Below are 57,671 nucleotides of genomic sequence, written 5' to 3' on the forward strand. Positions count from 1 at the left end.
GGCCGGGGCACCTCCTCGGCGCTCGAACCCACCGTCTTCCACAGAGGAACCGTCCACCGGTTCTCGTCGCCTGCGGGGGCACCCCGGCCCGCCCCCTCCCACGTCGGAGCGCGACTGCGGGCCGCACGGCTAATCCCGCGGGCGGCCCGACGCCACCGCGTAGAAGGCGACAGCCGCCGCCGCTCCGACGTTGAGGGAGTCGACGCCGTGGGCCATCGGGATGCGGACCCATTCGTCGGCCGCCACCAGGGCCTGGGTGGAGAGGCCGTCGCCTTCGGCGCCGAGGAGCAGGGCGACGCGCTCGAGGCGGTGCGGGGCGGCCTCGTCGATGTCGGTGGCCTTGTCGGCAGGGGTGAGGGCGAGGAGCTTGTAGCCGGCCGCCCGGACGGTCTCCAGGTCCCGGGGCCAGCTGTCGAGCCGGGCGTAGGGCACGGAGAATACGGCGCCCATCGAGACCTTGACGGAGCGTCGGTAGAGCGGGTCGGCACAGTCCGGCGAGAGGAGCACGGCGTCCATGCCCAGAGCCGCGGCGCTGCGGAAGATGGCACCGATGTTGGTGTGGTCGTTCACGGATTCCATGACGACGATGCGGCGCGCGGTCCCCAGCAGCTCATCGGCGGCCAGCAGCGGCTTGCGCCCCATGGAGGCTAGGGCGCCGCGGTGCACGTGGTATCCGGTGACCTGCTCGGCGAGTTCCGGGCTGACGGCGTAGACCGGCGCCGGGACCTCGTCGATGACATCGCGCATGACATCGACCCACTTGGCCGACAGAAGCATGGACCGCATGCGGTACCCGGCGTGCCGGGCACGCCGGATCACCTTCTCGCCCTCCGCGATGAACAGCCCTTCGGCGGGCTCGCGGCGGCGCCGCAGCTCGACGTCGGTCAGTGCCACGTAGTCGTGAAGGCGCGGGTCGTCCGGGTCGTCGATCGTGATGAGCTCAGCCACAGGCTGATACTGCCCTGTCCCGTGGCCCCTGCCAACGCCGGGGTCGTTACGTGGCCGGTACCGGTTACCGCCGGAGTGCGCGGCCGACGGTGACGACGTCGCCGATGACGATGACGGCCGGCGGCCGGATGCCCTCGTCGGTGACGACCTGGCCGACGGTCGCCAGGGTGCCGTCCACGCGGCGCTGCGCCGCCGTGGTGCCCTCCTGGATGACGGCGACCGGGGTGTCCGCGGCGCGGCCGTGCTCGATGAGCGCGGCGGCGATGGCGCCGATCCGCTCGACGGCCATGAGCAGCACGAGGGTGCCGCGCAGCTGTGCCAGGGCGTGCCAGTCGACGAGCGAGCGCGGGTCCCCGGGGGCGACATGGCCGCTGACGACCGTGAACTCATGCGCGACGCCCCGGTGGGTCACCGGGATTCCGGCGGCGGCGGGAACGCTGATGGAGCTGGAGATGCCGGGCACGACGGTGCAGGCGATGCCCGCCTCGGCGAGCGCCTCGGCTTCCTCCATGCCGCGGCCGAAGACGAACGGGTCGCCGCCCTTGAGCCGGACCACGGCCTTGCCGGCCTTGGCGTGCTCGATGAGCGCGTTGTTGATCGCCTCCTGGGCCATGAAACGGCCGTAGGGGATCTTCGCCGCGTCGATCACCTCGACGTGGGGCGGGAGTTCGTCCAGCAGGTCGCGCGGGCCGAGCCGGTCGGCGATCACGACGTCGGCCTCGGCGAGGAGCCGCCGCCCGCGCACCGTGATCAGGTCCGGGTCGCCGGGACCACCGCCGACGAGTGCCACGCCGGGGGTCCGCTCGCGGTGCCGGGGGGCGACCAGGGTGCCGTCGCGCAGGCCCTCGACGACGGCGTCGCGCACGGCCGCGGAGCGGCGCGGGTCGTGTCCGGTGAGTACGGCCACGGTTACGCCCTCGCTGCGCCCGGTGGCCGGGGTCCACGCGGTGGCGGCCTCGGCGTCGTCGCTGCGGACACACCAGACGCGGCGGGCCTCGGCCTCCGCCGACGCGGCGGCGTTGGCCCGCGCGTCGGTGGTGGCGATCAGCACGTACCAGGCCTCCGCGAGGTCGCCGTCCTGGTACGGACGGCGCTCCCAGCGCAGTTCGCCCGCGTCGGCCATCGCCTCGACGGAGGGTGTCGCCGACGGCGAGAACAGCACGATGTCGGCGCCCGCCGACACCAGCGCCGGGAGCCTGCGCTGCGCGACGGTACCGCCGCCGAGGACGACCACGCGCCGTCCGGACAGCCGCAGTCCGACGGGGTAGGCGGGCGCGTCGATACGGTCGTCGGCCATGGCTGTACGGCTCCTTGTGGCGGAAGTGGTGCCGCTGCTCCCTCGGAGCGGCTGTGGTGCGGGGCCCGGCCCCTGCGGGCAACCCTACGGTCCGGGTGCCCGGGCCGCAGCACCCGAGATCACACCTGCGGTCACTGGCCGGACAGGCCCTAGAGGGCACGCGGGGGCGTCAGCCCTTCTCGGTGACTCCCGCGGAGTCGAACGTCGCGACCTCGTGCATGACGCGTGCGGCGCTCTGCACCAGCGGCAGCGCCAGCAGCGCGCCGGTGCCTTCGCCGAGCCGCAGATCGAGATCGATCAGCGGCCGCAGGCCCAGCTTGGTGAGGGCGGCCGCATGGCCCGGCTCGGCGCTGCGGTGGCCGGCGATGCAGGCGGCCAGCACCTCGGGGGCGATGGCACGGGCGACCAGCGCGGCGGCGCCCGCGCTGACGCCGTCGAGGATCACCGGCGTGCGGAGCGCCGCGGCGCCGAGCAGCAGGCCGACTATGGCCGCGTGCTCCAGCCCGCCGATCGCCTCCAGTACGCCGATCGGGTCGGCCGGGTCCGGGCGGTGCAGATCCAGCGCGCGGCGTACGACGTCGATCTTGCGGGCGTGCATCTCGTCATTGATGCCGGTGCCGCGGCCGGTGACCTCGGCCGGGTCCTGGCCGGTGTACACGGAGATGAGTGCGGCGGAGGTGGTGGTGTTGGCGATGCCCATCTCGCCGGTGAGCAGCGCCTTGTTACCGGCTGACACCAGGTCGCGGGCGGTCTCGATGCCGACCTCGATGGCGCGCAGCACCTCGTCGCGGGTCATGGCGGGCCCGGCGGTGAAGTCCGCGGTGCCGTACCGGACCTTGCGGGGCAGCAGCCCCGGAGTACTGGGCAGGTCGGACGCGACGCCGACGTCGATGACGCAGACCTCGGCGCCGACCTGGTTGGCGAACGCGTTGCACACCGCGCCGCCGCCGAGGAAGTTGGCGACCATCTGGGCGGTGACTTCCTGCGGCCAGGAGGTGACGCCCTGGGCGTGCACCCCGTGGTCACCGGCGAAGATCGCTACGGCCGCGGGCTCCGGGATCGGCGGCGGGCACTGCCGTGATAGGCCGCTGAGCTGCGCGGAGATGATCTCCAGCATGCCGAGTGCGCCGGCCGGCTTGGTCATCCGCTTCTGCCGCTCCCACGCCTCGCCGAGCGCCTTGGCGTCCAGCGGGCGGATGCCGCGCAGGGTCTCCTCGAGCAGGTCGTGCGGCTCCTCGCCGGGCAGGGCGCGGTTGCCGTACTCCTCCTCGTGGACCACCCAGGACAGCGGGCGGCGCTGGGACCAGCCGGCCTGCATCAGCTCGGGCTCTTCGGGGAACTCGTCGACGTAGCCGACACACAGATAGGCGACGATTTCGAGGTGATCGGGAAGGCCCAGCTCGCGGACCATCTGGCGCTCGTCGAAGAAGCTGACCCAGCCGACGCCGAGTCCTTCGGCTCGGGCGGCGAGCCACAGGTTCTCGACCGCGAGGGCGGAGGAGTACGGGGCCATCTGCGGCTGGGTGTGCCGGCCGAGGGTGTGGCGGCCGCCACGGGTCGGGTCGGCGGTCACGACGATGTTGACCGGGGTGTCGAGGATCGCCTCGATCTTCAGCTCGCGGAACTGCTTGGCGCGGGCCTTCGGCAGCGACTTCGCGTAGGCGTCGCGCTGCTCCATGGCCAGTTCGTGCATGCGCTGGCGGGTCTTGGCGGAGCGGATGACGACGAAGTCCCAGGGTTGGGAGTGGCCGACGCTGGGGGCGGTGTGGGCCGCTTCCAGAACGCGGAGCAGCACCTCGTGCGGGATGGGGTCGTCACGGAAGCCGTTGCGGATGTCGCGGCGCTCGCGGATCACCCGGTGGACCGCGTCGCGGACGGCAGGTTCGTAACCGTCGGCGGCGGGCTGCCGCACGGCGGCCCCGGCGAGCGGGCCGGCGGACTCGTCCGGCGTGCCGGGGAGTTCGGCCGCCGCAGGGGCGCCGGGCGCGACGGCGTCGCCGGCCGGCTCTTCGCGGATGGGCAGCTCCGGGCCGGCGGCCTCAGGCGCGGATACGTCCTCCTGCGCGACCGGGGCCGGGGTTTCAGCGACCGGGGCTACGGCGATCGGGACGGCGACGGGTTCGGGCAGCGCGTCCGGGACGGCGTCGGGGACGACCGGCTCGGGCAGCGGTGCGTCCGCAGGGGCCTGGGCGGGAGATGCCACAGGAGTGATCGTTTCGGCAGGGACCGCGGGAGTTTCCTGCGGCTCCCCGGTCGCGGTCACGACCGGCTGAACGTGCTCGGGCAGCTGCGCGAGTTCGGGCCCGGGAGCCGGCTCGGGCAGGGACGCCACGGCGGGCACGGGCTCCGCTGCGACCACGACGACCGGTGCGACGGGAGCGGCCGGTGCGAACACGGCCGGACCGTCGTTCTGGTGCGGGACGGGAGTGCCCGCGTGCTGTGTCCGGGACTCCTCGGAAACCGAAGCGGAATCCGGAGCGGGAGCCGGCACCGGAACCTGAATCAGATTCTGGACCTGGACCGGGGTTTGCGGCTGCACCGGGACATGGGAGTGGACCGGCTCGGGATCGGGTACCGACTCCGCGATGACGGGCGGGACCGGAAGATCCTGCGACTGCGACTGCGCCTGCGCCTGTACCTGCGCCACCGGAGCGGCGGGTGCCGCCGCCGGCCACGCGCTGCCCTGGACCGGGGTGCCCGGCGGCGCGGCGGCGGCCGGTTCAGGTGCCACGCCGTTCTGCTGCGCGGGGATGGAAGCGGAGTCGCTGTGCGGTACGTCGAGGTACTCGGGTCCCGCGGTGGGCGGGCCGGGCGCCCGCGCCGGAGCGGGCACCGGAGCCGGCGTCGGGCCCTGGGCCTGCGCGGGTCCGCGGTCGGCCAGCGAGCGGACGGAGACCCCGCTGGAGGCCGGGTCCGGCATCGGCGGGCCCATGTGCAACGGCCGCCGGGGCGGCGCGGGCTGGGCCGCAGCCTGGTCGGCGGCGAAGGACTCCGCGACCGGTACCGGTACCGGTACCGGTACCGGCTCCACGATCTGCTCCGCTTCTTCCTGCACGAGAACGGGAGCAGGGGCCGGAGTGAGGTCCGGAGCGGGGGTCGCGGCCTCGGGCAGCGGCTGCGCGGGCTGCGGAAGCCGGACCGTCCCGTACTCGATGGATCCGGAGTCCCGTCCTCCGGACTCGTGCCCCACCCCGGTCGCGGGAGCGACGACGACCGCGGGCTGCGGCGGCACGGGCTGCGGGTCGCTCCAAGAGCCCTGCAGACCGGGCATCAGAAGCAGGTCCTCGTCATCGTCGACAGCCGAGCCGGGAGGCGCCGGCTGGTCGAGGAAGGTGTACGGAGGAGCGCCTTCGCCGCTCAGCGCGTCCGATCCCCAGCTGGGAGCGGTCGGTTGGTGGGCGGCGCTGCCGGGCAGATCGGCGGGCGGCTGCGGAACCGCTTCCCCGACTGCGTTCTCCGGCAGTCCCTCGCCCGGGACCCGGCCGGTGTCAGTCATGCGTGCCCCTCGCCCATCGTTTTCGCTCCTTCCAACGCCGCGCCGCGCACACTGCCCCCCACCACTCAACAACACCGAGCATGCGGGGGAAGCGGCACGTCGGCACCGCGTGTGCTGCCCGGCGGCGACGGATGAAACAGATCGACAACGTGTCAATCCGTCAACGCACGACGACGGCACAACGATCCGCCAGCCTACCGCGCGTGTGCCGGAGGACCGTCCAAGGGTCCACAGTGCGGGCGGCAGCGGCACCGCCCGGCGACCTGTCCTGTGATAGGGAGGCAGGTCGTCACCTGCGGTGGCCGCAGAGGGCGAAGGTGACCAGACGTTCGCGTTCCGCCCAGCCGGAATCCAGTTCGACGGTCTGGAGCAGCGCGCGTTCGACGTCGTAGCCGCCTTCCTCGAGGGCCCGGCTGACCGCCTCCGCCTCGTCCCGGTTCCCGGCGCTCGCCACGATGCGCTCCGGGCGCCGGGCGGCGCACGCCGTCACGACCTCAGCGTCTCCCGCGCCGATCCGGATCACATCCGGCTCGGGCAGGTCCTCCAGCACTTGCGGCGCGCTGCCGTGGACGACCTGGAGTTGGACGCCGTAGCGCCGGCCGGTGACCGTGATCCAGTCGCACGCGTCGGCGTCCTGGTCCACCGCGATCACGGCCGCGCCGAACCGGGCGGCCTCCACCGCGAAGGCGCCGTCGGCGGAGCCGATGTCCCAGACCAGGTCGCCGGTGCGCGGGCCCAGCCGGGCGAGTTGGAGCGCCCGCAGCTGGGGCGAACCCTTGCCGCCGTACTCCGAGGAGGGCAGTGCCCAGCCGCGCACCGCGCCGGGGAACGCGGGGTCGCGGCCGGCGATCCAGCCGCCCCGGCCGGCGACCGCCGGGTCGGCGGAGGTGATCCCGCCGACGACCAGCACCACGTTGGGATCGCGCCAGATGTGGTCGGCGACCTTGTCCGAGGTGAGGACGCTGACCTGCTCCTGATCCGTGCCGAGTGCCTCGCAGATGACGAAGGTGCGGTGCACACCGCCGAGCAGCAGGGCGAGTTCGGCGGGGCCGGCGCCGGGCGCGGTGAGCACCGCGACCTTCGGATAGGCGCGGCACACATTGACCGCGCGGCGCAGGGAACGGCTGTGCGCGACCACGACGCGCGCGTCCTCCCACGGCATGCCCGCGCGCGCGAAGGCGCGAGCGACGGACGAGACGCCGGGTACGACCTCGATCTCCAGACCGTGTTCAGGATCACGCAGGGCGCGCACGACGCCGAAGAAGCCCGGGTCCCCGTCGGCGAGTACCACCGCGGTGCCCCGGTGCTTGGCGATGCGGCGGGCGGCCAGGTCGATGCTGCCGAGCACGATGCGCTCGGCAGCCGCCGGGACGTACGGCAGGTCCAGATGGCGCCGGGTGCCGGCCACCAGGGTGGCCGCGGCCAGCGCGGCCAGCGCGGTGTCGCTCGGCGGCGAGCCGTCCCACCCGATCACGGTGACCCGGTCGGCCATGGTCGTCAGTCTCCTGGGCGTGTCGCGGTCGGTGTCCGGGCGTGGCACGGTCCCCGGGAAAGCACAGTACCCCGGGGGTCGATCTTGGCCGGGCGACGCCGCCCAGGTCGTTACTCCCAGTCGGCGAAGGCCGTGTATCCCTGGCCCTCGGCGGCGCGGCCGGGCAGTACGTCGAGGTCTTCGGGGAGCAGGCTCCACACGATCAGATCGGTACGGATCTCGGCCCAGCGGCCGCCCGGATCGTCCTCCGGCCGGCTGCGCACTATGCCGGCGTTGCGCAGCACGCCCTCGCTGATGCAGCCGATCTTCTGGGCGACCTGCTGCGAGGCGGTGTTGTCGGCGGCGGTGCGCAGTTCGAGGCGCTCGAACTTCTGGTCGTCGAAGAGCCACTGCGTGACGGCGAGCACCGACTCGGAGGCGTATCCCTCACCGCGTGCCCAGGGGGCGGTCATGTATCCGATCTCACTGCTGCGGATCCGCCAGTCCGTGTTCTGCAGATGGACGGTGCCGACGAGCCGCTGGGTGAGGAACTCGGTGACGGCGAAGACGATGCCGCGGCCCTCGGTGCGCTCCGCGGGGGCGATGCGGGTGGCGAAGGAGCGGGCGTCGTCCTCGGTGTACGGCTGAGGTACGGACGTCCAGGCGGTGACCAGCTCGTCGTTCATCATTTCCGCGAGCGCGGGGATGTCGGCCTCCTCGTAGGGGCGCAGCACCAGCCGCTCCGTACTGATGGAGATGTCCGGAAAGGTGGAGGTCATTCGCTGCTCCGTAACCAGGGCATGTGTGGAGAGCACAGCATGCAGCATCGGCCGCGACATTCGCAGAGCGGGCTCGCAGAACAGTTCGCGGCGGGGCAGTTCGCGAACGCCCTTCCCGGGTAGGCCGTATGACGGCCCGGGCGGGTATCCGCTGCCGTCATCCGATCCTGCTAGCGTCTGGCCGCGTGACGGTGCACCACGCAGCAGGAGTCGGATCCCAGCGGGCCGCGGGCTTGTACGAGCGCTCCCGCCCCTCGTACCCCATGGCGGCGCTCGCCGCGCTGGCGGACGCCCTGCCGCTGCAGGAGGGGCGGACGGCGGTCGATCTCGGCGCGGGCACGGGCAAGTTCACCCGGCTGCTGGCGCTGACCGGGGCCGAAGTGCTGGCCGTGGAGCCGGTGCCGGAGATGCGCGAGCGGCTGGCCGGGCTGCTGCCGGGTGTGGTGGTGACGGCGGGTACGGCGGAGGCGACCGGGCTGCCGGACGGCTGTGCGGACGCGGTCGTGGCGGCGCAGTCCTGGCACTGGTTCCAGGAGACGGCCGCGCTCGACGAGGTGGAACGGCTGCTGCGGCAGGGCGGCGCGCTGGCCCTCGTGTGGAACACGTACGACACTTCGGTGCCTTGGGTGCGCGACTTCCAGGACATCTACTTCCGGCTGGCGCCCCGCGATCTGCCGAGTCCGCCGCTGGCCTCGGGCATCGGGGACCCCGACAACCGGTGGCGCAAGACCCTCGAGACGCGGCCGGGCTGGGGCCGGGTGCACGAGCGGCACTGGCCCAACCCGCATTCGACGACCGTCGAGGACGTCGTCGAGCGGATGATGTCGTCCAGCCATATCGCGGTGCTGGGCGCGGCCGAGCAGGAGCGGGTGCGGGCCGACCTGGAAGCACTGCTCGGGGCGCATGAGCCGACCCGGCGCGGGGGCGATATCGAGATGCCCTATATGACGGACGTCTACTGGGTGCGGCGCCGCTAGCGTCCGGCGCCGGCGGCTTACGGATCCGGCGGTGTACGGGTCCGGTGTCGTAAGGATCCCGCGACGCACCACGCCCCGGCCGCCGGGGTTCGGCGACCGGGGCGGGCGGCCGGACGTCAGGCGCTGGGCTTGCCGAACGCCGGGACGACCGAGCCGTGGTACTTGGACTCGATGAACTTCTTGACCTCGTCGGAGTTGAGGAGCTTGGCGAGCTTCACGACGCGCGGGTCGTTCTGCTTGCCGTCCTTGACCGCGAGGAAGTTGGCGTAGGGGTTGCCCTCCGCCTTCTCCAGGGCGAGCGTGCCCTTGGCCGGGTCGAGCTTGGCGCCGAGCGCCACATTGCCGTTGATGACGGCGGCGGCCACGTCGGGCAGCTGGCTGGGCAGCAGCTCCGCCTTCGCGTCCTTGAGCTTCAGGCCCTTGCTGTCGGCGATGTCCTGGAGGCTGGCGCCGGCGCCGACCCCGGGCTTCAGCGTGATCAGGCCCTTGGAGGCGAGCAGCTGGAGCGCGCGGCCCTGGTTGGTCGTGTCGCTGGGCACGGCGATGGTGTCGCCGGACTTGATCTCGGCGAGCGTCTTGGCCTTGCCCGGGTAGAGGCCGAGCGGCTCGAGCTCGACGTTCACCACCGGCACGATGTGCGTCTTGTTCTTGGCGTTGAAGTCGTCGAGGTACGGCTTGTGCTGGAAGAAGTTGGCGCCGACCTCGCCGTTCTCGGTGGCGGTGTTCGGTATGACGTAGTCGTCGAACTCCTTCACCTCCAGCTTCAGTCCGGCCTTCTCCGCCAGGTTGTCCTTGACGAACTTCAGGATGTCGGCGTGCGGCACGGGGCTCGCGGCGACGACCAGCGCGTCGTTCGCGCCGTCCTTCTGGGTCGGATTGGAGGCGCACGCGCTCAGGCCCAGGGCGAGTGCTCCGGCGGCCAGCACGGCAGTGGTGATCTTGGTGGTGTTACGCACGAAAAGTGCCTCTTTCTTGGGGGATGGTACGCGCCGGAGGGAAGCCCGGCGGGGTCAGGAAGCCTCGGTGGTCGCTGGGGTGCGGGCGGCACGCAGCAGGCGGAGCCTGGGGGCGCCGGCCGACTGGGCGCCGCGGCGGGACAGGCCACGGGCGGTCAGATCGCCGATCAGCTGGACGGCGGTGACCAGCGCGATCAGCAGGACGATCGTCGCGATCATGACCTTGTTCTCGAACCGCTGGTAGCCGTAGGTCCAGGCGAGGTTGCCCAGGCCGCCCGCGGAGATCGTGCCGGCCATCGCCGAGTAGCCGACGAGAGCGATCACCGTGGTGGTGAGGCCGGAGACGAGCGACGGCAGCGACTCGGGCAGCAGCGCCTTGACGACCACCGTGCGGGTGTTGCCGCCCATCGCGTGGACCGCCTCGACGAGCCCCGGGTCGACCTCGCGGATCGAGGTCTCCACCAGCCGCGCGAAGAACGGGATCGCGCCGACGGACAGCATGACGACGGCGGCGTTGAGGCCGAACGCCGCACCGACCAGCCAGCGGGTGACGGGGATCAGCGCGACCATCAGGATGATGAACGGCAGCGAGCGCGTGATGTTCACGATCACGCCGATGACCTTGTTCACCACGATGTTCCGCAGCAGGCCGCCGCGGCCGGTCAGCACCAGGAGCACGCCCAGCGGCAGCCCGACGGCGGCCGTGATCACGGTGGACCAGCCCACCATGTAGAGCGTTTCCCAACAGGCCTTCGTCAGCAGCGGCTGTATCTCGTCCCAGGTCATTTGATGCTCTCCTTCACACGCTCGGCGGCGCCGTCCACCGGTGCCACCTCGACCTGGATTCCCTGCTCGCGCAGGAATCCGATCGGGACGACGTTGTCCTCGAAGGGGCCGGGCAGTTCGATCCGCATCCGGCCGATCTGCCGGCCGGCGACGGTCTCCATGGCCGCGCCCAGGATCGACACGTCCACGTTGTAGGTACGCGCCAGCTGGGAGACGACCGGCTCGGTCGCGCTCTCGCCGTGGAAGGTGAGGTCGACGACGGTACGGCCGGGCCCCGACGCATCGCCGCCGACCGGGAACAGCTCGTGCGCGAGCTCAGAGCCCGGGGTGGCGAGCAGTTCGGCGACGGTGCCGGACTCCACGACCCTGCCGTTCTTCATCAGCGCGGCCGAGTCGCAGATCGCCTTGACGACCTCCATCTCGTGGGTGATGAGCAGCACGGTCAGGCCCAGCTGCTGGTTGAGATCGCGCAGCAGTTGGAGGATGGAGCGGGTGGTCTCCGGGTCGAGCGCCGAGGTGGCCTCGTCGGAGAGCAGCACCTTGGGGTCGCCGGCCAGCGCGCGGGCGATGCCGACGCGCTGCTTCTGGCCGCCGGAGAGCTGCGCCGGGTAGGCGCGGGCCTTGTCGGCGAGGCCGACCAGGTCCAGGAGTTCGAGGGCCTTGCGGGAGCGCTCCTTGCCGGAGACGCCGAGGATCTCCAGCGGCAGCTCGACGTTGCCCTGCACGGTGCGCGAGGCCAGCAGGTTGAAGTGCTGGAAGACCATGCCGATTCCGCTGCGGGCGGCGCGCAGCGCGGATCCCGCCCGGTCGGTACGGCCGGCGAGCGCGGTGAGGTCCCGTCCGGCGACCTCGACGGTGCCGGAGGTGGGGCGCTCAAGGAGGTTGACGCAGCGGATGAGCGTGGACTTGCCGGCGCCGCTCTGTCCGACGACGCCGTAGACCTCGCCCTCGCGGACATGCAGATCGACGCCGTCCAGGGCGGTGATCTCGCGGTCACGCGAGTGGTAGACCTTCCTCAGGTCCGTGGTGGTGATCACTGGGGTATCCGTCACTGTCGAGTGCGCGGCGGAACATAACGCCGCACAGGGGGCATTCTTCTCGGATTGCGGCACGGATCGGCCCGTCACGGGCCAAGCGGAGATCAGCGGCAGGAGGAAGCCGCTGGAAATCGTGACGCGGGGCTGAGCCCTCGGCTAGTCACACATTCGTCGACACATACAACGAACACCGGGCGTGGTCGCCTCGGTCGCGCGGCAGCGGCTGTTCGTCGTGGTCATGAGATCCAGTAAAGCAGAACCCTCCACCGCGTCCCGCATTCCGGGCGGACTGTTCACTATGCGGACATGGTCACTCCGCGGTGGTGATTTCCACGCCTTCCGGCGTGACCTGCGCGGATACGGCGGACGGGTCGGCGACGACCACATCCGCGGACAGCTCCGAGGCGCCATGGGTTGTGGCCAACGCCACGGTCCGCATCCCCGCGGCGCGGGCCGCGGTGAGTCCGGCGGGGGCGTCCTCGTCGTTGTCGAACAGCAGCGCCTGCGAGGTGATCTTCATGTTCCGTCACCCTACGCGGGGCACGGGGGGCCGCGTCCGAGCCCATTTGGCCCGTAATAGAGTCGCGGCATGCTCGACGCAGTCACCATCACGGTCTCGGTCGCAGCGCTGCTGCTCGCGGCGTGGTGCGGTTTCGCGGCCTTCCGCGACCAGCCCACCAAGGACTGGCATTTCATCGGCATGGCCGTGGTCACGGTGCTCGCCCTGGTCCAGCTGGTGATCGCGGTGGTCAAGCTCTCCGGCGGCGAACGGCCCGGCCAGGGCACGGCCGTCTTCGTCGCGTACGTGGTCGGCGCCGCCTGCACGATCCCGGCCGCGGGGTTCATGTCGCTGACCGAACGCACCCGCTGGGGCTCGGCGATCGTCGCCGCGGGCGGAGTGATCCTGGCCGTGCTCGAAGTACGGCTTTTCGACATCTGGGGAGGCGGCAGTGTCTGAGCCCGCACAGGAAACGCCGGCCGGGCGACAGGAGCAGTCCGGCCGGATCGGCCGGGGGCCGGGCCGGCTGCTGCTGTCCCTGTACGGCGTGTTCACCGTCGCGGCGGTCTCGCGCTCGCTCGTCCAGATGATCACGAAGTTCCACGACGCGCCGCTGGCGTACGTGCTGTCCGCGGCGGCCGGGCTCGTCTACGCGGTGATCACCGTCGCGCTGTGGCGCGGCGGCGAGGCGGCCCGCAAGGTGGCGCTGGTCTGCTGCTCGGCCGAACTGGCCGGCGTGATCGCGGTGGGCGCCTTCACCCTCATCGACCCGTCCGCGTTCCCCGACGCGACCGTGTGGTCGGACTTCGGGATCGGCTATCTCTTCCTGCCCCTGCTGCTGCCCGTCGCCGGGCTGCTGTGGCTGCGCAGGTCGGCACAGCCACAGCAGCCGTAGCTTCCGCGCGAGCGGGTTCCAGCCGAGGTGGTTCCACCCAAGGGGTCTCCACCCGTGGGAGGAGAAGGCTCAGGCGCTGGCGGCGAACGCCGTCGTCGGGGCGTCCTTCTCCATCGTGACCATGCTCAGCCGCCGCGTGACCGGCTCGGCGTCGCCCACCTGCTCGTAACCGAGCTTGCGGTACAGCCGCAGATTCAGTTCGCTGCGGTGGCCGGTGAACAGCCGGTACCGCTTGGCCTCGCTCTCCGCGGCCAGCCGCTCCTCGACGGCCCGCAGCAGCCGGCCGCCCAGGCCGTGCCGCTGCATCCGGGGGTGGACGATCAGCTTGGCTATCCGCGCGGTGCCGTCGATGTCGACGACTCCGCGGACGGAGCCGACGACCTCGTCGCCGAGCCGAGCGACCAGGACGCACCCCTGGGCCAGCTCGGCGCGCAACGCCTCGTAGGTCTGGGTGAGCGGCTCGATGCTGTAGTCGCCGTAGAGCTCCGCTTCGCTCTGATAACAGAGGTACTGGAGTTTGAGGATCTTCTCGGCGTCGTCTGGATCCGCCGTAGAGATGGTCACGCTCATGCCCATGTGCGCAGGCCTCCCCTTCGAGTCCGCCCGGGCAGATGAGGGTGGAATGCGCGCCCGGGACGTATGCCTGACCGGAGTTGGTACGGGTGTGCGCCGCCTCCGTGGCGCCGATGATCGCACAAACGCCCCGGCGCGGTAGATGCCTCGCAATACCCGCATCCGGCCGCGCTCGAACGCGCCTGGAACGCCTTGTCGCCGACTGTTTACCGTGGCTTACCCCGTCTTACCGGGGATGCAACCCCAGATTTCAGGATCGAGCGCAGGCAGCCGAGACAGCGGGAGCGCAGTGGCCCGATACTGCCCTGTGAGATTCCCAACTCCTGGGAGATTTCCCGGTATGTGGGGTCGGAACGGGACATCAGGGCCGTAACGACCTGCGGGCAGCGTCCCGGGAGGCGCTGCACGGCGGCGCGCATGGCCGCGCTCTGCTCGGCGGCGAGCACCTGCTCCTCGACGGACGGCCCGCGGTCGGCCACCGGATCGCGGCCCGGGGTGTACCGCAGCTCACGGCGGACCCGGCGGGCGGCGTCGCGTACCTCCGCCCGCACCGCCGCCCGGAGCCAGCGGGCGGGATCGTCCGGGGCGAAGGCGAGTTCCAGCATCCTCAGCCAGACCGCCTGTTCGAGGTCGGCGGCCTCGATGCCGCCCGTCACGGCTTCCGCCGCCGCCTCGGCGGCCAGCAGGGGACGCAGGCTGGTGAGTTCGTCTTCCCGCAGTGTCGCTGTCATGACAGCCGGGACGACAGGGCCGCGCCCGGCGGTTTCCGGGCGCGGCCCTGTTCACTCATCAGAGTGGATCATCGCTTCAGGACGTTAGGGCCTCAGAAAGTCCTGGCGGGCGAGGACCGCGGTGTCGGCGTTGTCGGAGAAGATGCCGTCGATGCCCTGCTCGAAGTAGATCTTGAACGCCCCGAAGGCGTCGCCGTAGGCGTTCGGGTCGGTGCCCTTGCGGAAGTCGGCGGGCAGGAAGCTGTTCTCGTTGCGCATCGTGTACGGGTGGAGGATCAGCCCGGCGGCGTGCGCGTCGCGCACCAGCGTGGTGGGGGTGCCGAGCTTCCCGGCCGCGTCGAGGGGAATGATCAGCGTCAGGGTCGGGCCGATGCCCTGGGCGAAGCCCGCGGTCCACTTCAGGCCCGCCGGGGTGATCAGGTCGGCGACGGTGCGCGGGTCGCCCGCCTCGGTGAAGTCCCACGGCCGGCTGGTGGGTCCTGACAGCAGGAAGATCTTGGGAGCGGCGATGCCGAGTGCGCCGAGCCGCTGCAGGCTGCCGGCTTCGAAGGACTCCAGGAACTGCGGGGAGTTCTTCTTGTGCCGGCCGTAGCGGCGCAGCTGCTTCGCCAGCCGCTCCTCCAGGCCGAGCCCGAGCTTGCGGAAGTAGGTGGGGTGCTTGGTCTCGGAGTGCAGCCACACCGGACGGCCCCGCTTGCGGCCCTGCTCGTCGGCCCACTGGAGCACCTCTTCGAAGGTGGGGATCTCCCAGCGGCCGTCATAGAGGGTGTTGCGCTGCCGGTTGGCCGGAAGGCGTTCCACGGCGCGCAGGGTCTTCAGCTCGGCGAGGGTGAAGTCCTCGGTGAACCAGCCGGTGGTGGCGACGCCGTCGATGGTCTTGGTGGTCTTCCGGCCGGCGAACTCCGGGTGGGAACCGACGTTCGTGGTGCCGCCGATCTCGGGCTCGTGCCGGCAGACCAGATGGCCGTCCTTGGTGGGGACGAGATCCTGCTCGATGACGTCGGCGCCGATGTCCAGCGCGTACTGGTACGAGCCGAAGGTGTGCTCGGGCCGGTAGCCGCTGGACCCGCGGTGCCCGATGACGGTCGGCACCGGCAGCTTGTACGAGCCGTGCCCGCCCCGGTACCCGGCATCCTGCGTACCCGGCGCGGTCGACGCGTCCGCCGTACCCGGCAGGCCGAACACCGCGCCGCCCGCGCCGAGAGCCGCCGCCGCGCCGAGGACGGCCCGGCGGGCCGGTCCTGATCCGTGCTGGTCCTGCGTCATGAGCGCTCCCCTGATTCCGGTGTCCACTGTCTCCGGTGTCCACGGCCGAACGTCTGTCCGGCACCTGCCGGCGACCCGCGCAGCGTAGGCGTCTACACCTTTCGTACGAGGGACAACGGGCGGAACAGGCGCGAAACGTACGTCAACACTGCGTAGCGATCATGTGAACCCGGCGTGCGCCGACCCCGCGGACGGAAGTATCGTCCTCACACATGGGGGTGTGCGCCGGCGAGCGCGCGCCCCTGGTCTGCGATTCCACCGACCCCCGCCCGGAGGGCCCGTTGTTCCGTTTCCTGATCAATACGCTGCTCGTACCGCTCCTCCGCGTGCTGTACCGCCCGCGTGTCGAGGGAATTGAGAACATCCCCGCCGCCGGACCCGTGATCCTGGCGGGCAACCACCTCGCCTTCTCGGACTCGCCGTTCATGACCCTCGTGGCGCCGCGCCCGGTCTTCTTCCTCGGCAAGGACGAGTACGTGACGGGCAGCGGCCTCAAGGGCCGCGCGAAGGCCGCGTTCTTCACCACCGTCGGCATGATCCCGGTGGACCGGGACGGTGCCCGCGGCGGCGCGGCTGCGCTGATGACCGGCCGCCGGGTGCTGGAGGAGGGCCAGATCTTCGGTATCCACCCGGAGGGCACCCGCTCCCCCGACGGCCGCCTCTACCGGGGCCGTACGGGTGTCGCCCGACTCGCACTCATGACGGGTGCGGTGGTCGTCCCCTGCGCGCTGATCGGCACCGAGCGCGTACAGCCGGCCGGGAAGAAGCTGCCGCGCATCCACCGGGTGACCATCCGCTTCGGAGCGCCGCTCGACTTCACCCGTTACGAGGGCATGGACCGCGACCGGTATGTGCTGCGGGCCATCACCGACGAGGTGATGAGCGACGTCATGCGGCTGTCCGGCCAGGAGTACGTCGACATGTACGCGACCAAGGCCAAGGCCGCCTGAGACGGCATCACATCCGGGGCCGGGAAGGACCGCGCCCTCAGTGGGCGGTGCGGGCCCCGTCCAGCTTGGTGCCGTGCAGCATCCGCCAGGACCACACCGCGGCCGCGAGCAGCACCACCGCTCCGACCGTCGCCGCGAGGCGCAGACCGTCGGTGAACGAGGCCTGCGCCGCCACGAGCAGCGCGTCGGCGTTCGGGGCCGGCAGCTTGCCCGCCACCTCGACCGCGCCCGCCAGTGAGTCCTGGGCATGCGAGACGGCGTCCGGTGGCAGCCCGGCGGGCAGCGTCAGACCGGAGTAGACACCGGTGACGATGGAGCCGAGCAGCGCGATGCCGAGAGCCGCGCCGAGTTCGTAGGCCGTCTCGGAGACCGCGGCCGCGGCGCCGGCCTCCTCCCCGGGAACGCTGGAGAGGATCACGTCGGCGGTGACGGTGAACGAGAAGCCCGCGCCCACACCGACGATCAGGAGCACCGCGCCGATCAGCGGGTAGCCCGTGCCCGGGGTGAGACCGGACATCGCGGCCAGCGCGAGTCCGCCCGCGGCGAGTCCGCCGGCGACGACCAGCCGGACCGAGAAGCGGCGGGCGGCCATACCCGCGCACAGCCCGGCCGCCACGGCGCCGACCATGGCCGGGAGTTCGGACAGACCCGACTGCAGCGGCGAGCGCCCCTGCACCATCTGCAGGAACTGCGACAGGAAGAAGATCAGTCCGGACAGGCCCAGCACGGTGAGCAGATCGGCCAGCACCGCGGCGGAGAAGCCCCGGTTGTGGAACAGCCGCATGTCCAGCAGCGGCGCGGGCAGCCTGTGCTGACGTCGCACGAAAGCGTAGAGGCAGGCCAGACCCAGCGCGCCCGCGGCGAAGGCGGCAGGCCTCGCCCCGTGCGCCGCCAGCTCCTTGATCGCGTATACGACGCCGATCATGCCGACGAGCGAGAACATGACGCTGGTCAGGTCCCACGGGCCCGGGTCGGGGTTACGGGACTCGGGCAGCAGCTTGAAGCCGACGATCAGCAGCACCGCCATGACCGGCAGGTTGATCAGGAAGACCGAGCCCCACCAGAAGTGCTCCAGCAGGATGCCGCCGACGACCGGCCCCACGGCGGCGCCGGCCGTGGAGGCCGCGCCCCACACGCCGATCGCGAAGCTGCGCTCGCGCGGGTCGGTGAAGAGGTTGCGGATCAGCGCGAGAGTCGAGGGCATGAGAGTGGCTCCGGCCACGCCCATCAGGGCGCGGGCGGTGATGAGCATGCTGGGCGTGCTCGCGTACGCGGCCAACACCGACAGCCCGCCGAAGGCGGCCGCGCCGATGAGCAGCAGCTTCTTGCGGCCTACGCGGTCGCCGAAACTGCCCATCGAGACCAGCAGCCCGGCGATGACGAAGGAGTAGACGTCACCGATCCACAGCAGCTGGGTCGCGGACGGCTGCAGATCGTCGGTCAGAAACGGCATGGCCAGCCCGAGCACCGTGGCGTCGACCGCGACCAGCAGCAACGCCAGCGTCAGAATGCCGAGCGCCAGCCAGCGGGAGGGGTGCGGGGGCTCCGGAGGCGCGGTGGCGGCGGGCTTGCGCAGGTCGTCGCGGCTCATGAGGCGCTCCGCAGCATTCCGCCGAGCATGAGCTCCGAGACCATGCGGGCCGCATCGTTCCGTGCCATACGACCATCCTGGACGCACCAGCCCGAGGCCGCGATCAGGGCGTACAGCGCCTCGCCCAGCCAGGTCGGCGTGAGGTCGTACCGGAACAGCCCCTGCTCCTGGCCGCGCCGGAACAGCGCGCTGACCCGTTCGTCCACCCGCGCCCAGCCCTCGTTGACCTCCGGCAGGTCGTAGAGCTGGTTCTCCCCGTAGAGGAACGCCAGGAAGCCGGAGACGGGCATGGCCTCGTCGATCAGGCGGCGCACCGCCTCGACCGGGTCGCCCTCCTCTATGCGGGCGGCGTCCAGCCTCTCGTCCATCTGCGCGATCCCGAGCAGGCCGAGGGCCCGGACGAGGGCATCCCGGCCGGGGAAGTGCCGGTGGAGCGTGGCGCGGCTGATGCCGGCCGCCTTGGCGATGTCGTCCATGGAGGCGGTGGCCCGGCGGGTCAGCAGGTCCGCGGCGTCGCGCAGCACCTGTTCACGATCGAAACTCATGAGACAAATATAGTGCACATGCGACACCGTTGTCTCATGTGAAAGCAGTGCGTCGTGAGCTGATCAGCTCATCGGCCAGGCCACCGGACCGCCGGGCGGCTCAGCGTTCGGCCAGCGCCCAGGCCAGCTGTACGGCCAGGTCCTGCTTGACCTCGGCCAGCTGCTCCGCCACCCGGACCGGCGCCGTGCCGCCGCGACCGTCGCGGGAGGCGAGCGCGCCGCGGACGTTGAGGACCGTGCGGACCTCCGGCGTCAGATGGGGCGAGATCTTGGCGAACTGCCCGTCCGTCAGCTGGTCAAGCTCGATGCCCTCGGTCTCGCAGACCTTGACGCACTCCCCCGCGACCTCGTGCGCGACACGGAACGGGACGCCCTGCTTGACCAGCCACTCGGCGATGTCGGTGGCGAGGGAGAAGCCGGCCGGGGCCAGTTCCTCCATCCGCGCGCCGTTGACGGTGAGAGTGGCCATCATCCCGGTGAAGGCCGGGAGCAGGACTTCGAGGGTGTCGCAGGAGTCGAAGACCGGCTCCTTGTCCTCCTGCAGATCGCGGTTGTACGCGAGCGGGAGGGCCTTCAACGTCGCCATCAGGCCGGTCAGATTGCCGATGAGCCGGCCGGACTTGCCGCGCGCCAGCTCCGCGATGTCCGGGTTCTTCTTCTGCGGCATGATCGACGAGCCGGTGGAGAAGGCATCGTGGAGGGTGACGAAGGAGAACTCCTTCGTGTTCCAGATAATGATCTCCTCGGCGATGCGCGACAGATCGATCCCGATCATCGCGGTGATGAACGCGAACTCCGCGACGAAGTCGCGTGAGGCCGTACCGTCGATGGAGTTGGCGACCGAGCCGCGCTCGAAGCCGAGTTCGGCGGCGACCGCCACCGGGTCCAGGCCGAGCGACGAGCCGGCGAGCGCGCCGGAGCCGTACGGGGAGACGGCCGTCCGCTCGTCCCACTGCCGCAGCCGCTCGGCGTCCCGGCTGAGGGCCTGGACATGGGCCAGGATGTGATGGGCGAACAGCACCGGCTGGGCGTGCTGCAGATGCGTACGTCCCGGCATGGCGACGTCCGCGTGGGTCTCGGCGAGCCCGACCAGCGCCTCCTGGAGCTCGGCGATCAGACCGCCGATGACCCGCGCGTGGTCGCGCAGGTACATCCGGAAGAGCGTGGCGATCTGGTCGTTGCGGGACCGGCCGGCCCGCAGCTTGCCGCCCAGGTCCGCGCCGATCCGCTCCAGCAGGCCGCGCTCCAGCGCGGTGTGCACGTCCTCGTCGGCGATGGTGCCGGTGATGGTGCCCGCCTCGACGTCCGCCGCCAGCAGATCGAGCCCCTCCAGCATCCGCTGGAGCTCGTCGTCGGTGAGCAGCCCGGCCTTGTGCAGCGCCCGCGCGTGGGCGCGGGATCCGGCGATGTCGTACGGCGCGAGGCGCCAGTCGAAGTGCACGGAGGCGCTGAGCTTGGCGAGGGCCTCCGAGGGGCCGTCCGCGAAGCGGCCGCCCCAGAGGCGGACGTCGCCGGAGGGGGTCTGCGGGGCATTGCTGGTCACCGGTTCGGCTCCTTGCGTACGTACGTGAGTGGGGCCCCTCGGGCGTCGCCTCAAACGCCGGACAGGCTGATTCAGCCGGTCCGGCGTTTGAGGACCGGGTCCGGGCGGAGCCCGGTTTCGGGAAGGAGGGGGTCCCCCCGGCCGAAGGTTGGGGGAGGGTCAGGGGAGGAACCCCGCCGCAGGCGCGGCGTCAGCCCTGCTGGAGGTCGCGCTTGGCGGCGATCTTGCTGGACATGCCGAAGATCTCGATGAAGCCCTTGGACAGCGACTGGTCGAACGTGTCACCCGTGTCGTACGTCGCGAGGTTGAAGTCGTACAGCGACTCCTCGGACCGCCGGCCCGTGACGACGGCCCGGCCGCCGTGCAGGGTCATCCGGATGTCGCCGGAGACGTGCTCGTTGGCCTCGGCGATGAAGCCGTCCAGAGCCCGCTTGAGCGGGGAGAACCACATGCCGTCGTAGACCAGCTCGGCCCACCGCTGCTCGACCTGCCGCTTGTACCGGGCGAGTTCACGCTCGACGGTGACGGCTTCGAGCTCCTGGTGCGCGGTGATCAGGGCGATGGCGCCGGGCGCCTCGTAGATCTCCCGGGACTTGATGCCGACGAGCCGGTCCTCGACCATGTCGAGCCGGCCGATGCCCTGGGCGCCGGCCCGGACGTTCAGCTGCTGGATGGCCTCCAGGACGGAGACGGGCTTGCCGTCGAGGGCGACCGGGACACCCTGCTGGAAGGTGATGATGACCTCGTCGGCTTCCCGGGGGATCGCCGGGTCCTGGGTGTACTCGTACACGTCCTCGATCGGAGCGTTCCAGATGTCCTCCAGGAAGCCGGTCTCGACGGCGCGGCCGAAGACGTTGGCGTCGATGGAGTACGGCGACTTCTTGGTGGTCGCGATCGGGAGGTTCTTCGACTCGCAGAACGCGATCGCCTTGTCCCGGGTCATCGCGTAGTCGCGGACCGGCGCGATGCAGGTGAGGTCGGGGGCGAGGGAGGAGATGCCCGCCTCGAAGCGGACCTGGTCGTTGCCCTTGCCGGTGCAGCCGTGGGCGACGACGCTGGCGCCGTGCTTCCTGGCGGCGGCGACCAGGTGCTTGACGATGGTCGGCCGGGAGAGGGCGGAGACCAGCGGGTACCGGTCCATGTACAGGGCGTTGGCCTTGATCGCCGGGAGGCAGTACTCGTCGGCGAACTCGTCCTTCGCGTCCGCGACCTCGGCCTCGACCGCACCGCAGGCGATCGCCCGCTTGCGGATGACGTCCAGGTCCTCGCCGCCCTGGCCGACGTCGACCGCGACGGCGATGACCTCGGCGCCGGTCTCCTCGGCGATCCAGCCGATGGCGACAGAGGTGTCCAGGCCACCGGAGTAGGCGAGTACGACGCGCTCAGTCACGGGGTTCTCCTTACAGTGCAAACGCTGACAGGTATAAGTATGCACTGCACCGCATGTTTCGTCAAAGGGGAAGTCCGACGGGTTTCGGCACCCCCCGGAAACGACGCCAGGGGCCCCCACGGATGGGGGCCCCTGGCGGGGTGGTGCGGACGGTCGGGTGTCGCGGGCGCTGCGTACGTCGCGGGCGCTGCGCACGTCGGGAGCGCTCAGCTCTGGCGGGGCGGGTGGTCGCCCGCCGCGAGGCGGAGCAGGTGGTCGGCCAGGGCCTGGCCGCCGACGGGATCACGGCTGATGAGCATGAGGGTGTCGTCGCCCGCGATGGTGCCGAGGATGTCGTGCACCTCGGCCTGGTCGATCGCTGAGGCCAGGAACTGGGCGGCCCCCGGCGGGGTGCGCAGAACGACCAGATTGGCGGAGGCCTCGGCCGAGATGAGCAGCTCGCCGGCCAGCCGGGCCATCCGCTCCTCCTTGACCGACTCCCCCAGCGGGGCCTGCGGGGTGCGGAAGCCGCCCTCGGACGGTACGGCGTAGATCAGCTCGCCGCCGGCATTGCGGATCTTGACCGCGCCCAGCTCGTCCAGGTCGCGCGAGAGCGTCGCCTGCGTGACGCTCAGCCCGTCGTCGGAGAGCATCTTCGCGAGCTGGCTCTGCGACCGCACCGGCTGCCGGTTGAGGATGTCCACGATCCGGCGGTGGCGTGCGGTGCGGGTCTGCGGTACGGCCTGGCCGACGTGCTGCGCCTCGGTCATCGTCGCATTTCTCCGGATCATTGGTCCCCGTGTACCGCGTCGAGGACGGCGGGGAGAGCCTGGAGGAACGCCTCCACCTCGTCGTCACCGACGATCAGCGGAGGAGCGAGCCGCACCGTGTCGGGCACGGCCGCGTTCACCAGGAGTCCGGCGTCCTGAGCCGCTTGTTGCACCTGCGGTGCGAGCGGCTCCGTAAGAACGATACCCAGCAGGAGCCCCGCACCGCGCACATGATCGACCAACGGGTGCCCGAGCGCCTCGATCCCGTGGCGCAGCCTGTCGCCCTGCCGCTTGACGTTGTCGAGAATCCCGTCGGCCGCGATGGTGTCGAGTACGGCGAGCGCGGCGGCGCAGGCGACCGGGTTTCCGCCGAAGGTGGTGCCGTGCTGCCCCGGGGTGAGCAGGTCGGCCGCCGGGCCGAAGGCGATGGTCGCGCCGATGGGCAGACCGCCGCCGAGGCCCTTGGCCAGGGTGACGACATCGGGCTCGACGCCCTGCGCCTGGTGCTCGAACCAGTGGCCGGTCCTGCCGATGCCGGTCTGCACCTCGTCCAGGACGAGGAGGGTGCCAGTGGCGCTGGTGATCTCCCGGGCCGCCCGGAGGTAGCCGGCGGGCGGCACGATGACGCCGTTCTCGCCCTGGATGGGCTCGATGATGACGAGCGCGGTGTCGGTGGTGACGGCGGCGCGCAAGGCGGCCGCGTCGCCGAACGGCACATGGGTGACGTCACCGGGCAGCGGGTGGAACGCCTCGCGCTTCTTCGGCTGGCCGGTGAGCGCGAGGGAGCCGATGGTGCGGCCGTGGAAGGCGCCCGAGGTGGCGACCATGTGCGTGCGGCCGGTCAGCCGGCCGATCTTGAAGGCGGCCTCCACCGCCTCCGCGCCGGAGTTGGAGAAGAACACCCGGCCGGTGCGGCCGAAGAGCTGGAGCAGCCGCTCCGCGACGGCCACCGGGGGTTCGGCGATGAAGAGGTTCGAGACGTGGCCGAGCGTGCCGATCTGCTCGGAGACCGCCCTGACCACGGCTGGGTGGCCGGTGCCGAGACTGTTGACCGCGATGCCGCCGATGAAGTCGAGATAGACCTTCCCGTCGGCGTCCCAGAACTTCATGCCCTCGCCGCGGACCAGCGGGACACGCGGGGTGCCGTAGTTGTCCATCAGCGAGCCCTGCCACCGCCGCGTCAGTTCCTGGTTGCCGGTGGGCTGATTGCCGGTGGCCTGGTTGCCGGCGTTCTGATTGCTCATGACCCATCCCCCTGCGCGTCCGGCACGATCATCGTGCCGATGCCGTCGTCCGTGAACACTTCGAGGAGCATCGAGTGCGGCACCCGGCCGTCGATGATCCGTGCGCTGCCGACGCCGTTCCGCACCGCGTGCAGGCAGCCCTCCATCTTGGGCACCATGCCGCTGGCGAGCCCGGGCAACAGCTTCTCCAGTTCGCCCGCGGTGAGCTGACTGATCACGTCCTCGCTGGACGGCCAGTCGGCGTACAACCCCTCGACGTCGGTGAGGACCACCAGGACCTCGGCGCCCAGCGCCGAGGCGAGCGCGGCGGCGGCGGTGTCGGCGTTGATGTTGTAGACATGCCCGTCCTCGCCACGGGCGATGGACGAGACGACCGGGATCCGGCCGTCGTCCAGCAGCGCCTGGATGGCGCCGGGGTCCACATGGGTGATCTCGCCGACGAGGCCGATGTCCACCGGCTCGCCGTCGACGATCGCGTGCCGCTTGACCGCCGTCATGGTGTGGGCGTCCTCGCCGGTCATTCCGACCGCGAACGGGCCGTGCTCGTTGAGCAGCCCGACCAGCTGCCGCTGGACCTGGCCGGCGAGCACCATCCGGACGACATCCATCGTCTCGGGAGTGGTCACCCGCAGGCCCGCGGTGAAGGACGACGCGATGCCGAGCCGGTCGAGCTGTGCGCTGATCTGGGGTCCGCCGCCGTGCACCACGACGGGCTTGAGGCCTGCGTGCCGCAGGAAGACGACGTCCTGGGCGAAGGCCGCCTTCAGCTCCTCGTCGACCATGGCGTTGCCGCCGAACTTGATGACGACGGTCTTGCCGTTGAACCGGGTGAGCCACGGCAGCGCCTCGATGAGGATGCGGGCCTTGGGAAGCGCGGTGTGATTGCGCGCGGTGGGGTTGGTCATGAGCTGTAGGCGCTGTTCTCGTGGACGTAGTCGGCCGTCAGGTCGTTGGTCCAGATGGTGGCGGCGGCGGCGCCCGCGTTGAGGTCCGCGGTGATGGCGACCTCACGGAAGCGCATGTCTACCCGGTCGCGGTCCTCGCCGACCGAGCCGTCCTTGCAGACCCAGACGCCGTTGATGGCCACGTTCAGCCGGTCCGGCTCGAAGGCGGCGGCGGTGGTGCCGATCGCGGACAGCACCCGGCCCCAGTTGGGGTCCTCGCCGTGGATCGCGCACTTGAGGAGGTTGTTACGGGCGATCGAGCGGCCGACCTCGACCGCGTCGTCCTCGCTCGCGGCGTTGATCACCTCGACCTTGATGTCCTTGGACGCGCCCTCGGCGTCACCGATCAGCTGACGGGCGAGGTCGGCGCACACCTGCTCGACGGCGGCGGCGAAGTCGTCGTAGCCAGGGGTCACTTCGGACGCGCCGGAGGCCAGCAGCAGCACGGTGTCGTTGGTGGACATGCAGCCGTCGGAGTCGGCACGGTCGAAGGTGGTGCGGGTGGCGGCGCGCAGCGCCGTGTCGAGCGTGGCGGCGTCCAGGTCGGCGTCGGTGGTGAGGACGACGAGCATGGTGGCCAGGCCCGGCGCGAGCATGCCCGCGCCCTTGGCCATCCCGCCGACGGTCCAGCCGTCCCGCTCGACGACGGCCGTCTTGTGCACCGAGTCGGTGGTCTTGATCGCGATGGCGGCCTTCTCGCCGCCGTGCGCGGAGAGTGCAGCGGCGGCCTTCTCGATGCCGGGCAGCAGCTTGTCCATCGGGAGGCGCAGGCCGATCAGACCGGTGGAGGCGACCGCGACCTCGCCCGCGTTCTGGCCGAGGACCTCCGCGGCCTTCTCGGCGGTCGCGTGGGTGTCCTGGAAGCCGAGCGGTCCTGTACAGGCGTTCGCGCCACCGGAGTTGAGGACGACGGCGGACACCAGCCCGCCCTTGACGACCTGCTCGGACCACACGACGGGCGCGGCCTTCACGCGGTTGGAGGTGAAGACGCCCGCGGCGGCCAGGCGCGGCCCGTTGTTGACCACGAGGGCCAGGTCGGGGTTACCGCTGTCCTTGATCCCGGCGGCGATGCCCGCGGCCGTGAATCCCTGTGCTGCCGTGACGCTCACGGTGCCACTCCTGTCGTGGAAAGTCCCATGTCCTCGGGGAGTCCGAGGGCGACGTTCATGCTCTGCACCGCGCCACCCGCGGTGCCCTTGGTCAGATTGTCGATCGCGCTGATGGCGATGATGCGGCCGGCCGCCTCGTCGTACGCGACCTGCAGCTGCACGGCGTTCGAGCCGATGACCGCGCCGGTCGACGGCCACTGGCCCTCGGGCAGCAGGTACACGAACGGCTCGTCCGCGTAGGCCTTCTCGTACGCGGCGCGCACCGCGTCGGCGGTGACTCCCGCCTTGGCCCGCGCGCTGCAGGTGGCGAGGATGCCGCGCGGCATCGGTACGAGGGTTGGGGTGAACGAGACGCTGACCGGCTCGCCGGCCACGCCCGACAGGTTCTGGATCATCTCCGGGGTGTGCCGGTGCACGCCCCCGACGCTGTACGGAGTGACGGCCCCCATGACCTCGCTGCCGAGCAGGTGCGGCTTGAGCGCCTTGCCCGCGCCGGACGTGCCGGAGGCGGCGACGATCACGGCCTCGGGCTCGGCGAGCCCGGCCGCGTACGCCGGGAAGAGCGCCAGCGAGACACTCGTCGGGAAGCAGCCGGGCACCGCGATGCGCTTCGACCCCCGCAGCGCGGTCCTGGCCCCGGGCAGCTCGGGCAGGCCGTACGGCCAGGTCCCGGCATGCGCGGAGCCGTAGAACCGCTCCCAGTCCGCGGCGTCCCGCAGCCGGAAGTCGGCCCCGCAGTCGACGATCAGCACGGCATCGCCGAGCTGATCGGCCACCGCCGCCGACTGCCCGTGCGGCAGCGCGAGAAAGACCACGTCATGCCCCGCCAGCACCTCCGCCGTCGTCGGCTCGAGCACCCGCTCGGCCAGCGGCAGCAGATGCGGCTGCAGCGCGCCCAGCCGTTGCCCCGCGTTGGTGTTGCCGGTGAGCGCACCGATCTCGATCCCGGGGTGACCCAGAAGCAGCCGCAGGATCTCACCACCCGCATACCCGCTCGCCCCTGCCACCGCTGCCCGCAAAGCCATCGAACCCTCCTCGTCGATGGCATGACTATACGTTCTACCGAAGCTTTATGCAAAGCATTCCCTGGCGGGGACCTGCCCTGGGTGTGACTGAGAACTTTAGTTGGCGAATCATGGTCTGAGATGCGGAGGTCAGGAGCGTGTGGAGAATTCTTGTTGGCGGATCTTGAGAGGGATAGATGGCGGATCATGATGGTGGACGTTCACTGTGCGTGAGTATCGTGTGAGGCGGTCCAACATCAGCAGGAGTGGCTGGAGGGACTTGGACCAGCACCTACTCGATGCTGGCGATTGGGCTACAGATGAAAGCCGATGCGCTCCGGGTTCTGGCACAGATCTTGGGGAGCGGTCGCGGAGGTGACCGCGGTCTTCGATTGCGGAGGTCCGGGTCCGAGTGAGACCGCGTACGCCCCACCGTCCGACAGGCGGGAGTGACGCTCCATCACGTCCGCGGCTATCCCCTCAGGAGCCGACTGTGGCCTGTGACGGTGCTGGTCATGCAGGCCGACGCATCGTTCTGGAACTCGCAGGTGTTCGACGGAATCGACGACGTGGACGTCGAGGCAGTGACCGCCGTCTTCAGCACAGTCGACGTGGTGGCGAAGGGCCGGGCGGCCAGAGCGGCGTGTCCTGACTGCGGCTGCTGGTCGGACCGCCTGCACGACTCCGACCAGCGCAGACTGAAGGATCTGCCGCTCGGTGGGCAGAGCGTCCTGATTCATCTGCCGGCGTTTCCTCTGCGGCACAAGGGATTGCCCGCGTCGTACTTTCGTCGAGCCCTTCGCGCAGCTGACCGCCCCGTACGCGCGCTTCACCACGCGGCTCAACCACGTCCTGGAGCATGTCGGGCTCGCTCCCGGCCTCCGGGCCCGGCATGACTTATCGCCCAGAGCCTGGCCAAAATCTTCTCCCAGGTGCCGTCGACGTCGACCGCCCATCTACCCAGGCGCTTGTGGGAGGCCTGGAAAGAACCCCGGCGCTGAGCGACCGGCGGTTGTTGGGAGGCCACCATGCCCAACAGGATCTCTGATCGACGTAATGTTTCCAGGTCTACGGCGGGGAAACTGCCTGTGCTATTCGCTCTGCAACGAAGGGATCAGCGAGATAGCCAGCAATACCGTGGCGGTTCTCCCGCGGATTCTGGATATCGCTGAGATTCTCTACCTTGGCAGGGAAGTGGTCACGCTCGAGCCGGGGAAACAGCGCAACTGGATCTCGCACATCGGAAGCGTTCAGCCAGTGCCGCACACCATGGGGTCTTGCCAAGGGACGCGGGAGGTGCCTCTTGATGGACGAGAGGCCCAGCGGGGAGCCTAGCGTGACAAGTAGTGGCACTGTAGTCGACGGCCGGGGTTTCGTGAGCGCCCAGTAGGCCACGACAGACCCGAGGGAATGTCCTACCACCACGGTCGGCCCATTCCCTAGGTCGTCAACCACCAACTGGTTGATCTTGTTGCGGATACCTTCCCAGAGCAGGTAGGCGTGCACATCTGGCGTAAATTGGCGAATGAACTCATCACCAATGAAAGGGAAGCGTCTGGCTAGGACCCGCCCTAGAGCTAGGACATACCGCGAGTCTTTCACCCCTCGTTCCAGGACCTGACTGTCTCCAGCCAGCTCAGCAAGAACGTCCCCTTCCGTGATGTCCGCTCGATCAGCAATATCCTCGAGGAGTTGCGCTTCAAACGAATCAAAGGGATCGTCAGCACCTCGAGTGAGCGCAGTTCCCGGAGTGGCCTTGATCTCCTCGTCGAGGATTTTTCCATAGAAGGGAACTCTGACGTCGAGCGGGTCTGGAAGTTCCACCCAGGCGGCTTCGCAGCCTTCCTTCAGCGCTTTCATCCAAGCGGCTTTTTGCTCTTCCTCACTGGAGACTTCTTGGCCTCTGCCATGCACGAAGACCAATCTCATCTCATCTCATCTCCTATGTCCGAACGGCCGGTGCGGCTCCGACGGAGACTGTCCGATGATCGTCCTTACGGATATACGTGATCAAGGATCCCCGAGTAGTAGATTCTTCCGCGTCTTTGCGGAGGGCTGGAATAGTGTCGTCCAATACGCAGGAGCGAGATGACTTCGCACCATGCGTGCCAATGACCTTCCTCCACCCCGTGCGTCTTCAAGGACTGTCCAACCGCGCGTGGCTAGCGGGTATCCCGGTACGACGTCACTTTCCGTTGGGACGGCGCGATCTGCTATTAGCGCCACATCAAAAGGCACCGGTAGCTTGCGCTCCCGCAAACGGTGAAGTAGATGGCGGATCTCTTTAAATCCTCCAGCGCTGTCTAGCGAATGAGCCAAAAGGACAGCCAGAACTGGATCAAAATCCCTTTCGATAGATTGACTAATCGTGTTGTTATCGTTGGGTGACAGTGCTCCCCACCGGGCGCGCGCCGTCATCCAAGCAACCAATTCCATATCTGTGGTGCCATCAGCATTGAGATAGGCCAAGTGCTGAACTCCCCTACCGTCTACCCTCATTGCAGTGGTATATCCCGGCAGGACAGCAGTGGCCGACCAGAGGGGACGGTTCGTCCAGGAGTGGTTGAGATACACAAGTGCCGGCCCGGAGAAATTTTCCTCCCAGCGACGTATATGCCAACCCCCACTTCCGTCACGAAACATGCGACGAGCGACAGGCTCTGCCGTCATAGGCTGCGGAGTAAGCTCTATGTACAGATAGTTGTTACCCTTTGGGGAGTTATTTGCTTCAGAGTGGGCATCGAACACCGATAGAGCCACACCCCCCGCTACCTGACTGGCTCCTTGCCGGGTAGCTTGCAGGTTGTCCCTGAATTCCTTGGAAAGCTCCGGATCCTTGCTGTTTGGGGGGGTAAGGCCCCGTTCGCCGCCTTCCCCGGGGGCGCTCGGTGAGGGCTCCGCAGGGTCAGGCTCCGGTGGTGCCGCAGAGTCAGGCTCCGGTGGTGGGGGTGGAGGGAATATTCCCTTATCGACCCATGCCATCACGTTCGGCGTCCACTCGGAGCTGCGCCGGGAAGACGGTTGTTGATCTCGACCAAGAGTCCTCCAGGAATAGTCCGGCACCTCACGGTCGAGGTACTTTTCAAGCGGACTTGAGACTACGGCTCGCTTTGCCTTGGCACCGCATTCAGGGGTGCGGATGATCGCCGCGGACGCTCCACCTTCCAAGGCGGCCAGCAGACAGTCAGAATAGACGCCGAGAGTGCAGGGGGCGTCTGAGCCCTCACACGCCACCTTCCCGGGGAACGTAGCGTAGAACTCGTCAAGTTGAGTGCGCTGCGGTTCCTCATCCTCGGCGGGTCGCGGAAAGATGGGCAGGGGGTTGAAGGGGCGCTCCGGAGGGGTTCGGCATGCATCGGAGAAGAAGGCTACGTGAGGAATGTGAGAGTAGTGCAGTGCCCGCCCCAGGCTCAATAGCACGTCGACGGCTTCACCATCTCGAGTAGCGGCTTCAGTCAGCAACCAGATCGGCACTGCGGGGCCAGGGTCCACCCCATGACCGGCGAAATAGATGAACAAGCGATCGACATCGCCCTGGTTCTGCGCCCGCTTTACTACGCTATGCACCTCGCGCTCGATGTCACGGAGCTGGATCGGCCGCCTGCCCTCATCAATAAATTTCCTGACACGATCAAATTTTTGCGACTTTGCCCAAGCCGCGAAGCGGCGCGCACCGCGTCGGGCAGCAGGAAGCTCGTCAAGCTTCATGCCGGGCACCCACCCGACCCCAATCGCGATCGCAGCCTGCACTGCCATGAACGACCTCTCTTCCCCGTCCCCTCCAGCGTCCCTGTGCCCCCTCCACCAGGCAACCGGAGGAGTCGGCTGCTGCGCATGCCTCATGCTGCGATACCGCGCATCCGGCCTTGGGCCTTCCCCCGTGACGGTGGTACAAGCCCTGGCCGAAGCCGGTATTCAACCTCGGTCCCAGCAACCCCGGTTGCCGTGCTCGATGACCAAGTGAACTCCAACGCCGACCGGTTTGATGGCCACACGACTCCTTCACGCAGGCGCTACGCGGGGGCATGATCAGCGGTCACCAGCCGTGGATGGAGAAGGGCTCGCCCTTGAAGTAGCGGGCGATCCCGTAGGCGTTGTACGGGACGGTATGCGCGGGTAGCTGATCGGGCCGGTGCCAACTGAGGCCCGCGCACTTGTGGGGCTCGGCGTTGACCGGCTCTCCCTGCCAGTGCTTGGCGGCGAAGAACCAGCCCACACGGGCTTCACCTTCAGGGTTGCGCATGTGCATCACATGGACGGGCTGGATCTCCTGCGGTTGCAGGGTGATGCCGACTTCTTCGCGGGCCTCGCGGATCATCCCACTGATGACGTCCTCGCCTGCGTCGACCTTCCCGGAGGGGAGATTGAGCTGGCCGTCGGCGTGGGCGGTGGTGTGAGCGGTCACGGATATACCCACGATCGTGGTCTCCAGCGTCACCGAATTCCCCACCTCGTAGAGGTCGTTGACGGGCCGCCCGACCCCTGAGTTTGGGGCTGGACAGTGCCCTCAAGGGCGCCTTTGGCGGCGCTCCGCGCTGGGCATGCGCCCACCCTTGACCGCCCTGACCAGCCCTGATGATCGGCAGCTATCGAGCGGCCCGAGAACCCTGGCGCCGGTGGGGTTCATGGAGCAGCGCCTCCGTCCGCATGGGGACGAAGGCGCCACCTCCGCGATGTCCCTGGCCCATTCCGTGACGTTCCAGATGGGGAATACCGTGACCGTTCACAGGTGGCGACTCGCTTTGCGAGGAGAACCTGTCCGTCCCGCTCCAGGATGATCATGACGTCGATGACGGTGCGGTGTGCAGCCACGGGAAAGCCCTCCGGAAGTGCGAGTGCGCGGGGGACTCTAGCGGTGGCGGGTCAGGCAGCGCAGAGGCCCAGTTCTTAACCCGTTGGGCGATCCACTGGACACGGTCGGTGGTCGTCAATCCCAGGGGAAGGTCGAGTAGACGCACGCCGCTGTCGGCGCATGCGGTGTGCACGGCGCGGTCCGAATCCTCTTGAAGGGTTAGGACCTTGTCGCGGAAGCGGTCGTCTCCCGCCTGCTGGTCAAGTCGGTCGCGACAGTAGACGACCAGGTCGTATGCCTGGGGCATCCAGGCGCCGCACATCGCCTAGGCCACGGCTGGGCTGGTGGATGCCGATATGGGGGATCCACCAGCCAGTTGCTTCACGGAGGGGCGCTCGTGGATCGAGGCGAGCCGCGCAGGGGCCGCTACTGCGCCGAGCTGTACGCCACCGCCCTGGTGGTCAGACCCGGCGACCAGGATGTGATCAACCTGCTGGTGTGCAGGGCGGTGCACCGGGGTACTCAGCTTCCCGGTTCAGGCGGGGTTATCGGGGTGCTGGCTGATCCAGGCCAGGCCGATGGGGTCTAGGTGATGGCGGGCTCGGGTGACGGCGACGTACGCCAGGCGGGCCTCTGCCTCGTCGACGGGCTGGGGAACGGGATGGCCATGGGGATCGACTTCGTCGCTGTCGGCGGGCGGTGTGAAGTCTGGTGCGATGCGCACCCGGGCCCATTCCCGGCCTTTGGCCTTGTGGGCGGTGGACACGGTGACCTCGGCGGCGGCTTCGGGGACCAGGTGGTCGACGGCCTGGAGCATGGCCTCCGGGCCGTGCTGGTCGATGAGGTTGGCGAAGGGCTGCAGGTCGCTGCCGGCCGGGTCGTAATCGGCGTAGTCGCGCAGTGCACTCCAGGTTGTGAAGAGCACGAGTTCGGGGTGGTGGGTGGGGCGTCCCTGGAAGAGGTCGCGGGCGGCCGACGCCAGAGCACGCAGCGAATCCCCGCCGCCGACCAGTGCCGTCGCGGCGCCGGATGCGATGAGGGCGAGGATCTCGGTCATCGCTCCGATGTTGGTCCGGCAGAGGACCGCGTCCGGGCGGCCCGCGCGGGATCCGACGGTGGTGGGGATGTCGGGTGTTCCGGAGAGCCGGATGGTTGCGTTGCTGAGGGTGAGCCAGCGGTTGGCCTCGGCGGCGAGCGCCGGGCCGAAGCGGAAGGAGCGGGTGAGGGTGAGGTGGTGGCCGGCGAACCGGGCCATCACATCGCGGGCGCCGCGCCAGCCGTAGATGGCCTGCGCCGAGTCGCCAACCATGACGATCTGGGTGCGCTCCCTCTGGGCCAGGATGATCTGCTCGAGGACAGGGTTGGTGTCCTGCGCCTCGTCCAGCAGCAGGAAGTCGCCGGGCAGGACGGGTTCGCTCAGGGCCCACATCTTCAGGTAGTGGTCGTGCTCGAAACGCACCGTGCCGCCGTGCGGGTCATGTAGGTCGGCCCACGCCTTGACCGCGTACGGCAGGATCAGGTCGGCCAGCTCCGCATGGTCGTCCGGGTCGTCGATGCCCCGCATATGTGGAACGTGATGGTGGGCCAGTTCCGCATCGGCCGATTGGCAAAAGCGGGTCACCGTGCGCAGCGCCGCGTTGGAGAGGGTTGCCGGCACCAGGTCTACCCGGCCGATGTTGGCCGAGGCGTGCAGGCCCAGGTCCTGGCCGATCCGCCAGCCGGGCCTGCGGGGACTGTTGAGACGACCGCGGTAGAGGTGGCCGAGAGCGGCGTAGGCCAGCGAGTGGGCGGTCTTGCACTGCACTGTCGGCGGGAAACGGACGGCGGCATCCAGGGCGATGGAGCGGTTGAAGGCCATATAGCGCCCACGCCGCCGAGGCATCTGCGCCGCGAGGAACTCGAGCGTGGACGTCTTGCCGGTTCCGGCGCCGGCCTGGATGGTGAGGTGGCCGCCGCTTTGAAAAGCCTCCAGAGCGGCGGCCTGTTCGTCAGTCGGGGAAAAGGGCATGGGACAGATCTCTCCGGAGACTCGATGGCCCACGTCCGTGCTGCATGGGCGCAGGGGACGGGTCGCACCTGGGGGGAGGTGCCGGAGTGAAAAATGCCAATGAGCCAGCCACCTATCTACGCACGCGCCGCCCGGTCCCCTCGATACGGTGACGGGTAGGCGACAAAGGTTCGAATGTGGCACGGGTGCGCGAGGGTGCTCTCCCGTTCGGGTGGCCGCTGGGCGGGTGGGCTCAGTCTTCGGATCGTGGGGGCTCGTGCCCTTGGCACAGCGGGCCGAGGAGCTCGCCCAACGGAATCCCGAATGCGTGGGCGAGCGCATGCCAGGTGGCCAACGTGCCGATGGTGCGACCCTGTTCGATCTCGATCAGGGTGCGGCGGGACAGGCCGCTGCGCGTGGCGAGCTCGTCGTAGCTCCACCCGTGCTGCGCACGCAGGTGCGAGAGGGAAAGCCTTAGTGCCGTCGGATTGGGATCCGGCGGCGGCAAGATCGTCACCTCTCCATCACACGGTGCAGACCCCTGCCCTGACAGTGCAGACCTCTGCCCTGTTTGTGTCGGTACGGAGCACGCTTGATAGGGCAGTGGTCTGCACTACGGTGTCGGCTCCGGAGTCGCCCGTAATCAGGGCCGGCGACTGAGCGATCACAGCTTGGAGGGATGGATGTCCATGGCCCTGTCCACACGCGCCTGGACCGTCACGATCAGCAGCCCGGCGGGGCACCCCGCGCTCGTCTGCAGCGGGTGCGCGCTGCCCGTCCCGGCCGTGGGGGCCGCCGCGGTCTCGCAGATCCGCCGGCATCTTGCAGGCCACCTCATCGAGGCCCGGCTGCCGCCGCATCTGCGCACCTGCTGGTGCCGCGAGAAGTCCTGCGTATGGCACCGGCGCCAGGGGCCCTGCTCGGGGCCGCTGCGGCTCCTGCTCATCCGGGCGGACTGCGGCCGGACCTGGCACCTCGCCGACACCTGCGCCGCCTGCGCCGGTGCCATCCCTCACGCCGCGACCGTCCCGGAACCCCCGGAAAGCACCATCGTGCCGCGCGGGCGCGTGCCCGCGGGTGAGGCCCCGGCAGATCTCACCCCTGAGCCCGGCGAGTGGGTGGAAGCGCTCTGAGCGCGTGTCCCTGTGTTCCATCCGGCCGGCGGCACGTCCACAGTGCTCCCGTCGCCGACGTTGGGCCCGGCGCGCGGTCAGCGGGTGGGCTGTCGGCGGCCAGGTCGCGCTCGTCGGCCGACCAGGACATGATCAGGCCAGATTCACCGGATGCCTCAGGTCCTGTCGGGCCCACCCCATACCCTTGACGGCTGATCATCACACCGTCGCTGGGAGTACATCCCAGGGGGTCCGTCTGGAAGGGGTGCACTGCCATGGACGGGGGACGCGGAGCGGCACGGGGGTATCAGTACCAGTACCTGCGCACGCTGGAGCAGCTGGTCGCGGTGATCGATGAGCCGGAGGTCGCCTGCGTGCGGGTCGAAGGCCCGCCGGCCAGCGACGGATCGGTAGACAAGGTCGACTTCGACGTCGTGGACGCGGACGGCTCCGTGCGCACCGCCGTCCAGGTCAAGAGCCGGGTCGCCGGTGGCTCCATGAGCGGCGCCATGGCACTGGGCGTCCTGCTTGGGATGCTCAACACCGCCCAGGAAGCGGGCAGTTACTGCCTGTTGACCAACGCCCGCCCAGGCGTCAAGGGGGACCGGCTCGACGAAGTCCTGTCCGCTGACGTCGAGCCGCAGGTCCTTGGCGACACCCTGATGGAACTCTTCCATGACGCACCTCAACGCCGGGACCAGCTGCAGCGGCTGGATGCCGGCGGTCTCGCCCGGCTGGCCCGCTGCCGCCTGGAGTTCGACGCGCGCGATGACGACGAGATCCGCGACGAGCTTCGCAACTCCCTACGCGTCATCCGGAATCGAACCAATCAAGGTCTGGGAGAGCACTCTGCCGGGCTGCTCACCGGATACCTCCTCTCCGAGATTCTGGACCGCGCCGCCGATGTGAGTGGCGGTCGGGCCACCTTCTCCCTGAATGAACTGCGCCGGCTGGTCCTTGTCGACGCGCAGACGCTGGCGCAGTCGATCGGTGCGCGCGACTGGGGCACCATTGCGGGACAGCTCCCGGCCATCCCCGATGTGCGACGACCGGGGCTCATCGATCCGCTCCTGGCCGCCTTCCCCGCCACCAAGGCCCGCCAGACACGGCGGGCCACCCTCGTGGGCCCCTCCGGCATTGGGAAGTCCAGCGCTGCGGCTCTCTACATCGCGGAGCGGGCTGACGCCTATGACTTCATCGGCTGGATCGACGGCGAGACGCCCTCGTCGACCCTTGCCTCGTTCGAGCGGGTCCTAGACGCGCTGAACCCGAACGCCGCCAGGCGCCAAGAAGCCCGCCCCGACGAGACGCAGCAGGCCGTGCAGCGATCCCTAGGCCGACTGTCCGGCCGCTGGCTGCTCATCTTCGACAATGTGGCCGCGACCCGGCAGGCCGAGTCCTGGATGCCCAAGGCGAGCCGTGGCGATGTCATCATCACCACGCTGAACGCAGCCACCCACCTGGGCACCGGCGAGGTGGTGCAGGTCTCCGCGATGGAACGTGGCGAGTCCGCCCAGTTGCTGACCCAACGTCTGCACCTCAGTGATTGCGAGAAACCTGCCTGGGCGGACGCAGTGGACCGTCTGGCGAGTGAACTGGGTGACTGGCCCTTGGCCCTGGAGCTCGGAGCCAGCTACCTCTACACCTGTGGGTTGGGTCTCGACCAGGTCGATCACTACCTGAGCGCGCTGAAAGGCCGCTCTTTTGCCGATGAAGACATGGTGCCGCTCGGCTATCCCCGCACGCTCGTGGCCGCCCACAACGTATGCATCGACAAACTCCAGGAAAGCATCCGGCCAGGCACCGATCTCGACGTCGCAGGCGTCGGACTGCAGATGTTCTATGCGGCCGCCTACCTGGCCTCCCACCAGATACCGGCGCACCTCCTGCTGGCCGCGGCGATCAGCAGAGTCGAGGACCTCGATGCCGAGCATCGTGGCCCGGTGCTCATCCCACCGAACGTCGTCAACATCGGTGAGGCGCTGCGCGAGCTCTCCCGTTTCTCACTCATCAAGAACGATCTGCCATTGCCACCTACTTATGGGGAGACACTCCCCGGTGCGGACCGCTCCCTTTCCATCAATACCGTCAGCCAGGAGCTGATACGCGAACGCCTCGCCAGGCACCCGGCATACGCGAGGGCAATCGACCAGCTGGCCGGACATGTAGAGCGCTGGCTCACCGCGCCGTCGCAGCTCGGTGAGCTGGAGCGGGTACGGATCATGCAGTCGCATGCCGAAATGCTCTTGACGCACATCGAAGCCATGGACCTGCCCAGTGAGCGGGCCGCGCTCATCTGCGGCAATCTCGCCGCCCCGTACTACCTGCAAGGCGACGTCGTGCGAGCCGAGGAACTCTACGTGCGCGAGCTCGACTACCTGGTGCGAGCCGGCGCGGACAATGAAGCCCTCGTCGTACAGACGCGGTTCGCCCTAGCCATGATGTCCATCCAGGTGCAAGAGCTCGGCAGTGAACGGCGACCACCGCTGAGGACCACCCTGGATGAGGCGATAGGCCATCTGGAGTTCGTGCTCGACCAGGCGAGGTCATGGGTCTTCGACTACCCCAAGGCTGCTATGAAACTAGCCGTCGACTCGCGCATTCTGATCCAGGGATCGAACATCACGGGGGACATGTCGCGAAGGCTTGCATTGCTCGCCGACGCCTTCACGGACTTGCAGTCGAGAATCGAGCCGACCACCTATGCCGCCAATTACGGCCGACTGCAGCAGGCCGAGGAAAGCTTGCGTAGCCACCGCTACGCGGAGGCGGAAATGAACTGTCGGGCACTGCTGGGCCAAGGGATATCCGGATCGCTCGAGGCAGAAACGCGCCGCTTTCTCGTCGAAGCTCTGGCTGACCAGGCAAAGTGGGACGAGGCCATCGACGAAGTCAACTATTGGAAGGCCGATCCGGCAGCCCCCCGCCTCTTCCGGCAATCCATTCTCGATCTGATCCGCAATGTTTGCGTTAGCTGTGCCGCCGCGCTCACCGAAGGCGACGCCGGTTCTCTACGGCTCTTGGATCAAGTGGTCGACTGGCCCGATCTTGATGAGTTCATCGCCCTGGGCTCCGATGACGACAACCGCGCCATCACAACCGCCCGGGCACTGCGCGACCTGATCCGAAAGGCACGCCGAACATAGACTGGCCAGCCGCGGGCGTTCCCGGCCCGTTGCCCCGGGCGCATCGACAAGCGCGCGGGTACCGGGAAACCTGGGACCATCCAGCACCTGATACGACTACCTCGCTCCTTTTATCCGTAAGTGTAGGCAGGCAGCCTTGACGGGGGAGTGTCGCCCGGTGCTCCGGCCGGAACCCTGAGTGCGGGCTCCGGCCGGAGTGACGACGGGCGCTGAAATCAGGGGGCGCTCGGCCAGGCGGACGGTCGCAACTGTCGCTGCCTGTGGCGATCGAGACGGCTGTCCGGCAGTGCCCGATCAGCGTGATCAGGACACCGGCGCCGGCGAGTGCGATGGCGGCGGCGACGCACGGCTTCGAGGAGAATCTCCAGGGTCAGTAATGACCGCTGGAGACAAGTGTGGCGTCCGTACCCTTCGGGCCAGCTCCTCGCTGCCAAATCCAGCGCGCCAGACAGTCGTTAGACCCTGGCTGACAACTCCACGAGCAAGGTGCTCACGGCTCCGAAGTGGATCTCAAGCCATGCCCGAGCGGCAGACTTTCCGCCATGCTTCGTCTCATTCCGCTCAAGAACCAACGACTTGAGCAGCTGCTGCGGCGTCATAGCCTTCCTTGGGTCTCGATACTGCCATGTCATCGGGTCACTACCGAGGATCTTCTGGCGCCGAGCAGCCTTCACCAGGTCGGGGAATTTCGTCCGATCTGGCATACCCGTGATCCGCTTGAGCATCAGCTCGGCAGCGGTGTGCAGCTCTTCCAGGACAACTTCGGGATCAATCTCATCGACACACCAAGCGGCCATGACTGTCTGCGAAACCATGAGCCGATTGCCCAAATCGTGGTCATCACTGGCTGGCCACAAATCATGAATCGGCAAGACGGATGACTTTTGAATTGCCCGGAGCGTTGGGATGAAGGGATCGCTCTCTCGCCAGTAGCGCTTATACCACCCACCACGAAATTTGGTGACGATATCGATATAGCCATTACCCAGTCGTCGCCGGTACTCAGGCGAGCGACGACCGGGCGCCGCCTCTGCGATGGTCGGTAGGTCACGGCGTAGTCGTTCCAAAAGAAAGTCGATGCCCCACGTCCACCCGTCGACGCCGACGTATCCATAGCCCGCCTCGGTGGCCTGGCTCTGCCACCGGAGATCCATCGCTCTCGCTCGCCGCCGACTGGCTGCATGGAGTGCCCGGACAACCTCCAGATTCCCGGGGTTGAACGAGAACTCGGCGTCGAACCCGGCCATTGGGGTCTGCCCTCCGCAACAACCGGCGGTGCCAGGCGCACGCTCGGGGTGCCGATGCTACTGGCGTGACTCACTGGAGGCGACGCCATAAGTGTCCAGTCACTCTGGGCAGTTAGCTGCCCGCACAGCGACGATGCCCGATACGTTCCTACCGTGAGCTACGACGAGGACTACCAGGACAAGAGCCCTGCCGCCGGACGAATGGGGAAGGCGGCCGAGTACCTGGTCGCTGCTGCGTGCATCCTTGCCACCGGCGGAGAGTTGAACGTCTCCACCTCACTGGTGGATGACGAAGGAGTGGACCTTGTCTTCCATCGTCGTGGGAGTACGGCGACCCTAGCGGTTCAGGTCAAGGCTCGAATGTCCACTGGGGTGCAGGTGCAGCAAGGCCGGCTGATGGCCTTCGTGCGGTCACAGACGTTCCAGCCACGTCCCGACTTGGACATGCTCTTCCTAGCCGTGGACGTCGAGTGCGGCGCGATCATGACCGCCTGGTTGGTACCGAGCGATGAGTTCAGCAAGAAGGTGACCGAGCCTAACAGTAAGGGGCGCTTCCGATTTTCCGCCTCAATGAAGACGAAGTCCAAGGACCAGTGGGTCCAGTTTAGGCTGACAAACGCAGAACTCCCGAGGCGTATCCTCGCGCGGCTGGCCGATCTGGAACAGACTAACCGTACGAGTTGAGAGGCCCGCCATGACTTACGCGGGCCACGATCGGCGATCGGCGAACGGCGTCCGCACATCGGGTGGAAGGGGAATTCCTATACGCGCCCCGGACGCTCGCATGATTTCCGCGTAGGTACCGGAAGTCAAAGTCTCGGCGTGGCATTGGCTGCACGGACCCCTTCCTGAGCACTTTGAGGTTCCGGACAGGTATTTCCGGATGTGAGAGAAGGCCGCGGTGGGCAAGTCGGAACGCACAGCAAACCAGCGGCCGGCTTGCTCATCGATAGGGAGAGCAGCGGCGATCGACGGTCTCATCGGGAGGTAGAGCTCCCCGTTGTTGTGGCGAATGGCGAAGACGCGGTCCAGATAGTCGAATTCATCGGGCTGCGGATCGTTGGCGTCCAACCAGGCGATCCCGTCCTGCCGGGATCCCGGTCCCCACAAGAGATCTACTGGGTACCACGTTGCCTCATGGAGTGAATCAAACTGGGCCAGGGCAGGATCGGTAATGCGGCTTCCGAACTCGAAGACAGCTCGAATGATGGAGAACTCCCAGAATTCGTCAAATTCCGACTCGTCGCGTAGGTTCTCGACTGCGGTGACGGAAATCCCGTGCTCCTTGGACCAGGCGATAGCCGCGACGGATCGCCGGAGCGGCGCCGGATACAACCGTCCTCCGGGTGTGTTGCATCCCCACAGATGATTGATGATCTCGCAGAGGTCGCTGAGCATCCGAGTGGCCTCGACGGGTCCGAGGAGATGGTATGAGGTCGGGTGTGCCACGTAGTTCCGCAGGGTCGACAGTGCTTGCTCGATGCCTCGGTTGCGCTGCCCTCGCAGGAGGCCGGCAGTCCGAGCCCATGTTTTTAGGCCATGGAGCGTTCCGTTGAAGTCGATGGCTTCCGGGCCAGCCCCAACGCGGAGCCGCCACGGCTTCTCCTTCACCCCGGTCTTGGACCGCCTCTGCTTTTTCTGGCTCTCGATGAAGTCGTGAACCTGCTCGTAGCGCTCAATAGCAACTTCGTGCGGGGCGCCAGCGGCGTCGACAAAGGTGACCTTGCCCTCGTGAAAGTCGATGAAGCGGTCCCGCAATGCCTGCTCGATGACCAGCAGGGCGTGGTCGCTGACTAGCGTAAAGATGTCGTAGCAGAGGACGCCGTACGCAAATACGGTGCGAAGCCGATCGAAGCTCTGCCGGGTTCCTTTGGCTACCGCCGGGGCCAGTTCGAGAGCCGCGACATTCGTCTGCTGAAACTCGGCTGAGCTTTCAGGCGTCATCTTCACGCCGAGCCCAAGCCCATGGGGAGTGAAGTGAAGTGTCCTGCCGTCTGCTTCCCTGAGCTCGTCCCACGTCTTGATGATCACGGTTTTCCCTCCGAGGGCTCGTGGCGAACCTTGCACCATAGCCCTCGGAGGGGAGCCCACGTGTGGCTTTCTTGACGAAGGTCGGCCACGTCGACCGCTTGTTGCTTCCAGCGGATCTCGATTGACTCGCGGTTGAACCGGGACCCGCGCCACGTCTTCGAGCCGGGGCGGCCAGGGTTCACGAAGCCTCTCCGTAGACGGATCCGTGAGCGAGGGACGCAACCCGAATCGCCACCACCCCGACCCAGGGGTCAAGCGCGACGTACTGCGGCCGTACGCACCCATGCAGACAGTCGTAGCGGCACGCTTGGAGATCAAGATGCTCGACGACACCGGCCGTGGCAATGCTCGCCTGTCTCAAGCCCGGAGGTCACGGCATGGTGAAGAAGATCTTGAGGGCCTTCACATGCGCTTCGCCGTCCAGACCAGCCAGCAGCCGCAGGACGATGGAGCCGACCATCTCCGGAGGGGTGATGTGCCGCACTGTCGTCACCAGACGCTGTACGACCTCCTGCAGGAGGTCCGCGTCTGGAGCGAAGCTCCGGACTGCTTGCTCTGCTTCGTCGAGGAGCACTGGAAGAGCTGATCCATCGGTCAGCTCGAACAATGTCCATGCCACGATCATGCCGGCGACGGATGGCACAGTCTGTGGAGTAGCGACGAGACAAAGGCCTCTGAGCGCGGCGGCGCACCAACTCGCGGCTCTTTGAGGATCTTTCTCAGGCAGCGCTTTGATCAAAGCGGTGTAGGTACGCCATCCACCTGCCAGCGGATGCCATGTCGAGGGGCGTGTGAAGAGGAAGGCTGCATAACCGTTTGGATTCCATTGCTCGTTGCGGGCGATCGCGATCAAGCGATCGCGCACGGGCAATTCGGCCACGGGAAGTTGCATGAGTCGGCGGTAGGACTGCTCAAGAGCGTCTACGAGAAGGACCCCGTCCTGGACGAGGGCTTCCAACAGGTGCAAGGTGCCGAACGCGGATACTCCCTGACTGCGCGCGACAGCACGCAACGCGGCATCATCAGCGAGTAGGCTGACCCCGCGCTCTCGCGCCAGACGGATCGGTGCGCTCCATACCCTGTGTCTCTCGTCATCATGGTCGGGAGGCGCGTCGGGCAGGACGTCACACGCATCGACAGCAGCAGCCAGGGCGTGGGCTCGATCGCTCCACGACTTGGTGACTTCCTCGGAGTACTCAGTGAAAGTAGGCTGCTCAGTTCGCGAATCCCACCCGAGCCAACCGGAGCTTCGCATGCCCAGCGCGGACCGGGCCTGCAGGATGTCGTCGCGTTGGGGGGCGGCGACGAGGAGTTGCTCGAAGTGGGCCGTCAGCTGTGTCGTGGGCTCCAGCGCGATCGGAGAGAAGAACAACGCCGAGGTGTCAACAACAACCGAGGTGTCCAGTGCGCGCCGGGCCGCAGCGGTCTCCTGGGCACAGATGTCCTTATCGGGATCGCGGATCACATAACAGCCGATGGTGTTGCGGATCAGCATATCCGCGTGGCTGCGGCCGAGCGCGGCAGCGCAAGCGCTTAGGGGGATCTGCCCGGCAATGGTCGCCCGCTGCATCTGGTGTACGGCGTCCGACACCGGCGCCAGGCGAACTCGGAGAAACTCCTGCAGGCCTTTGAGCGTATCGTCGATCGGAACTCGCTCGATCAGCTTGCTGTGGGGGAAGTGCTCGAAGAACTGTTGGTGCAGTTGGCGAGCTTGGGTCAGCAGGTGGTAGTCGATTTGTTCCCCCGTCGGCATCAAGAAGGCGGTCATGACGGCCGTGGCGACTAGTTCTTCATCGCCTGGGAAAGCCTGCGCTGCCTGGGCGACCGCGGTCAGGATCTCCGCCTGCGTGATCTCCGTTCCATTGGCCTTGCTGATAACACCTCCTTCGCTTACTGACGGCGCGATTGTGCGCAGCACCGAGGCAACCAGCCGTGCTCGGTTTCGGTCCTTTGGCTCCAGGTGCGGCTCGGCCCGGATGGCCTCGTAGGCATCTTGCATCTGGCGAAGCTGATGCAGGGCATACACCTGAGCCCACCGGTACTTGATCAGGCTGTCGTCCCGGTTCGGGTCGCCTTCGGCGATCTCGTTGTCCGCGATGAGTCGGCGCGTCTGGTCCAAGACCGCATTCCAGTCCTCTCGGCGAGACGCTGTCTCAAGGAGGATTTCCCGGGCGGTTCGCCGGCGTGCGGCATCGGCACTGGACGCGAGGCTGGACGCCAGACGCTCCGCGTCGTCCACAGTTCCGCTGGTGAGCGCCAGGTACGCCCCTTCGAGGAGGTGGCGTTCATCGTGGCCGTGGCGTACAGCGAAGCGCTCCAGAGCCTTGACGGCGTCAGCGGCCTTGCCCTGGTGCATGAGCGCCTGGACGCGAATCTGCAGCGCCGCATCGGAGTCGGGATAGCGGCGGGCGAGGATCTGCGCCTGGGTGACGTTGCCGCCCGAGAGCAGCGATTGGGCGCGGACCATATCGGCGCTCTCCGAATCGAGCGCATGGAGCTGGGACAGTTCGTCTTCGTCGAGGGTCGCAACAAGCGACAAACCGAGCAAGATCCGGAATCTTTGATCACCGCGAGTGCTGGAGGCGATCTCATCGAGCGCGGCACGGAATTCGGCGGCGGCCTCGGGGTGAGTGTCCTGCCTTCTGGTGAGCGCGAGCGCGATCGCCAGCCTCCGGTCCACCGGGTCGTCGATCTTCTCGGCGAGCTCAAGCGCCAGGCGCGTGTCTCCGACCTGCGCGGCCAGTCCCGCTGCTGCTTCAATCACTGGGCCGGACATCGCCTCCACGGCCTCAGCGGTCCCTGCGGGCGGTGGCAAAAGCAATGCCAGGGCGCCGTGGATGTCGCCCTTTAGGGCCCGCGCCTGCGCGGCGAGCACAAGTGCCTCGGCGGTGGGGCCGCCCCAGTCCTGCCGGCGACCGCGCGCGATGAGCGCGAGGTCCTCCGCACGCGTCAGCGCGGCGTCTCGGTCGAAACCTGAGATTCGGCTGACGGAATCAGCTGCCTTCGCACAGAGAGTCCTCGCCAGTTCCAGCTCTACCAAGGAGGCTCTGGGCCCGGTCAGTGCAGCGACCGCTGACGCGCTCGTGGGGTTGCGGCGGTACGCCGGGAACCCAGCTGCGACGTTGTCCAAGAGGATCTGAGCGGCGTCGATATGGCCAGGAGTCTCACGGAGGAGCACAGCCGCGGCCAGTGTGGCGGTCAGCCTCGTGGACTCGAAGAATGCCGGATGGAGGTCGGCGAACTCCTCGACGAATGCCAAGAACGCATCATCGGGCTCAGAGGGTGCCGACTCGGCGCCCAGACCGGCCAGAACTGGCCTTGGCAACGGCAGTTCGAGCGTTCCCGCCACGGCCAACAGCGCCGGTGCCACCGCGGTGTTGTCGGTGCCAAGGCCGACGCGATAGAACTCCCATAGCGGGCTGCCAGCGGGCTCGGCAGCTTCAGCGCAAGCCAGCAGCAGTTCGCTCTTCTCCGGGTCCCCGCGTCGTGCAGCTGCGACTGCACCTTCGCAATACAAGTACGCCGACAGCAGGCTGCCCTGCCAGCGCTGCGCGGCCTGCTCGAAGAACCAGGACGTGGCCGGATGCTCGTGTGCGGCGGCGAACTCGGCAACCAGGACCCACAACGCCTCGCTGTCCTGACTACGGAACGCCTGAGGTGGCCGGTGTTTGAATCGGCTCAACCACGTGGCAGGCTGACTGCCCAATGCCACCAGGTCCCTGAGGACCGCAGTCGCGCGCGCCCCGGCCAGCGGCTCGGCCCACTCGTACGCGAGCGCCATCATTGGAGCGACGCGCAGCAGCAGTTGTACCTGTGACAAGCCAGTGGAGGACGGCGGACCTCCGGCCGGGACAGTCGAGGTGCCCGGCCTCGGCAGGTCCTCCGGTTCGGCCCGGCGCAGCAAGGCGAACGTGAAGGCAGCGGCGTGGTGGGCTGCCCGCGGCTGCCATTCGCGGTCGGCGTCGGGGGTCTTGTTCTCAACGCAATCGGAGATCCCGCGTACAGCGAGCGCGGGCAGGCCGTCCTTGTGGGCGGCCTCATAGAGCCCGAGCGACTCCATGTCCACCGCCGCCACGTCATTGAATTGCTGGCGCACCTTGCCCATCAGCACCGAACGGCTGTCAGCGTGCACGACCGCGCCTGCGGCGATCGGCTTGATCTCGACCCGCGGTGCGGTGCCGCGGGAATTGAGAGCTAGGCCGGCGGTCAACTCATCTGCCCAGTCGTTGCGCCGCACATTCATTGCGAGCTGTACGACACCGTTGGCGGCGGGATAGGACAGCGGCCGCGTCAGGTGGACCGACCCCTGCGCCTCCTCCCAGGCGTCTTTGCCGCTGTGCAGGTCGTAGACCCGGTCGGCGACGACGACGTCGCCGTGAACCAGGTCACCCGGCTTGACCGAGGCGGCGACGCCTACGAATAGCACCAGGTGGGGATCGAGCGCCGTGATCACCGTGGCGGCCTCGATGGCAGTGCGGGTGTTGCCCGCGCCCAACTCCGCTACGTGCACGCTCCAGTCCGCATGGTCGCCAGCAAAGTCCCCCACCTCGAAACGCGTCGTGCGGACACGGCTGGGCCGCCGATCGGGCAGGTGAGAGACAACTGCCTCGTACTCCAGCTGGAGCGCCGTGAAAATCACCGTCGTCAGGCGGGGGCGCACCCTGCGCTCGTCTCCCTCTCGCTCCGCCGCCCCAGTCGGCTCGTACAGCCAGTTGTGCATCATCGGGTTGCTCGCGTCGATACGCCACAACTTTGAGCGGCCCTCGGCACTTGCGACCACGAAACCGGCCCTTTGGAGCACCTGAAGCGTGGACGTCGCGGTCGTGGGTGCGACGCGGAGCGCGCGCGCCAGGGCGCGACCACTCACCGGGGCGCTGGACCCGGCGAGCGACTCCAGCGCATGGAACGCCGTCTCGCCCAGCAAAGTGCGTAGTTGGTCAGCGGTCGAGGTCACCTTTCTCACGCTAGCATGATGTCCAGTTCTTCTGGACACGGTTGTTGCGCTGGGTTCGTCGCGCTGGCGCACAGCAGTAGGCCAGGACGTTCGGAATGCCCCAGACCTACTGCCGTGTTCGGTCGAAGAAGGGTGGGGCAAATCCTTGGCAGGTGCTGTGTGAGGTCCAGGCCCTGCCGCCGTGGAAGGACTCGGTGAGGCGGGGTCCGTCGCGTCCACGCCGGGGAAGGGGAAGGACGGGGAAAGGGAAGGGGGTCTCTACGGTGCGCTCTCGGCGTACAGGACGATTTGGGCGGCCAGGATTGTGACTGCCAAGAGCTCCAGGATGGAAGCGGTCACAGGGAGAACCCCGCCAGTGCCGCAGAGCCAGAAGGCGACCAGGGCGGCTAGGGGAACCGCGCTGAAGGTGATCAGGTCGACTGCACACTGGATGATCTTGCGCTGCTTCCGACGAATGTCGCCGCGGTGGGCCACCTCCCACCCGAAGGGACTCCCGGGCTCGCCGGCCAGGTCGCCCAAACGGGGCCCAAGGTCGGTTCGGACGTAGCGGCCTATCGCGCTTATCTTCTGATCGTTGGCTAGATACGTCCATCCGAGAACGCAAGTGACGACGGGCAGAGCCAAAAGCAGCACGGCGTGGTGCGCCTGGGCCGCGCCAATCAACACTGTAACCATCGCAGCCAGGGTCACGTAGAGCAGGTTGTCCCGAAACCCGATCCGAGTCTTCTGTTCCTCCTTCAACCTGTCGTACTCAGCCATCAACAATTTGCCGATGGTGACGTCGCCAGTCGTTGCCATATTTTCCTCGTTGCTGAGAGCGATGATGCCGACCGGCCATTCTGTACCGGGACAGGAAGGCAGTGGAAGCCGCCTCGGGGGCAATAGGCGGCCCAACGCGAACGAAAACCGGGGGCGAGTCAGCGGGCAGGGGTGCGTTCCCCTTGAGCGAGCCCATCGCGATGTCGAAGGACAGGAGGGCGGCGGGGCCATCTTCAGGCCCGCGACCTCGACCACGGCCTCAAGCTCGGTAGCCGCAGCGTGGACATCCTCGCCCGGGTTCAGTCCTCCCGGGCCACAGACTACATCCGCGAATTCGTGGCACTCACCCCCCCGGCGGCGCGAGTCGGCCGTCCGTGAGTTCATCCAGCGGCCCCACAGGGATGGCCTGTTCGGGCGTGCCCTGGGCCTGTGCTTCGCTAGCGCCAAGGCGGCGGCTTCGGGAGTGTGGTTTCGTCGAGGTCGCCGTGCTCGGGTGGTTCAAAGATCGATCTTCACCGTGGCCAATTTTCCTAAGGTTCTTGTTGATAGATCCCGGGGACCCGTTAGCGGATTATGGTCGTGGACGTTCGCTGTACGTGAGTGTCAGGGCGAATGATTTGCCCAGCTTTGTCCTCGTGGTTTGGGCCAGTACTTGAGTCGATGTCTCGGGCGAGCTGCTGGGCATACTCAGCGAGGAGTTTCCGCAGGTCGGCGTAGTGCCGTAGCGGATCAGGCCGGACGAGGTTGTACCAGGTGGTGTTCCGACGCTGGGCCCATTCATGCTGGACGTGCAGAGGTTGCTCGGCCTCAATGGGACGTGGGGCGAAGAGGTGCTCGCCTCGTGTGACCTGTACCCAGATGAAGACGGAGGCGTCCTGACGTTTGCGGTCGCCGACTGCTGGCCGAATGGCGCCGGGGATGGGTGGCAACTCTCTGACCAGGGCGTCCCACACGTCAGGGGGCAGAGCCCAGTCCCGGAGCGCCTCACGTCTGTGCTGGTAGTCGATGAGCGGTCGGCGTGGTGCTCGGAGTTCGGCGCTGAGCTCGCGGAGGACTAGTTCGAACTCGGCCGGGTTGCGTCCCGCGCGCTCCCAGCGTTGGAAGTCAGTGTTGGTGCTGAACCGCACCAGGTTCGGGGTGATGCCGAGGTAAGTCGCAGCATCATCGAGGGGTCCGCCTATGGCCCACTGGACGAGCCGGACTGCGGCAGTTCGACGTAACACTTTCGGAGCGATTCCGGCAATGGGCGCGAAATAGGTTTCATACCAGTCCGGCTCCAGATATGCCGGGATGTGCTCTGGCCGGTAGTCGTCCCGCAGAGGTGCTCGGGTTCCCTGGGGACCGCCGATCTTGCGGTAGGTGCGGGTCAAGGGTTCGGCCGCGTCTCGGAATCGTCGCGAGCACGAGTGCTCATGGCGGGCAAAGATACGGACCCACGGTGTGCGCGTCGGCCGCTCCCCGGGGGTGTGGATGAGCTGGGAAAGACGTTCGGATAGATCGCCTGCTTCGAGCAAGGAGTGAGCGGCGCGTAGGAGCCCAGCACAAGCGATTGGGTCACGGGGTGGTACATCGCGCAACCGATAGTGCTGCAGACCGTTGTTGCTGATGCCGGAACGCTCTAAAGCGGAGTGGACATAAGTGGTCACATGCCCGGCGACGGCGCTATCGAGAAGATGCTGCCCTTGCGGCCATGTAGTGCTGATCAGCGCGGTGGCCAGCCGGAGATCGGTGAAGTACTCGGATGCGTCCGTGGCCGGAGTCGTCGGCTCCAGTCGGGCAAGGAGAGACTGCTGGAAGCGCAGGGTGTCCAGTGTCGGTTTTGGCCGGCGGCCGGGAGGCGAGGCGACACGCTGATCGAGTCTGCCGCCGCAGGCACGGGACTTTCGTTTCTGCGTCTGGGTGTCGATCGTCCACCGGCATTGCGCTGGGTGCAGTGTGTGGTCGTTGGCCCGCTCAATCAGGCGCCCTGATATGGCGTGCGGCTGGCCGCAGTGCGGGCAGTTGGCTTCCAGATAGGTCTGGTGTTCTACGCAGCTGAAAGCAATCGGAAGGTGCCAGAGCTTGTGCCAGGGGCCGCCGTGGAGTTGCTGGGCCGGGCTGCCGTCGCCCGCCAGACAGGAGGGGCAAAACCGCGGGGAGCCGACGAAGAGCCATGCGTCCGGCCTCTGTGCCGGGCCGGGCACGGACCGGGCAATGGGCGGGTACCGGTCTCGCCACTGTGTCAGTGTCAATGCCGAGACCTCCCTGGCCGTCTGCCTCGTCAGTTGGGCGAATGCTTCGGTCTGCGGCCCGGTGAGATCCAGCAGCAGACTGCCTGGGATGTGACCAGGGTGGACGCGCTCGGTCCAGCCTGCCGCACGGATCAGGTACAGAGGCGGGAGGCTGAGACGATGCCCAAGCCGAAGCAGGTAGCTGACCAGGGATTCTCCTGAAACGGGTTCGAGACTCCGGGGCAGTGGATGCATAACGGCTCCATTTGTCAGGCGCCCGTGTGCGCAGTTGGGCCGTGGTCATCGAAAGTGGTATTCCGGGGCCGTTTCGCCTGCGGTTTTTTGCTGGCGATCGGCAGGCCGGCCGGAATCGCGGGCTCGTCCGGCGGCCGCGTGGGCTCATCCCGCCGGAGCACGATCTCGTCCAGCAGGCTCTCGTCGATCAGTTCCCTCCCGGACTCCATGGCCTCCTGGGTGCCGTCCTCGAGCAAACGTCCCAGCAAGCCCACGACACCGCCGGTGCGGCGCATCAAGTACTCCGGCATGGTGCCGCCGGTGAGCATGCCCTCCTTCGCCTTCAGTAGCCGCAAGTGCCTCTCGATCCCGTCCAGGTGATTGACGAAAGCCTGAATCTGCTCCCGGGTGGTGTAGCGGAAGCAGTCGAGCTCGATGAGCTCGAAGCGGTGCTCAGTCTGGGTGATCTCAAGACCGTGGATGCGAGTCGACTCCAGCGGCGGCATCTCCCACTGGCGGGTCTTCTTGTTCCATTTGGCCTCGCGTAGCAGCCCGAGGCCGGGGATGTTGACGCCAGTCAGGATCAGGGTGACGTCCAGGCTCATGAATGCCCGCATCAGGTCGAGGACGTCCTGGTCGTCGGCTCGGTGCATCCGCAGCCGGCTGATGTCGTCCAGGACCAGCGCCTTGACGCCATTGTCGTGGAGAGAGTCGGCGACCTGCCGTACCAGTTCCGGCAGCGTGGCCGACTTGCGGGTCGCGGCGCGAAAGAAGCCCAGGATCGAAGCGCAAAGGCTCTTCGGGGACGCTGTCACAGGGGTTGCGACGTAGACGACCGGCGCGTGTAGATCACGCGTGCCTGGCAGAGCCCCGGGGTTGAGGTAGCTGTGTAGTTGGAGCCACTGGTCCTCGAATACGGCTCCGGCTGAGCAGACGGACGCGGTCTTGCCGTAGTTGCCCCAGCCGCTGACCATGACGCCGGCGCGGGTCGGGTCGTCCTGCTTCATCGTGTTGCCGCGCAACCGGCGCCGGATCAGCTTGCCGACCTTGTCGTGCATGGGTGTGTCCTGCAGCGGGAGGTTTGCGTTCGTCAGTTGCCGGTAAAGGTCGTAGTCGGCCTGGCGGCTCTCGGGGATCATCGACCACTGCTGCAGCGAGATTTTTGGGGCGGGGACGAGCAGGCCGCAGTGGGCCCGGTAGTGCTGCCAGCCGACATAGGTGTCGCGGGGCGGGTGGCCGCCGAGAATCAACTCGGCGACCTTGGCCCGTGAGGGCAGGCCCTCCAGCGGATCGTCATGGGAAAGGGCCCGGGTCACGCCTCTTCCTCCCCTACAACCGTGTCGACTTCTAAGGCATCTCGGGGCGGAAGCAGGAACATGGGCCGCCGTCGCAGGGCCTCGTGCAGCGTCGGCGGGGCGACAGGTCTGGTTCCGGCGAGTGCTTCTTCGCGTCGCCGACGACGGTCGGCGTCGACCGTGCGGTCGATCGTGCGAGCGTGCTCGGTCCAGGCCACGGGCATCTCGGCCGGAACCTGCTCGTCTGCGGCGGCCGGTGCGGCGGGGCGGTCGGCCGCCGCAGCCTGTGCTCGGGTGATCTCGCGGGCCTGGGCGACGCGCCGCTTCTTCCCCGCCTTCTTCTTGGCCTGGCTGGGCCATTGGTCGACGGGGGTGACCGAGCCGAGGATCCCCAGCAGATGTTCCAAGAGTTCGCTCTCGGAGTGGATCCTGATGTTGTTCGCCTTCACGTGTGCCAGGAGGGCGCCAGCGGTCTTGTCCGAGAAGGCAGGGACCTCACCCTCGGGCGGCAGTCCTCGCCAGCGCAGGACGTGCCAGGTCTCATGGTCGGCTGGGTCCTGGAAGAACACCTGCCGGCGGTCCCTTCGGTCACTGCGGACCACCCACTTGCCCGTGTGCTTGCCGCCTCGGGAGGAGGGATGCAGGAAGCGCGGTTCGTCTAGGACCGGGTGGTGATACCAAAGCCCAAGGATCTTCACCCCGCGTCTCGGATGGACCTTCACGTGGTGCTTTCGCAGGACCTTGTAGTAGAAGCTCGGTTCGGGAAAATCCAGGTCGAAGCCGCCCTGTTCCATCGCCGCGGCGAACAGGGTGTTAGGACTGTGGTCCTCGCCCGGCGCCCAGCTTGGGGCGTATTCGCCTAGTTTGCGGTTCTGCCAAATCTGGACGATCCAGGTCGCGATCACGTGCTCGGCCTGCGCAAGCGTGAGGCTCGCGTCGCGTTCCGGGTCGGCCCCGCGGTCCGCGACGTCGCCGCCGGTGAAGCCCAGCAGGTGCTCAAAGAGCATGGTCTGGACGGTGAGGAACTGGCGCTCGACCGCAAACTTGTCGGTCTGCCGCAAGACGCGGGCGGGCAGGATCCGGCAACCGATCTCCCGCTCGGCTTCCACTAAGTCGTGGTTCTTGTAGGGGCCGCCGTGGTCGGTGGTCACCGTCTCCGGGGCGAAGAACGGCAGAGCGGCGACCCGGTGCCCAGTGAACTCGGCGATCACGTCGGCCGGGACCCCGGCGTAGGGCCATTCCATGTCCTCGCCCCAGCCATCCCTCATCGGAAGCGGCAGCATCACATCCCGCAGCAGCATCGCGACGTCGACCGAGGTGTCGGACTGAAGCGTGAGCCGGAAGGCTGGCAGCCCGTGCGTGTAGAGATCGAGCGCGAGGGTCAGTGTTGCGGTGACCGCGTCGCCGAACACGGTCTCACGCAGCTTCACCGGCATCGGCGTCGAATCGAGCACCAGAACCTGGCCCGGCCGGTAGACCACTATCCGGCCGGAGACCCCGGCCTCCGCGGCGGCCTCGGCCGTCCGCCCGTAACGCGGCCGGGCTCCGCCGGGCCCGAACCACTCCTCCCAGACGTCCGCGAACGTCCAGCGGGAAGGGATCTTCTCGGTGGGAAACGTAGGGAACCGCTCACGCATGTACTGATGCATCAGCCGGTGCCTGGCGGCCAGACTCACGCGAGCGCGTTCGCCGCATTCGGCCTTGACGGCGAAGATCGCCTCACGGACCTCCTCGGTGATGCTGCGGTGCCCACTGCGTCGCCGCGTCCAGCGCCCGTCCGCGCAGGCCAGCAGGAGACTCTCACCCGCCAGTCCCGCAAGACGCTCCAGGGTTCGGTAGCTGAGGTGCTGCAGACCGAGGCGGACCGCCTCTGGACGGGGCATCGTCTTGGTCTCCGCCGCCTTCGCGTACCGCCGCTGGGTCAGCGTCGTGCGGTCCGGGTCGTATGCCTGCCGGGGCTCACCCGGCATGGCCCGCGCCGGGTGGCCCTCCCGGAACCCCGTCTCAGCTTCCAGCACATGAGCAACCCGCAGCCGGGCCCGCTCCAACTGGTCCTCGGTCAGGTCGGCCAGTGTCCTCGGCTGCAGGGAGACCAGTGAAGGCCGCCCCGGCTCTTCGACCATCGGCAAAAGCCGCAGGTCGGGATGGTTGATGAGCCAGCGGAACGAGCGAGTCTCCGCGCGGCCGTCGGTATCCATGAGAACGAGCCGGCCGAGTTGGCCCTGGACATCTTCGATCGTCCACTCGACGTCATTGAGCGTGACCCGCCTGCCTGGCGCGATGTGCAAGAACCCTTTTGCCGCCATCACACCCCCCAGATCAGCGAGCTATCGCTCAATGGGCTGCCCAGATCAACGCCGAGCTTGCGCTGCCAGAGCAGCCGGATGATGTTCGCCCGGCCGACGGAAGGCACACTCGTCGCGTCTGCCAGCTCGGAGAACGTCATCACCCGTCCCTTCCTGCCGCCGACAACGGTGAGCAACTGGTCCCGCATGCCCAGCAGATCCCTCGTCTGCCGTCGGCGCGAGGACAAGTGATCAAGGACGCTCCAGACATGCGGGCGCCAGCCCGCGACCACCGAGTACCGCCAGCCGCATGCCGCCGCCACCTCCCTGGCCGCCGCGAACTTCAGTGCGTCCACGTCCTTGACCAGCTCCATCGGGCGGACATCCAGCAGCCACATCCCGCCGCCGATCACGGCCAGGAAGTCCGGGATGTGCCAGGACTGCCCGCCCGCGTGCTCGAAGTCCAGCCGGAACGGCTGCGACAGCACCTCCGAGGCACTCAGGAAGTCCAGCGCGACCAGTAGCCGCATCTCCTCCAGAGACTCGAAGCCGTGCATCCTGCCGGTTGACGCCATCACCTCAAGTCCGGGGCGATGCTGCTGCTTCGCCCGCCATGTGAATCCCCGCATCGGCCGGGACGACAGCACCGGCACGTGAGCCATGTCCCGGATAGGCCAGCAGACCTCTCCGGTACCCACCCGCCACGTCGAGCTCCACCGACGAGACCAGTCGTTCCCGAGCAGTAGGCGATCCCGCAGCCCGGCATCCCCGTCGTACGCCGTGACCAGCTGATCCAGATGACTTGAATCCGACGGGATCTTCGCGCTCGCTGCCTCGCCCACGTACCCACACCAGCACCCTCCGGCCGGCGGCGGGGGCCAATCTTCGGAACTGATCGCAACACAGCGTTACGGGATCAAGATCCGCCAACTAGCGTGCTCGTCCGCCAACTAAAATTCTCGGTCACACTGGGATGCTCTGGCGCCTATGACACGACGGGCTCCGTCAGGACGCAGGCAGGACGGGAGAGTGCGACCGCCGGCCGGGAGAGATCTTCCGGCGGACCGTCCGGCGCCGTCCGCTTCGGACGCCGGGTCATACCGACGCCGACCAAGACGACGGCCATCCCCGCGATGGTCCGGACGTTGAGTGCCTCGTCGAGCACGATCGCCCCCAGCGCCACCGAGACCACCGGCAGCAGATATCCGACGGTGGCGGCATTGGTGGCGCCCTCGTCCGCGATGAGCCGGTAGGTGAGGTTAAAGGTGATCCCGGTCGCGAAGATCCTCCCGGACTGCTGCCACGGGGCGAAGATCAGCAGCGTGCCCGCGAAACCGAGGAGAAGCTCGCCCAGCCGGGCCGGGTGGAGACCCCGTTCGGTGCCGATGGCGACACCGATCAGCAGGGACCACAACGGAGTCGTCGCGTTCAGGACGCCGGCCACTCCGGAGTCGACCGTCCGCTCGCCGACGCTGAACAGGGCGAAGGGCAGGGCGTTGCAGAAGACGGCGGCCACGATGATGTGGCCCCAGGTCGCACGGTCGCGTGGGAGGCGCCGGCGTGCGGTGCGGCACAGCACCGGACTTCCGGTGTTCACCGTGCCCCGGGTGATCCGACAGGACAAGAGAAAAGAGTTGCATGCACCATTAAGCTCTCCTACATGCTTGATGTGAGACGCATGCAGGTCCTGCGGGCGGTGGTCACCAGTGGTTCAGTGACCGCGGCAGCGGCGAATCTGGGGTACACACCCTCCGCCGTCAGCCAGCAGGTGGCGGCGCTGGAGAAGCAGGCCGGGATGGCGCTGCTGGAGCGCGTCGGCCGCGGCGTACGGCCGACGGCGGCCGGGCTGCTGCTCACCGAGCACGCGGCCGTCATCAGCAAGAACGTCGCCGAGGCGGAGACGGCGCTGGCCGATCTCCGGGCCGGGCGCACCGGGCAGTTGTCGATCCGCTACTTCGCCACGGCGGGCGCGACCCTGGTGGCGCCCGCGCTGGCCCGGCTGCGCGTCGAGCATCCGGGCGTGCGGATCGATCTCAAACTGATCGACCCCGAGGACCCGCTGCCGGAGGTGAAACAGGGCCGGGCCGATCTGGCCATCGTGGTCCATCCGCGTGACCGGCCCAGCGCGGGCATCCGCCTCGTGCACCTGCTCGACGACCCCTACCGCGCCGTCCTTCCCAAGGGACACCCGCTCACCGCGAAAAAGGTGCTCGATCTGACCGATCTCGCCGACGACCCGTGGGTCGGCAACGAATGGCCCGCGGGCCCCTGCCTCGAGTCCGTCCTCGACGCCTGCGCCTCTGCGGGCTTCAGTCCGGACTTCGTGGTGGAGAGCGAGGATTACGCCACGGCGCAGGGCTTCATCGCCGCCGGCCTCGGCGTCGGCCTGATACCGCTGATGGGGCTCGGGAACCGCCATCCCGGCGTCGTCGTGCGCAAGGTCCGCGGACCTGAACCGATGCGGGCGATCTACGCGGCGGTACGGGAGACCTCGCCGGCCCGGCCCGCGCTGCTCGGCCTGATCGACGCGCTCCGGGACGCGGCGACGGGGTAGGACGTCGTGCGTGTGGGCGTACCAACAGGCGGTCAGCGCTTCACGGCGCGCAGGATGACGAACTTCGGGTCGCTCGCGACGACCTCGCAGTTGCCGAAGAGCCGCCGCAGCTTCACGTGGTAGCCGAGGTGCCGGTTGCCGATGACCCACAGTTCGCCTCCGGTGCGCAGCGCGTCGCGCGAGCCGGTGAACATCTGCCAGGCCGTCGTGTCGGTCGTCGCCTGGTGGGTGTGGAACGGCGGATTGTTCAGGACGAGGTCCACCGTGCCGGCGGGTACGTCCGACAGGCCGTCGCCCACCAGGAACCCGGCCTTGGTGGTCGTATCGGCGTTCGCCCGGAACGTGGCCTCCGCAGAGGCCACCGCGGAGAACGACTCGTCGATGAACGTCACTTCGGCGTCGGGGTTGGCCAGCGCCGCGGCCGTTCCGACCACACCGTTGCCGCACCCAAGGTCGACGACGCGCTCGTGGCCGTGGCGCTGCGGCAGGTTGCGCAGGAAGAACCTGGTGCCGATGTCGAGGCGTTCGGCGCAGAAGATGCCGGCGTGGTTGGTGACGGTCAGGCCGGAGGCCGCTCCGACGTCGGCGGGCAGCGCGTACTCGCGCGGCCATGGGCTGGTGGTACGGGCGAGCAGGGGGTCCGGCGCGCAGAAGATGAGCCGGGCCTTCTTCGCGGCCAGCGATGTCCTGGTCGGACCGAGGAGCTGCTCGAACAGTTTGAGCGTCGAGGTGTGGATCTCGGTGACCATCCCCGTGCCGACGACGACGGTGCCCGCGTGCACATGGGGCGCGAGGCGGTGCAGCTGGTCCTCCAGGAGCGCGAGGCTCTTGGGCACCCGGATCAGCAGCACGTCGATCCGGTCGGGGACGGGGTCCCTGGTCGACAGCAGCCGCACTGCGTCCGCGTCGGCCCCGCTGCGCGCCAGGTTCGCCCGGGTCGCCTGCTGGGCGAGGAAGGAGTCGGTGATCTGCACGGGGCGGTGCCCGGCGAGCGCGGTGACCAGTGCGCCCCACCGGTCGCCCACCACGACGACGGTGCCCGACAGATCCGTCGGCCCGGCCTCGATGCCGTCCAGGTGCCGCAACAGGTATTCGTCGGCGGCGTCCCAGGCGCGGAGCCTGTCGCGGGGGTCCTCAGGGAAGCGGGTGAGGTCGTACGCACCCGATGACGTCGTCAAACGGTTCATTGTGCCCTCAGGCTAGCCGAAGGTCCACGACAGCAGGGCCGTGACCTCGTCGGCGTCCGCGCCGGCAGACCGGTAGGTGGCCAGGCCCGCGGGGTTGTCGCGGTCGGTGAGCACCCACATCCCGTAGCAGCCGCGCTCGCGGGCGAGCGCGGCAAGCCCGGTGACCAGGGCGCGGCCGATACCGCGCCGCCGGTGCTCCTCGGCCACCCCGAGTTCGTAGAGGAACATCTCGGTCCCCTTGTCGGGGTGGGTCATCTCCACGCCGGTGATGAAACCGGCCGGTTTCCGTCCCGTGTACGCCACCAGCAGGTGATGGCCCGCCTCGTCGAGGAACCGCGCCGCCCACTCCGGACGGGCCGGTCCGTCGAAGAGGGTCTCGGCGGCGATCACGTCCGCCGCCCGCGTCACCCGCCGGATGTCCAGCACATTGACCTCCTGGGGTACGGGACTTCGGGACCTCATGCGTTTCACCGTACCCAGCGGTCCCGTCCGGAGTCCCGCTGCCCCGGACAGTCCATCGGTTTCCGGACGGATCCGGTTCGTGACCAGGGACCGCGCGAGCGGGACTCCGACGGCGTCGCCCCGGCTCAGGCCGCCGGCGCCGGCGGCACCGCCGCGACCACCTCCACCTCGATGAGCGCGCCGGGACGGAACAGCCCCGACACCTCGACGGTGGTGCTCGTGGGCGGCGTACCGGTCAGGAACTCCCGCCGGACGGCGGCGTATTCGCCCAGCCGGGACATATCGGTGAGGAACGTGCGGATGTTGACCACGTGATCGAGGGTGGCGCCGTGCGCCTTCAGAAGGGCCTGGACGGCTTCGAGCACGATCCGGCTCTGTGCCGCCATGTCGTCGCCGCCCGCGACGTTGCCCTCCTCGTCCAGAGAGACCTGCCCGGCGAGGAAGAGCAGAGCCCCGCCACCTCCGAGGTCGATCCTGGCGACCTCGGAGTACGGCCCGGCGGGCTGCGGCGCGGACTGCGGGTTGTCGAGGGTGATGTGCATGGACCGGCTCCTAACGGTGGGTGTGGCTGCGGTCGGTACGGATGTGGTCGGTACGGATGTGGTCGGTACGGATGCGGTCGGTACGGATGCGGTG

At 68.3% G+C, this 57,671-nt stretch carries 47 protein-coding genes and 1 pseudogene (1 of these 48 running past the window's edge); 9 read left to right on the plus strand and 39 right to left on the minus strand.

The genetic code is table 11. The features are described 5' to 3' along the window. Positions 1-129: 129 nt before the first annotated feature. From QMK24_RS26770 to QMK24_RS26790, 5 genes are all read right to left on the minus strand, one after another. On the minus strand, positions 130-948 hold the full coding sequence (locus QMK24_RS26770; RefSeq protein WP_283469344.1) for a TrmH family RNA methyltransferase: 819 nt from the start codon (positions 946-948) through the stop codon (positions 130-132). A 64-nt stretch (positions 949-1,012) separates the two neighbouring features. After that, complete coding sequence (gene cobA, locus QMK24_RS26775; protein WP_283469345.1) at positions 1,013-2,245, minus strand: uroporphyrinogen-III C-methyltransferase; 1,233 nt, start codon at positions 2,243-2,245, stop codon at positions 1,013-1,015. Between the two features lie 169 nt (positions 2,246-2,414). After that, positions 2,415-5,741 carry a nicotinate-nucleotide--dimethylbenzimidazole phosphoribosyltransferase gene (cobT, locus tag QMK24_RS26780; RefSeq protein ID WP_283469346.1) on the minus strand — a complete coding sequence of 1,109 codons (3,327 nt, stop codon included), beginning with the start codon at positions 5,739-5,741 and terminating at the stop codon, positions 2,415-2,417. A 289-nt stretch (positions 5,742-6,030) separates the two neighbouring features. Next, positions 6,031-7,233 (minus strand): precorrin-6y C5,15-methyltransferase (decarboxylating) subunit CbiE, encoded by a 1,203-nt coding sequence (cbiE, locus tag QMK24_RS26785; RefSeq protein ID WP_283469347.1) that lies wholly within the window; start codon positions 7,231-7,233, stop codon positions 6,031-6,033. Positions 7,234-7,343: 110 nt separating this feature from the next. After that, positions 7,344-7,991, minus strand: a complete 648-nt coding sequence (locus QMK24_RS26790) for a GNAT family N-acetyltransferase (RefSeq protein ID WP_283469348.1) — start codon at positions 7,989-7,991, stop codon at positions 7,344-7,346. A 185-nt stretch (positions 7,992-8,176) separates the two neighbouring features. Here QMK24_RS26790 and QMK24_RS26795 point away from each other — a divergent pair, with 185 nt between their 5' ends. Beyond that, positions 8,177-8,968: a class I SAM-dependent methyltransferase gene (locus QMK24_RS26795; RefSeq protein WP_283469349.1), complete on the plus strand. Its 792-nt coding sequence runs from the start codon at positions 8,177-8,179 to the stop codon at positions 8,966-8,968. A gap of 116 nt (positions 8,969-9,084) precedes the next feature. Here the strand turns inward: QMK24_RS26795 and QMK24_RS26800 are convergent, their stop codons facing one another. From QMK24_RS26800 to QMK24_RS26815, 4 genes and pseudogenes are all read right to left on the minus strand, one after another. After that, the gene (locus QMK24_RS26800; RefSeq protein ID WP_283469350.1) at positions 9,085-9,924 is read right to left on the minus strand and encodes a MetQ/NlpA family ABC transporter substrate-binding protein; all 840 of its coding nucleotides are present in this window, start codon (positions 9,922-9,924) and stop codon (positions 9,085-9,087) included. A 54-nt stretch (positions 9,925-9,978) separates the two neighbouring features. Further along, complete coding sequence (locus QMK24_RS26805; protein ID WP_283469351.1) at positions 9,979-10,710, minus strand: methionine ABC transporter permease; 732 nt, start codon at positions 10,708-10,710, stop codon at positions 9,979-9,981. Next, positions 10,707-11,747: a methionine ABC transporter ATP-binding protein gene (locus QMK24_RS26810; protein WP_283469352.1), complete on the minus strand. Its 1,041-nt coding sequence runs from the start codon at positions 11,745-11,747 to the stop codon at positions 10,707-10,709. The genes QMK24_RS26805 and QMK24_RS26810 overlap by 4 nt, the downstream gene beginning before the upstream one ends. A gap of 310 nt (positions 11,748-12,057) precedes the next feature. Next, positions 12,058-12,228: pseudogene (locus QMK24_RS26815) on the minus strand (HAD family hydrolase); the annotation flags it as partial. 108 nt (positions 12,229-12,336) lie between these two features. Between QMK24_RS26815 and QMK24_RS26820 the strand changes: the two are divergent. Together QMK24_RS26820 and QMK24_RS26825 are read left to right on the plus strand one after the other, a co-directional pair. Beyond that, complete coding sequence (locus QMK24_RS26820) at positions 12,337-12,705, plus strand: hypothetical protein (RefSeq protein WP_283469353.1); 369 nt, start codon at positions 12,337-12,339, stop codon at positions 12,703-12,705. Next, positions 12,698-13,141: a hypothetical protein gene (locus tag QMK24_RS26825; protein ID WP_283469354.1), complete on the plus strand. Its 444-nt coding sequence runs from the start codon at positions 12,698-12,700 to the stop codon at positions 13,139-13,141. Before QMK24_RS26820 ends, QMK24_RS26825 begins: the two co-directional genes overlap by 8 nt. Positions 13,142-13,210: 69 nt before the next feature. Here the strand turns inward: QMK24_RS26825 and QMK24_RS26830 are convergent, their stop codons facing one another. The 3 genes from QMK24_RS26830 to QMK24_RS26840 form a co-directional block, all read right to left on the minus strand. Next, a complete protein-coding gene (locus QMK24_RS26830) occupies positions 13,211-13,717 on the minus strand; it encodes a GNAT family N-acetyltransferase (protein ID WP_283469355.1) in 507 nt (168 codons plus the stop codon). A 203-nt stretch (positions 13,718-13,920) separates the two neighbouring features. After that, positions 13,921-14,445 carry a sigma-70 family RNA polymerase sigma factor gene (locus QMK24_RS26835; RefSeq protein WP_283469356.1) on the minus strand — a complete coding sequence of 175 codons (525 nt, stop codon included), beginning with the start codon at positions 14,443-14,445 and terminating at the stop codon, positions 13,921-13,923. Positions 14,446-14,529: 84 nt separating this feature from the next. Continuing rightward, positions 14,530-15,711, minus strand: coding sequence for a glycerophosphodiester phosphodiesterase (locus QMK24_RS26840; RefSeq protein ID WP_283469357.1), 1,182 nt, complete (start codon positions 15,709-15,711; stop codon positions 14,530-14,532). A 212-nt stretch (positions 15,712-15,923) separates the two neighbouring features. Here QMK24_RS26840 and QMK24_RS26845 point away from each other — a divergent pair, with 212 nt between their 5' ends. Next, positions 15,924-16,661 carry a lysophospholipid acyltransferase family protein gene (locus QMK24_RS26845; protein WP_502962519.1) on the plus strand — a complete coding sequence of 246 codons (738 nt, stop codon included), beginning with the start codon at positions 15,924-15,926 and terminating at the stop codon, positions 16,659-16,661. A gap of 37 nt (positions 16,662-16,698) precedes the next feature. On the opposite strand, the gene QMK24_RS26850 is transcribed toward QMK24_RS26845, so the two are convergent. The 9 genes from QMK24_RS26850 to argC all read right to left on the minus strand — a co-directional run bounded on the left by QMK24_RS26850 (position 16,699) and on the right by argC (position 26,801). Then, the gene (locus QMK24_RS26850; RefSeq protein WP_283469358.1) at positions 16,699-18,252 is read right to left on the minus strand and encodes an MFS transporter; all 1,554 of its coding nucleotides are present in this window, start codon (positions 18,250-18,252) and stop codon (positions 16,699-16,701) included. Continuing rightward, positions 18,249-18,797, minus strand: coding sequence for a TetR/AcrR family transcriptional regulator (locus QMK24_RS26855; protein WP_283469359.1), 549 nt, complete (start codon positions 18,795-18,797; stop codon positions 18,249-18,251). The genes QMK24_RS26850 and QMK24_RS26855 overlap by 4 nt, the downstream gene beginning before the upstream one ends. Before the next feature lie 100 nt (positions 18,798-18,897). Beyond that, on the minus strand, positions 18,898-20,340 hold the full coding sequence (gene argH, locus QMK24_RS26860) for an argininosuccinate lyase (RefSeq protein ID WP_283469360.1): 1,443 nt from the start codon (positions 20,338-20,340) through the stop codon (positions 18,898-18,900). Between the two features lie 190 nt (positions 20,341-20,530). Beyond that, positions 20,531-21,730, minus strand: coding sequence for an argininosuccinate synthase (locus QMK24_RS26865; protein ID WP_283469361.1), 1,200 nt, complete (start codon positions 21,728-21,730; stop codon positions 20,531-20,533). 206 nt (positions 21,731-21,936) lie between these two features. After that, positions 21,937-22,479, minus strand: a complete 543-nt coding sequence (locus QMK24_RS26870; protein ID WP_283469392.1) for an arginine repressor — start codon at positions 22,477-22,479, stop codon at positions 21,937-21,939. A 17-nt stretch (positions 22,480-22,496) separates the two neighbouring features. Beyond that, entirely contained in the window at positions 22,497-23,723 is a 1,227-nt protein-coding gene (locus QMK24_RS26875) for an acetylornithine transaminase (RefSeq protein WP_283469362.1), read from the minus strand. Beyond that, a complete protein-coding gene (gene argB / locus QMK24_RS26880) occupies positions 23,720-24,628 on the minus strand; it encodes an acetylglutamate kinase (protein WP_283469363.1) in 909 nt (302 codons plus the stop codon). Before argB ends, QMK24_RS26875 begins: the two co-directional genes overlap by 4 nt. Continuing rightward, positions 24,625-25,776: a bifunctional glutamate N-acetyltransferase/amino-acid acetyltransferase ArgJ gene (gene argJ / locus QMK24_RS26885; RefSeq protein WP_283469364.1), complete on the minus strand. Its 1,152-nt coding sequence runs from the start codon at positions 25,774-25,776 to the stop codon at positions 24,625-24,627. The genes argB and argJ overlap by 4 nt, the downstream gene beginning before the upstream one ends. Continuing rightward, a complete protein-coding gene (gene argC, locus QMK24_RS26890; protein ID WP_283469365.1) occupies positions 25,773-26,801 on the minus strand; it encodes an N-acetyl-gamma-glutamyl-phosphate reductase in 1,029 nt (342 codons plus the stop codon). The genes argJ and argC overlap by 4 nt, the downstream gene beginning before the upstream one ends. A 494-nt stretch (positions 26,802-27,295) precedes the next feature. On the opposite strand from argC, the gene QMK24_RS26895 reads away from it, so the two are divergent. Beyond that, on the plus strand, positions 27,296-27,676 hold the full coding sequence (locus QMK24_RS26895; protein WP_283469393.1) for a transposase family protein: 381 nt from the start codon (positions 27,296-27,298) through the stop codon (positions 27,674-27,676). A 172-nt stretch (positions 27,677-27,848) separates the two neighbouring features. On the opposite strand, the gene QMK24_RS26900 is transcribed toward QMK24_RS26895, so the two are convergent. The 5 genes from QMK24_RS26900 to QMK24_RS26915 form a co-directional block, all read right to left on the minus strand. After that, a complete protein-coding gene (locus tag QMK24_RS26900; protein ID WP_283469366.1) occupies positions 27,849-28,709 on the minus strand; it encodes an alpha/beta hydrolase family protein in 861 nt (286 codons plus the stop codon). An 81-nt stretch (positions 28,710-28,790) separates the two neighbouring features. Continuing rightward, the gene (locus QMK24_RS41925) at positions 28,791-30,623 is read right to left on the minus strand and encodes a caspase family protein (RefSeq protein ID WP_502962520.1); all 1,833 of its coding nucleotides are present in this window, start codon (positions 30,621-30,623) and stop codon (positions 28,791-28,793) included. A gap of 193 nt (positions 30,624-30,816) precedes the next feature. Continuing rightward, positions 30,817-31,218, minus strand: a complete 402-nt coding sequence (locus QMK24_RS26905; protein ID WP_283469367.1) for an NUDIX hydrolase — start codon at positions 31,216-31,218, stop codon at positions 30,817-30,819. Positions 31,219-32,107: 889 nt separating this feature from the next. Further along, entirely contained in the window at positions 32,108-33,580 is a 1,473-nt protein-coding gene (locus tag QMK24_RS26910) for a UvrD-helicase domain-containing protein (RefSeq protein WP_283469368.1), read from the minus strand. 232 nt (positions 33,581-33,812) lie between these two features. Then, positions 33,813-34,076 (minus strand): helix-turn-helix transcriptional regulator, encoded by a 264-nt coding sequence (locus tag QMK24_RS26915; protein WP_283469369.1) that lies wholly within the window; start codon positions 34,074-34,076, stop codon positions 33,813-33,815. A 172-nt stretch (positions 34,077-34,248) separates the two neighbouring features. On the opposite strand from QMK24_RS26915, the gene QMK24_RS26920 reads away from it, so the two are divergent. Continuing rightward, positions 34,249-34,692, plus strand: coding sequence for a hypothetical protein (locus QMK24_RS26920; RefSeq protein ID WP_283469370.1), 444 nt, complete (start codon positions 34,249-34,251; stop codon positions 34,690-34,692). A 254-nt stretch (positions 34,693-34,946) separates the two neighbouring features. Next, positions 34,947-37,817: a tetratricopeptide repeat-containing protein gene (locus QMK24_RS26925; RefSeq protein ID WP_283469371.1), complete on the plus strand. Its 2,871-nt coding sequence runs from the start codon at positions 34,947-34,949 to the stop codon at positions 37,815-37,817. A 455-nt stretch (positions 37,818-38,272) separates the two neighbouring features. Here QMK24_RS26925 and QMK24_RS26930 read toward each other — a convergent pair whose 3' ends face one another. Beyond that, positions 38,273-39,064, minus strand: a complete 792-nt coding sequence (locus QMK24_RS26930; protein ID WP_283469372.1) for a hypothetical protein — start codon at positions 39,062-39,064, stop codon at positions 38,273-38,275. Between the two features lie 153 nt (positions 39,065-39,217). Between QMK24_RS26930 and QMK24_RS26935 the strand changes: the two genes are divergently transcribed. Then, complete coding sequence (locus tag QMK24_RS26935) at positions 39,218-39,748, plus strand: hypothetical protein (RefSeq protein ID WP_283469373.1); 531 nt, start codon at positions 39,218-39,220, stop codon at positions 39,746-39,748. Positions 39,749-39,763: 15 nt separating this feature from the next. Here the strand turns inward: QMK24_RS26935 and QMK24_RS26940 are convergent, their stop codons facing one another. The 8 genes from QMK24_RS26940 to QMK24_RS26975 all read right to left on the minus strand — a co-directional run bounded on the left by QMK24_RS26940 (position 39,764) and on the right by QMK24_RS26975 (position 54,516). Then, on the minus strand, positions 39,764-41,095 hold the full coding sequence (locus QMK24_RS26940) for a hypothetical protein (RefSeq protein ID WP_283469374.1): 1,332 nt from the start codon (positions 41,093-41,095) through the stop codon (positions 39,764-39,766). Positions 41,096-41,465: 370 nt separating this feature from the next. Next, on the minus strand, positions 41,466-46,058 hold the full coding sequence (locus QMK24_RS26945; protein WP_283469375.1) for a phosphorylase family protein: 4,593 nt from the start codon (positions 46,056-46,058) through the stop codon (positions 41,466-41,468). Between the two features lie 249 nt (positions 46,059-46,307). Next, positions 46,308-46,847 carry a hypothetical protein gene (locus QMK24_RS26950; protein ID WP_283469376.1) on the minus strand — a complete coding sequence of 180 codons (540 nt, stop codon included), beginning with the start codon at positions 46,845-46,847 and terminating at the stop codon, positions 46,308-46,310. Positions 46,848-47,371: 524 nt separating this feature from the next. Continuing rightward, positions 47,372-49,273 (minus strand): TniQ family protein, encoded by a 1,902-nt coding sequence (locus tag QMK24_RS26955; RefSeq protein WP_283469377.1) that lies wholly within the window; start codon positions 49,271-49,273, stop codon positions 47,372-47,374. A gap of 14 nt (positions 49,274-49,287) precedes the next feature. Continuing rightward, entirely contained in the window at positions 49,288-50,568 is a 1,281-nt protein-coding gene (locus tag QMK24_RS26960) for a TniB family NTP-binding protein (RefSeq protein ID WP_283469378.1), read from the minus strand. Continuing rightward, positions 50,565-52,853, minus strand: a complete 2,289-nt coding sequence (locus QMK24_RS26965; protein ID WP_283469379.1) for a transposase — start codon at positions 52,851-52,853, stop codon at positions 50,565-50,567. The genes QMK24_RS26960 and QMK24_RS26965 overlap by 4 nt, the downstream gene beginning before the upstream one ends. Further along, positions 52,853-53,494: a TnsA-like heteromeric transposase endonuclease subunit gene (locus QMK24_RS26970; RefSeq protein WP_349307848.1), complete on the minus strand. Its 642-nt coding sequence runs from the start codon at positions 53,492-53,494 to the stop codon at positions 52,853-52,855. The genes QMK24_RS26965 and QMK24_RS26970 overlap by 1 nt, the downstream gene beginning before the upstream one ends. A 323-nt stretch (positions 53,495-53,817) precedes the next feature. Next, positions 53,818-54,516 carry a DMT family transporter gene (locus QMK24_RS26975; protein ID WP_502962522.1) on the minus strand — a complete coding sequence of 233 codons (699 nt, stop codon included), beginning with the start codon at positions 54,514-54,516 and terminating at the stop codon, positions 53,818-53,820. On the opposite strand from QMK24_RS26975, the gene QMK24_RS26980 reads away from it, so the two are divergent. Then, entirely contained in the window at positions 54,493-55,386 is an 894-nt protein-coding gene (locus QMK24_RS26980; RefSeq protein ID WP_283469381.1) for a LysR family transcriptional regulator, read from the plus strand. The genes QMK24_RS26975 and QMK24_RS26980 overlap by 24 nt on opposite strands. A 32-nt stretch (positions 55,387-55,418) precedes the next feature. Here the strand turns inward: QMK24_RS26980 and QMK24_RS26985 are convergent, their stop codons facing one another. The 4 genes from QMK24_RS26985 to QMK24_RS27000 form a co-directional block, all read right to left on the minus strand. Next, the gene (locus QMK24_RS26985; protein WP_283469382.1) at positions 55,419-56,573 is read right to left on the minus strand and encodes a methyltransferase; all 1,155 of its coding nucleotides are present in this window, start codon (positions 56,571-56,573) and stop codon (positions 55,419-55,421) included. 12 nt (positions 56,574-56,585) lie between these two features. Then, on the minus strand, positions 56,586-57,035 hold the full coding sequence (locus QMK24_RS26990; RefSeq protein ID WP_283469383.1) for a GNAT family N-acetyltransferase: 450 nt from the start codon (positions 57,033-57,035) through the stop codon (positions 56,586-56,588). A 125-nt stretch (positions 57,036-57,160) separates the two neighbouring features. Then, a complete protein-coding gene (locus QMK24_RS26995; protein WP_283469384.1) occupies positions 57,161-57,577 on the minus strand; it encodes a RidA family protein in 417 nt (138 codons plus the stop codon). A gap of 10 nt (positions 57,578-57,587) precedes the next feature. Further along, a protein-coding gene (locus QMK24_RS27000; protein WP_349307849.1) for an NAD(P)-dependent oxidoreductase crosses the window boundary here: on the minus strand, positions 57,588-57,671 show its final stretch. Its footprint extends 798 nt past the window's final position; only the last 84 of its 882 coding nucleotides appear in the window; its start codon lies beyond the right edge, outside the window; its stop codon occupies positions 57,588-57,590.

It is taken from the genome of Streptomyces sp. PH10-H1 (genome assembly GCF_030063355.1).
Classification (GTDB): domain Bacteria; phylum Actinomycetota; class Actinomycetes; order Streptomycetales; family Streptomycetaceae; genus Actinacidiphila.

Coding starts and splice junctions, on each gene's coding strand:
- cobA (WP_283469345.1), bottom strand. CDS start 2,245: ATGGCCGACGACCGTATCGACGCGCCCGCCTACCCCGTCGGACTGCGG.
- cobT (WP_283469346.1), bottom strand. CDS start 5,741: ATGACTGACACCGGCCGGGTCCCGGGCGAGGGACTGCCGGAGAACGCA.
- cbiE (WP_283469347.1), bottom strand. CDS start 7,233: ATGGCCGACCGGGTCACCGTGATCGGGTGGGACGGCTCGCCGCCGAGC.
- QMK24_RS26790 (WP_283469348.1), bottom strand. CDS start 7,991: ATGACCTCCACCTTTCCGGACATCTCCATCAGTACGGAGCGGCTGGTG.
- QMK24_RS26805 (WP_283469351.1), bottom strand. CDS start 10,710: ATGACCTGGGACGAGATACAGCCGCTGCTGACGAAGGCCTGTTGGGAA.
- QMK24_RS26820 (WP_283469353.1), top strand. CDS start 12,337: ATGCTCGACGCAGTCACCATCACGGTCTCGGTCGCAGCGCTGCTGCTC.
- QMK24_RS26830 (WP_283469355.1), bottom strand. CDS start 13,717: ATGGGCATGAGCGTGACCATCTCTACGGCGGATCCAGACGACGCCGAG.
- QMK24_RS26835 (WP_283469356.1), bottom strand. CDS start 14,445: ATGACAGCGACACTGCGGGAAGACGAACTCACCAGCCTGCGTCCCCTG.
- QMK24_RS26840 (WP_283469357.1), bottom strand. CDS start 15,711: ATGACGCAGGACCAGCACGGATCAGGACCGGCCCGCCGGGCCGTCCTC.
- QMK24_RS26845 (WP_502962519.1), top strand. CDS start 15,924: ATGGGGGTGTGCGCCGGCGAGCGCGCGCCCCTGGTCTGCGATTCCACC.
- QMK24_RS26850 (WP_283469358.1), bottom strand. CDS start 18,252: ATGAGCCGCGACGACCTGCGCAAGCCCGCCGCCACCGCGCCTCCGGAG.
- QMK24_RS26855 (WP_283469359.1), bottom strand. CDS start 18,797: ATGAGTTTCGATCGTGAACAGGTGCTGCGCGACGCCGCGGACCTGCTG.
- QMK24_RS26870 (WP_283469392.1), bottom strand. CDS start 22,479: ATGACCGAGGCGCAGCACGTCGGCCAGGCCGTACCGCAGACCCGCACC.
- QMK24_RS26875 (WP_283469362.1), bottom strand. CDS start 23,723: ATGAGCAATCAGAACGCCGGCAACCAGGCCACCGGCAATCAGCCCACC.
- argB (WP_283469363.1), bottom strand. CDS start 24,628: ATGACCAACCCCACCGCGCGCAATCACACCGCGCTTCCCAAGGCCCGC.
- argC (WP_283469365.1), bottom strand. CDS start 26,801: ATGGCTTTGCGGGCAGCGGTGGCAGGGGCGAGCGGGTATGCGGGTGGT.
- QMK24_RS26895 (WP_283469393.1), top strand. CDS start 27,296: ATGCAGGCCGACGCATCGTTCTGGAACTCGCAGGTGTTCGACGGAATC.
- QMK24_RS26900 (WP_283469366.1), bottom strand. CDS start 28,709: ATGAGATTGGTCTTCGTGCATGGCAGAGGCCAAGAAGTCTCCAGTGAG.
- QMK24_RS41925 (WP_502962520.1), bottom strand. CDS start 30,623: ATGAGGCATGCGCAGCAGCCGACTCCTCCGGTTGCCTGGTGGAGGGGG.
- QMK24_RS26910 (WP_283469368.1), bottom strand. CDS start 33,580: ATGCCCTTTTCCCCGACTGACGAACAGGCCGCCGCTCTGGAGGCTTTT.
- QMK24_RS26920 (WP_283469370.1), top strand. CDS start 34,249: ATGGCCCTGTCCACACGCGCCTGGACCGTCACGATCAGCAGCCCGGCG.
- QMK24_RS26925 (WP_283469371.1), top strand. CDS start 34,947: ATGGACGGGGGACGCGGAGCGGCACGGGGGTATCAGTACCAGTACCTG.
- QMK24_RS26930 (WP_283469372.1), bottom strand. CDS start 39,064: ATGGCCGGGTTCGACGCCGAGTTCTCGTTCAACCCCGGGAATCTGGAG.
- QMK24_RS26950 (WP_283469376.1), bottom strand. CDS start 46,847: ATGGCAACGACTGGCGACGTCACCATCGGCAAATTGTTGATGGCTGAG.
- QMK24_RS26955 (WP_283469377.1), bottom strand. CDS start 49,273: ATGCATCCACTGCCCCGGAGTCTCGAACCCGTTTCAGGAGAATCCCTG.
- QMK24_RS26965 (WP_283469379.1), bottom strand. CDS start 52,853: ATGGCGGCAAAAGGGTTCTTGCACATCGCGCCAGGCAGGCGGGTCACG.
- QMK24_RS26970 (WP_349307848.1), bottom strand. CDS start 53,494: ATGGCTCACGTGCCGGTGCTGTCGTCCCGGCCGATGCGGGGATTCACA.
- QMK24_RS26980 (WP_283469381.1), top strand. CDS start 54,493: ATGCTTGATGTGAGACGCATGCAGGTCCTGCGGGCGGTGGTCACCAGT.
- QMK24_RS26985 (WP_283469382.1), bottom strand. CDS start 56,573: ATGAACCGTTTGACGACGTCATCGGGTGCGTACGACCTCACCCGCTTC.
- QMK24_RS26990 (WP_283469383.1), bottom strand. CDS start 57,035: ATGAGGTCCCGAAGTCCCGTACCCCAGGAGGTCAATGTGCTGGACATC.
- QMK24_RS26995 (WP_283469384.1), bottom strand. CDS start 57,577: ATGCACATCACCCTCGACAACCCGCAGTCCGCGCCGCAGCCCGCCGGG.